This is a genomic window from Pseudomonas sp. BT-42-2 (assembly GCF_025847435.2).
Lineage (GTDB): Bacteria > Pseudomonadota > Gammaproteobacteria > Pseudomonadales > Pseudomonadaceae > Aquipseudomonas > Aquipseudomonas urmiensis.
On sequence record NZ_JAOYTM010000027.1, the window covers coordinates 1 to 54,628 of the forward strand.

Annotated in this window: 55 protein-coding genes, 4 tRNA genes and 1 pseudogene; 28 read left to right on the forward strand and 32 right to left on the reverse strand. The window is 60.8% G+C overall.

Annotation, left to right across the window (positions count from 1 at the left end; translation table 11 throughout):
* Positions 1-497: 497 nt before the first annotated feature.
* The 5 genes from OIU19_RS24370 (at position 498) to OIU19_RS24390 (ending at position 5,627) form a co-directional block, all read left to right on the forward strand.
* A complete protein-coding gene (locus OIU19_RS24370) occupies positions 498-2,075 on the forward strand; it encodes a methylenetetrahydrofolate reductase C-terminal domain-containing protein (protein WP_372353347.1) in 1,578 nt (525 codons plus the stop codon).
* Positions 2,076-2,181: 106 nt separating this feature from the next.
* Positions 2,182-2,778: a paraquat-inducible protein A gene (locus OIU19_RS24375; RefSeq protein ID WP_264237157.1), complete on the forward strand. Its 597-nt coding sequence runs from the start codon at positions 2,182-2,184 to the stop codon at positions 2,776-2,778.
* A complete protein-coding gene (locus OIU19_RS24380; RefSeq protein ID WP_264237158.1) occupies positions 2,775-3,416 on the forward strand; it encodes a paraquat-inducible protein A in 642 nt (213 codons plus the stop codon). Before OIU19_RS24375 ends, OIU19_RS24380 begins: the two co-directional genes overlap by 4 nt.
* Entirely contained in the window at positions 3,400-5,055 is a 1,656-nt protein-coding gene (locus tag OIU19_RS24385) for an intermembrane transport protein PqiB (protein WP_264237159.1), read from the forward strand. Before OIU19_RS24380 ends, OIU19_RS24385 begins: the two co-directional genes overlap by 17 nt.
* A gap of 17 nt (positions 5,056-5,072) precedes the next feature.
* Positions 5,073-5,627, forward strand: coding sequence for a PqiC family protein (locus OIU19_RS24390; protein WP_264237161.1), 555 nt, complete (start codon positions 5,073-5,075; stop codon positions 5,625-5,627).
* Position 5,628: 1 nt separating this feature from the next.
* Here the strand turns inward: OIU19_RS24390 and OIU19_RS24395 are convergent, their stop codons facing one another.
* Both OIU19_RS24395 and OIU19_RS24400 read right to left on the reverse strand, forming a co-directional pair.
* A complete protein-coding gene (locus OIU19_RS24395) occupies positions 5,629-5,862 on the reverse strand; it encodes a hypothetical protein (protein WP_264237162.1) in 234 nt (77 codons plus the stop codon).
* Positions 5,863-6,308: 446 nt separating this feature from the next.
* The gene (locus tag OIU19_RS24400; protein ID WP_264237163.1) at positions 6,309-6,554 is read right to left on the reverse strand and encodes a hypothetical protein; all 246 of its coding nucleotides are present in this window, start codon (positions 6,552-6,554) and stop codon (positions 6,309-6,311) included.
* Positions 6,555-7,736: 1,182 nt separating this feature from the next.
* Between OIU19_RS24400 and OIU19_RS24405 the strand changes: the two genes are divergently transcribed.
* From OIU19_RS24405 to OIU19_RS24415, 3 genes are all read left to right on the forward strand, one after another.
* Positions 7,737-8,126, forward strand: a complete 390-nt coding sequence (locus OIU19_RS24405) for a hypothetical protein (protein ID WP_264237164.1) — start codon at positions 7,737-7,739, stop codon at positions 8,124-8,126.
* A gap of 1,014 nt (positions 8,127-9,140) precedes the next feature.
* Entirely contained in the window at positions 9,141-9,467 is a 327-nt protein-coding gene (locus tag OIU19_RS24410; RefSeq protein WP_264237165.1) for a HEPN domain-containing protein, read from the forward strand.
* A 218-nt stretch (positions 9,468-9,685) separates the two neighbouring features.
* The gene (locus OIU19_RS24415) at positions 9,686-9,994 is read left to right on the forward strand and encodes a hypothetical protein (RefSeq protein ID WP_264237166.1); all 309 of its coding nucleotides are present in this window, start codon (positions 9,686-9,688) and stop codon (positions 9,992-9,994) included.
* A gap of 259 nt (positions 9,995-10,253) precedes the next feature.
* On the opposite strand, the gene OIU19_RS24420 is transcribed toward OIU19_RS24415, so the two are convergent.
* From OIU19_RS24420 to OIU19_RS24435, 4 genes are all read right to left on the reverse strand, one after another.
* Complete coding sequence (locus OIU19_RS24420) at positions 10,254-11,153, reverse strand: nucleotide-binding protein (protein WP_264237167.1); 900 nt, start codon at positions 11,151-11,153, stop codon at positions 10,254-10,256.
* Positions 11,150-11,425 carry a hypothetical protein gene (locus OIU19_RS24425; protein WP_264237168.1) on the reverse strand — a complete coding sequence of 92 codons (276 nt, stop codon included), beginning with the start codon at positions 11,423-11,425 and terminating at the stop codon, positions 11,150-11,152. The genes OIU19_RS24420 and OIU19_RS24425 overlap by 4 nt, the downstream gene beginning before the upstream one ends.
* 591 nt (positions 11,426-12,016) lie before the next feature.
* The gene (locus OIU19_RS24430) at positions 12,017-12,484 is read right to left on the reverse strand and encodes a hypothetical protein (protein ID WP_264237170.1); all 468 of its coding nucleotides are present in this window, start codon (positions 12,482-12,484) and stop codon (positions 12,017-12,019) included.
* A gap of 126 nt (positions 12,485-12,610) precedes the next feature.
* A complete protein-coding gene (locus OIU19_RS24435; RefSeq protein ID WP_264237171.1) occupies positions 12,611-13,444 on the reverse strand; it encodes a hypothetical protein in 834 nt (277 codons plus the stop codon).
* A gap of 75 nt (positions 13,445-13,519) precedes the next feature.
* Here OIU19_RS24435 and OIU19_RS24440 point away from each other — a divergent pair, with 75 nt between their 5' ends.
* A complete protein-coding gene (locus OIU19_RS24440) occupies positions 13,520-13,840 on the forward strand; it encodes a hypothetical protein (RefSeq protein WP_264237172.1) in 321 nt (106 codons plus the stop codon).
* 423 nt (positions 13,841-14,263) lie between these two features.
* Here the strand turns inward: OIU19_RS24440 and OIU19_RS24445 are convergent, their stop codons facing one another.
* From OIU19_RS24445 to OIU19_RS24460, 4 genes and pseudogenes are all read right to left on the reverse strand, one after another.
* Positions 14,264-14,536 (reverse strand): hypothetical protein, encoded by a 273-nt coding sequence (locus OIU19_RS24445; protein ID WP_264237173.1) that lies wholly within the window; start codon positions 14,534-14,536, stop codon positions 14,264-14,266.
* Positions 14,533-15,508: pseudogene (locus OIU19_RS24450) on the reverse strand (integrase domain-containing protein). The gene OIU19_RS24445 and the pseudogene OIU19_RS24450 overlap by 4 nt, the downstream one beginning before the upstream one ends.
* Before the next feature lie 547 nt (positions 15,509-16,055).
* A tRNA-Thr gene (locus tag OIU19_RS24455) sits at positions 16,056-16,131 on the reverse strand.
* 126 nt (positions 16,132-16,257) lie between these two features.
* Positions 16,258-16,668: a pilin gene (locus OIU19_RS24460; protein WP_264237175.1), complete on the reverse strand. Its 411-nt coding sequence runs from the start codon at positions 16,666-16,668 to the stop codon at positions 16,258-16,260.
* 217 nt (positions 16,669-16,885) lie between these two features.
* On the opposite strand from OIU19_RS24460, the gene OIU19_RS24465 reads away from it, so the two are divergent.
* From OIU19_RS24465 to yacG, 4 genes are read left to right on the forward strand one after another with little or no spacing between them, the layout of a single operon-like run.
* Positions 16,886-18,094 (forward strand): type II secretion system F family protein, encoded by a 1,209-nt coding sequence (locus OIU19_RS24465; RefSeq protein WP_264237176.1) that lies wholly within the window; start codon positions 16,886-16,888, stop codon positions 18,092-18,094.
* A 2-nt stretch (positions 18,095-18,096) separates the two neighbouring features.
* Positions 18,097-18,963 (forward strand): A24 family peptidase, encoded by an 867-nt coding sequence (locus OIU19_RS24470; RefSeq protein WP_264237177.1) that lies wholly within the window; start codon positions 18,097-18,099, stop codon positions 18,961-18,963.
* Positions 18,963-19,586 (forward strand): dephospho-CoA kinase, encoded by a 624-nt coding sequence (gene coaE, locus OIU19_RS24475; protein WP_264237178.1) that lies wholly within the window; start codon positions 18,963-18,965, stop codon positions 19,584-19,586. The genes OIU19_RS24470 and coaE overlap by 1 nt, the downstream gene beginning before the upstream one ends.
* Positions 19,583-19,783: a DNA gyrase inhibitor YacG gene (gene yacG / locus OIU19_RS24480; RefSeq protein WP_186553694.1), complete on the forward strand. Its 201-nt coding sequence runs from the start codon at positions 19,583-19,585 to the stop codon at positions 19,781-19,783. The genes coaE and yacG overlap by 4 nt, the downstream gene beginning before the upstream one ends.
* A gap of 106 nt (positions 19,784-19,889) precedes the next feature.
* Here the strand turns inward: yacG and OIU19_RS24485 are convergent, their stop codons facing one another.
* On the reverse strand, positions 19,890-20,570 hold the full coding sequence (locus tag OIU19_RS24485) for an energy-coupling factor ABC transporter permease (RefSeq protein WP_264237179.1): 681 nt from the start codon (positions 20,568-20,570) through the stop codon (positions 19,890-19,892).
* A 105-nt stretch (positions 20,571-20,675) separates the two neighbouring features.
* Between OIU19_RS24485 and OIU19_RS24490 the strand changes: the two genes are divergently transcribed.
* From OIU19_RS24490 to OIU19_RS24500, 3 genes are all read left to right on the forward strand, one after another.
* Positions 20,676-21,305: a DUF1780 domain-containing protein gene (locus tag OIU19_RS24490; protein ID WP_119138311.1), complete on the forward strand. Its 630-nt coding sequence runs from the start codon at positions 20,676-20,678 to the stop codon at positions 21,303-21,305.
* Between the two features lie 133 nt (positions 21,306-21,438).
* Positions 21,439-21,612 (forward strand): DUF3094 family protein, encoded by a 174-nt coding sequence (locus tag OIU19_RS24495; protein ID WP_186553692.1) that lies wholly within the window; start codon positions 21,439-21,441, stop codon positions 21,610-21,612.
* Between the two features lie 81 nt (positions 21,613-21,693).
* Positions 21,694-22,989 (forward strand): NAD(P)/FAD-dependent oxidoreductase, encoded by a 1,296-nt coding sequence (locus tag OIU19_RS24500; protein WP_264237180.1) that lies wholly within the window; start codon positions 21,694-21,696, stop codon positions 22,987-22,989.
* Positions 22,990-23,124: 135 nt separating this feature from the next.
* On the opposite strand, the gene OIU19_RS24505 is transcribed toward OIU19_RS24500, so the two are convergent.
* From OIU19_RS24505 to rluD, 7 genes are all read right to left on the reverse strand, one after another.
* On the reverse strand, positions 23,125-23,661 hold the full coding sequence (locus tag OIU19_RS24505; protein ID WP_186553690.1) for a dihydrofolate reductase family protein: 537 nt from the start codon (positions 23,659-23,661) through the stop codon (positions 23,125-23,127).
* Positions 23,662-23,760: 99 nt separating this feature from the next.
* A tRNA-Lys gene (locus tag OIU19_RS24510) sits at positions 23,761-23,836 on the reverse strand.
* 6 nt (positions 23,837-23,842) lie between these two features.
* Positions 23,843-23,919 (reverse strand) — tRNA-Pro (locus OIU19_RS24515).
* Between the two features lie 4 nt (positions 23,920-23,923).
* Positions 23,924-23,999 (reverse strand) — tRNA-Asn (locus tag OIU19_RS24520).
* 486 nt (positions 24,000-24,485) lie between these two features.
* Complete coding sequence (gene clpB, locus OIU19_RS24525; RefSeq protein WP_264237181.1) at positions 24,486-27,050, reverse strand: ATP-dependent chaperone ClpB; 2,565 nt, start codon at positions 27,048-27,050, stop codon at positions 24,486-24,488.
* Positions 27,051-27,230: 180 nt separating this feature from the next.
* Positions 27,231-27,974 (reverse strand): peptidoglycan editing factor PgeF, encoded by a 744-nt coding sequence (pgeF, locus tag OIU19_RS24530; protein WP_264237182.1) that lies wholly within the window; start codon positions 27,972-27,974, stop codon positions 27,231-27,233.
* Entirely contained in the window at positions 27,971-28,933 is a 963-nt protein-coding gene (gene rluD, locus OIU19_RS24535) for a 23S rRNA pseudouridine(1911/1915/1917) synthase RluD (RefSeq protein ID WP_264237183.1), read from the reverse strand. Before rluD ends, pgeF begins: the two co-directional genes overlap by 4 nt.
* Positions 28,934-29,080: 147 nt before the next feature.
* Between rluD and OIU19_RS24540 the strand changes: the two genes are divergently transcribed.
* From OIU19_RS24540 to OIU19_RS24585, 10 genes are all read left to right on the forward strand, one after another.
* The gene (locus OIU19_RS24540) at positions 29,081-30,100 is read left to right on the forward strand and encodes an outer membrane protein assembly factor BamD (RefSeq protein WP_186553686.1); all 1,020 of its coding nucleotides are present in this window, start codon (positions 29,081-29,083) and stop codon (positions 30,098-30,100) included.
* 93 nt (positions 30,101-30,193) lie between these two features.
* The gene (locus OIU19_RS24545; protein WP_264237184.1) at positions 30,194-30,424 is read left to right on the forward strand and encodes a PP0621 family protein; all 231 of its coding nucleotides are present in this window, start codon (positions 30,194-30,196) and stop codon (positions 30,422-30,424) included.
* A 233-nt stretch (positions 30,425-30,657) separates the two neighbouring features.
* Positions 30,658-31,422 (forward strand): FadR/GntR family transcriptional regulator, encoded by a 765-nt coding sequence (locus OIU19_RS24550; protein WP_264237185.1) that lies wholly within the window; start codon positions 30,658-30,660, stop codon positions 31,420-31,422.
* Positions 31,423-31,512: 90 nt separating this feature from the next.
* Positions 31,513-32,715, forward strand: coding sequence for an ABC transporter substrate-binding protein (locus tag OIU19_RS24555; protein ID WP_186553683.1), 1,203 nt, complete (start codon positions 31,513-31,515; stop codon positions 32,713-32,715).
* A gap of 66 nt (positions 32,716-32,781) precedes the next feature.
* The gene (locus tag OIU19_RS24560) at positions 32,782-33,642 is read left to right on the forward strand and encodes a branched-chain amino acid ABC transporter permease (RefSeq protein WP_264237187.1); all 861 of its coding nucleotides are present in this window, start codon (positions 32,782-32,784) and stop codon (positions 33,640-33,642) included.
* A gap of 2 nt (positions 33,643-33,644) precedes the next feature.
* Positions 33,645-34,652 (forward strand): branched-chain amino acid ABC transporter permease, encoded by a 1,008-nt coding sequence (locus tag OIU19_RS24565; protein WP_264237188.1) that lies wholly within the window; start codon positions 33,645-33,647, stop codon positions 34,650-34,652.
* A complete protein-coding gene (locus OIU19_RS24570) occupies positions 34,652-35,404 on the forward strand; it encodes an ABC transporter ATP-binding protein (RefSeq protein ID WP_264237189.1) in 753 nt (250 codons plus the stop codon). Before OIU19_RS24565 ends, OIU19_RS24570 begins: the two co-directional genes overlap by 1 nt.
* Positions 35,404-36,099 (forward strand): ABC transporter ATP-binding protein, encoded by a 696-nt coding sequence (locus OIU19_RS24575; protein WP_186553679.1) that lies wholly within the window; start codon positions 35,404-35,406, stop codon positions 36,097-36,099. Before OIU19_RS24570 ends, OIU19_RS24575 begins: the two co-directional genes overlap by 1 nt.
* Before the next feature lie 171 nt (positions 36,100-36,270).
* Positions 36,271-37,548, forward strand: a complete 1,278-nt coding sequence (locus OIU19_RS24580) for a Zn-dependent hydrolase (protein ID WP_264237190.1) — start codon at positions 36,271-36,273, stop codon at positions 37,546-37,548.
* Between the two features lies 1 nt (position 37,549).
* Positions 37,550-38,959: an amidase gene (locus OIU19_RS24585; RefSeq protein ID WP_264237191.1), complete on the forward strand. Its 1,410-nt coding sequence runs from the start codon at positions 37,550-37,552 to the stop codon at positions 38,957-38,959.
* A 112-nt stretch (positions 38,960-39,071) separates the two neighbouring features.
* On the opposite strand, the gene thiO is transcribed toward OIU19_RS24585, so the two are convergent.
* Genes thiO through pilV form a run of 5 tightly spaced genes read right to left on the reverse strand, consistent with a single transcriptional unit; the run spans position 39,072 to position 42,094 of the window.
* Positions 39,072-40,169: a glycine oxidase ThiO gene (gene thiO / locus OIU19_RS24590; RefSeq protein ID WP_264237192.1), complete on the reverse strand. Its 1,098-nt coding sequence runs from the start codon at positions 40,167-40,169 to the stop codon at positions 39,072-39,074.
* Positions 40,170-40,208: 39 nt separating this feature from the next.
* On the reverse strand, positions 40,209-40,607 hold the full coding sequence (locus OIU19_RS24595) for a type IV pilin protein (protein WP_264237193.1): 399 nt from the start codon (positions 40,605-40,607) through the stop codon (positions 40,209-40,211).
* Position 40,608: 1 nt separating this feature from the next.
* Entirely contained in the window at positions 40,609-41,091 is a 483-nt protein-coding gene (locus OIU19_RS24600) for a hypothetical protein (RefSeq protein WP_264237194.1), read from the reverse strand.
* A complete protein-coding gene (locus OIU19_RS24605) occupies positions 41,088-41,741 on the reverse strand; it encodes a PilW family protein (protein WP_264237195.1) in 654 nt (217 codons plus the stop codon). The genes OIU19_RS24600 and OIU19_RS24605 overlap by 4 nt, the downstream gene beginning before the upstream one ends.
* A complete protein-coding gene (gene pilV / locus OIU19_RS24610; RefSeq protein WP_264237196.1) occupies positions 41,738-42,094 on the reverse strand; it encodes a type IV pilus modification protein PilV in 357 nt (118 codons plus the stop codon). Before pilV ends, OIU19_RS24605 begins: the two co-directional genes overlap by 4 nt.
* A gap of 110 nt (positions 42,095-42,204) precedes the next feature.
* On the opposite strand from pilV, the gene OIU19_RS24615 reads away from it, so the two are divergent.
* Positions 42,205-42,696 carry a GspH/FimT family pseudopilin gene (locus OIU19_RS24615; protein WP_264237197.1) on the forward strand — a complete coding sequence of 164 codons (492 nt, stop codon included), beginning with the start codon at positions 42,205-42,207 and terminating at the stop codon, positions 42,694-42,696.
* Here OIU19_RS24615 and ispH read toward each other — a convergent pair whose 3' ends face one another.
* The 6 genes from ispH to murJ form a co-directional block, all read right to left on the reverse strand.
* A complete protein-coding gene (ispH, locus tag OIU19_RS24620) occupies positions 42,697-43,644 on the reverse strand; it encodes a 4-hydroxy-3-methylbut-2-enyl diphosphate reductase (protein ID WP_186553671.1) in 948 nt (315 codons plus the stop codon).
* Between the two features lie 14 nt (positions 43,645-43,658).
* Entirely contained in the window at positions 43,659-44,096 is a 438-nt protein-coding gene (fkpB, locus tag OIU19_RS24625; protein WP_186553670.1) for an FKBP-type peptidyl-prolyl cis-trans isomerase, read from the reverse strand.
* The gene (gene lspA / locus OIU19_RS24630) at positions 44,089-44,604 is read right to left on the reverse strand and encodes a signal peptidase II (RefSeq protein ID WP_186553669.1); all 516 of its coding nucleotides are present in this window, start codon (positions 44,602-44,604) and stop codon (positions 44,089-44,091) included. Before lspA ends, fkpB begins: the two co-directional genes overlap by 8 nt.
* Entirely contained in the window at positions 44,597-47,428 is a 2,832-nt protein-coding gene (gene ileS, locus OIU19_RS24635; RefSeq protein WP_264237198.1) for an isoleucine--tRNA ligase, read from the reverse strand. The genes lspA and ileS overlap by 8 nt, the downstream gene beginning before the upstream one ends.
* Positions 47,425-48,375 (reverse strand): bifunctional riboflavin kinase/FAD synthetase, encoded by a 951-nt coding sequence (gene ribF / locus OIU19_RS24640; RefSeq protein WP_186553667.1) that lies wholly within the window; start codon positions 48,373-48,375, stop codon positions 47,425-47,427. The genes ileS and ribF overlap by 4 nt, the downstream gene beginning before the upstream one ends.
* A gap of 117 nt (positions 48,376-48,492) precedes the next feature.
* On the reverse strand, positions 48,493-50,031 hold the full coding sequence (gene murJ / locus OIU19_RS24645; RefSeq protein ID WP_264237199.1) for a murein biosynthesis integral membrane protein MurJ: 1,539 nt from the start codon (positions 50,029-50,031) through the stop codon (positions 48,493-48,495).
* Positions 50,032-50,280: 249 nt separating this feature from the next.
* Here murJ and rpsT point away from each other — a divergent pair, with 249 nt between their 5' ends.
* A complete protein-coding gene (gene rpsT, locus OIU19_RS24650) occupies positions 50,281-50,559 on the forward strand; it encodes a 30S ribosomal protein S20 (RefSeq protein ID WP_010220592.1) in 279 nt (92 codons plus the stop codon).
* 163 nt (positions 50,560-50,722) lie between these two features.
* Here the strand turns inward: rpsT and OIU19_RS24655 are convergent, their stop codons facing one another.
* The 3 genes from OIU19_RS24655 to OIU19_RS24665 are packed head-to-tail and all read right to left on the reverse strand — an operon-like array spanning position 50,723 to position 54,285.
* Entirely contained in the window at positions 50,723-53,023 is a 2,301-nt protein-coding gene (locus OIU19_RS24655; protein WP_264237200.1) for a PqiB family protein, read from the reverse strand.
* Positions 53,016-53,639: a paraquat-inducible protein A gene (locus OIU19_RS24660; RefSeq protein WP_264237201.1), complete on the reverse strand. Its 624-nt coding sequence runs from the start codon at positions 53,637-53,639 to the stop codon at positions 53,016-53,018. The genes OIU19_RS24655 and OIU19_RS24660 overlap by 8 nt, the downstream gene beginning before the upstream one ends.
* The gene (locus OIU19_RS24665) at positions 53,626-54,285 is read right to left on the reverse strand and encodes a paraquat-inducible protein A (RefSeq protein ID WP_264237202.1); all 660 of its coding nucleotides are present in this window, start codon (positions 54,283-54,285) and stop codon (positions 53,626-53,628) included. Before OIU19_RS24665 ends, OIU19_RS24660 begins: the two co-directional genes overlap by 14 nt.
* Positions 54,286-54,628 lie beyond the last annotated feature (343 nt).

Consider the following 54,628-nt stretch of genomic DNA (forward strand, 5'->3'; position numbering starts at 1 on the left):
GCCCGCGAAGAGGCCAGATCATCCACCACACCTACCACAGCTACCGCACCGTTCTTCCGGCTGGCAATGAGCCTGTGGGAGCGGGCTTGCCCGCGAAGAGGCCAGATCATCCACCACACCTACCACAGCTACCGCGCCGTTCTTCCGGCTGGCAATGAGCCTGTGGGAGCGGGCTTGCCCGCGAAGAGGCCAGATCATCCACCACACCTACCCCAGCTACCGCGCCGTTCTTCCGGCTGGCGGTGATCCTGTGGGAGCGGGCTTGCCCCCGAAGAGGCCAGATCATCCACCACACCTACCACAGCTACCGCGCCGTTCTTCCGGCTGGCAATGAGCCTGCAGGCTTGTCGGGGCGCCGAACCGCCGCGAAGGGCCACAAAGCCGCCCCCGACAATCTCAATGTCTCAACCAAATCACTAAGCTGCGCATCCAGACAAGTACCCACCCCGCACATCGCGCAAAATGCCAGCCTACCCCAGCCCGGTACCCAGCCCGCCATGAGCCAGCTGAAAGACGCCCTGCACGAACACACCTTCGTCTGCGTCATGGAGTTCGTCCCCAAGCCCAGCGCCGAGCGCTTCGCCGCCCTCGAAGCGATCATGGCCCGCAAGCAGCTGTGCGGCTGGCCGCTGACCGTGGCCATCGGCGACCGGGTCGGCAGCCCGCTGGACATGTCGCCTTTGGACGCTTTCAGCTCCCTCGACACAGCCGTTCCCGCCCTGTTGCACTTCTCCGGTAAAGACCGCGAACGCCAAGACCTGCTCGTCCAGCTCAAACGCATGGACAACGCCGGCCTCGACCAGCTGCTGATCCTCAGCGGCGACCGCCTCCCCGGCCACCAGCCCGGCCAACGCCCGGTGCGCTACCTCGAATCGGTCGCGGCGCTACAAATCACCCGCCAAGCCCGCCCCGACTGGCTGCTCGGCGCCGCACTCAACCCGTTCAAGTACCACGAGGAAGAAGGCGCCGCGCAATACTTCAAAGCCGAGAAAAAACTCAGCGCCGGAGCGGATTTTCTCACCCTGCAAATGGGCTATGACGACCGCAAGCACCAGGAAGCGCTGCACTGGATGCGCCGCCAGCGCACACCCAAGCCGCTGATCGCCTGCCTGATGGCCCTGACCCACGGCCGCGCCAAGATGCTCGAACACGTCGCAGGCGCGGTGGTCAGCCCCTCGATGCGCGACATCCTCGCGGCCGAGCTGGACGTGTCCAAGGCCTTCGCCCAGACCCGCAGCATCGAGCGCCTGGCGCTGCAGGTGATCGGTTTGAAGTTGATGGGCTATGCGGGCGTGCACCTTTCCGGTATCCATGACCTGGCCCAGTTCCAAGCGTTGGAGCAGGCGCTGCACACCCAGCAAGGCGAAATCCACACCCTGGAGCAATGGGCACCCGCCTGGGCTGCCAGCTGGCAAATGCCCGGCTTGCCCGCAGTCACCTTCAACCCACCCGGCGCCCACTGGCGGTTGGGCGAGTCGCGCGTCAGCGCCAGCCGCACAGAGCAAGCCCGCTACCACGTGCTGTCTGGCTTGCACTCACTGTTGTTCGACCGCAGCAACTGGCTCAGCCGCAGCTTCGGCTGGGCCGTCACCCGCCCGGTTTGGCGCACAGCCCAAGGCGCGCGCCTGCTGCACCAGCTGGAACGCAGCATCAAACGCCCCCTGCTCGGCTGCGACACCTGCGGGCGTTGCCGCCTCGAAGACACCCTCTACATCTGCCCGGAAAGCTGCCCAAAAGGGCTGGCCAACGGCCCCTGCGGCGGCACCTCGCTCAACCGCTGCGAGTTCGGCGACCGCGAGTGCGTGCACAGCGTCAAATACCGCACCGCCAAATCCGTCCAGCAAACCGCAGTCCTCACCGACCGCCTGATCCCCTGCATCGAACTCCCTACCCGCCACCAAAGCTCCTGGCCAACCTGGTTCGACCCCACCCTTACAACCACCCCTGAACCCTGTGGGAGCGGCGGTGCGCCGCTGCGACTTGCCCGCGAAGAGGCCCGCACAGCCCCCCCAAAACCCTCAGCCCACCACTCCAGGCCGGCCCACACCAAGCAACCCGCCGAAATCGACAGCTAACCCGCCCTCCCCCATCAACGATAAACGGCCCCTGAAAAAGTTGCCGTTTATCCCAGCGCTCCTATATTCACTGAGTCCCTGCCAAGCGGCCCCTTCGAGCGTGAACATGGTCCATGCTGCCCAGTTCATCATTTGCGAGCACTGCGACTGCGTCTACGAAAAGGTCCCGCTCGCCAAGCACCAGAAAACCGTCTGCAGCCGCTGCGCCGGCGTGCTCCAGCGCTACAACGGCCTCACGGTGCAACAGCGCCTGGCGTTGAGCATCACCGCCGCCATGCTCTGGCTGTTCGCCAACTTCTACCCGGTGATGAGCATCAGCATGCAGGGCCTGAAAAACAGCGCGACCCTGTGGGATTCGGTCCTGGCCTTGAGCCAAGGCCCGATCACCTTCATGGCCATGGTCGCCGCCATCGCCATCATCATCGCCCCGGCCTTCCAGCTGGTGCTGCTGACCTGGGTGCTGACCTTCGCCCTCGCCCAGCGCCGCGCCCCCGGCTTCAAGCTGGCCATGCGCTGGCTGGAAACCCTACGCCCGTGGAGCATGCTCGAAGTGTGCCTGCTCGGCGCCATGGTCGCGGTGTTCAAGCTGGCCGGCATGCTCGACGTACTGCCCGGCATCGGCCTGTTCGCCCTGGCCGCGTTGAGCCTGTTGCTGATCCGCATTGCCGGGCGCGATGTGCGCGACCTGTGGGACCTGCTATGAACCGCCCACCCACCGCCAGCGAACTCAACCTGTGCCTGTGCCACAGCTGCGGCCTGGCCTGCGACATGAGCAACGAGCCGCACCACTGCCCACGCTGCGACGCGCCTCTACACCGACGCAAGACCAACTCACTGGCGCGCACCTGGGCCTACATGCTCGCCGCCCTGGCCTTCTACGTGCCGGCCAACCTGCTGCCGGTGATGAACACCACCCTGCTCGGCGACGGCGCCGACAGCACCATCATGAGCGGCGTGCTGGAGTTCTGGGAGCACGGCGCGAGGGACATCGCCCTGATCATCTTCATCGCCAGCATCGCCGTGCCCGGGGTCAAGTTCGTCGCCCTGTCGCTGCTGCTGATCACCGTCCAGCGCGGCAGCGACTGGGCGCGCAAGGAGCGCTCCAAGCTGTACCGCTTCGTCGAGCTGATCGGCTACTGGTCGATGCTCGACGTGCTGGTGGTGGCCCTGGTCGCCGCCCTCGTGCAATTCCAAGCGCTGGGCACCATCGAGCCACGCCTGGGCATTCTATTCTTCGGCTTGGTGGTGGTGTTCACCATGCTTTCGGCCATGAGCTTCGACCCCCGCCTGATCTGGGAACCACCCGCCACCAAGGAGCGCACGGATGTCGTCACCCACTGATCAAGCCCCCCGCGAGCCCGCCCGGCCAGAGGTGAAAACCCGCCGCTTCAGCGTATCGCTGGTGTGGATCGTGCCCATCGTCGCGGTGCTGGTCGGCCTGTCGCTGGTGATCCACCGCACAATGCAGGAAGGCCCGACCATCACCCTCACCTTCAAGACCGGTGCCGGCCTCACCGCCAACAAGACCGAAGTCAAATACCGCAGCGTAGTCATCGGCCACGTGTCGGAAGTGGCCCTGAGCGATGATCAGAAAAGTGTCAACGCCACGGTGAAACTGGACAAACAAGCCGAAGGTTTCACCCGCGAAGATTCGCAATTCTGGGTAGTCCGCCCGCGCATTGGTGCCGGGGGCGTGTCCGGCATCGACACCCTGCTGTCGGGCGACTACGTCGGCGCCGACATCGGCCAGTCCAACACCCGCGCCAAGCACTTCACCGGCCTGGAAAACCCGCCCCCGATCACCTACGGCGAACCCGGCAAACGCTTCACCCTGCACGCGCCCGACTTGGGCTCGGTGGATATCGGCTCGCCGGTCTACTACCGCAAGATCCCGGTCGGCCAAGTGGTCGCCTACGCCCTGGATGCCGATGGCAAAGGGGTGAACATCGAAGTGTTCATCCACGCCCCCAACGATGCCTACGTCACCGAAAACACCCGTTTCTGGAACGCCAGCGGCGTCGATGTGAATGTCGGCGCCAATGGCGTCTCGGTGAAGACCGAATCGCTGTCCACCCTGATCGTCGGCGGCATCGCCTTCCGCGCCCCCGAGTACAGCCCCAACGACAGCCCCGCCGCCGAAGACAAGACCTACGAGCTGTTCGCCGACCAGCAAACCGCCCTCGCCCCGCCCAACGGCAAGGCGCAGTACTTCACCCTGCGCTTCGACCAGGCCCTGCGCGGCCTCAAGGTCGACGCCCCGGTGGAATTTCTCGGCGTCGAAATTGGCCGCGTGGTGTCGGTGAACCTCGACTTCGACGAAGTCAAACGCAGCTTCCCGGTCAACGTCGGCATCGTTATTTACCCGCAACGGCTCGGCCAGGCCCACGTGAAGATGCTCAAAGTGCTCAAGCACAACCCCGAAGACCTCAGTGCTTCGGTCAAGCTGTTCAGCACCTTCGTCGACAACGGCCTGCGCGCCCAAGCCCGCAGCGGCAACCTGCTCACCGGCCAGCTGTACATCGCCCTGGACTTCTTCCCCAAGGCACCGAAAGTCGCCTTCGACCTCAATGCCCGGCCCATCGCCATCCCAACCATCCCCGGCAGCCTGGAAGTGCTGCAAGAGCAATTGCAGGCCATGGTCGAGAAGATCAACAAATTGCCGGTCGAACGCATCGCCAGCAACCTCGACAGCAACCTGGTCGAGCTGCGCAAAAGCCTCGCCCAGTTCAACAGCAAGACCCTGCCCGGCGTGCAAGACACCCTCGCCCACGTCAGCCAGACCCTGCAATCGGCCAACTCGACCCTGGCCGAAGACTCACCGCAGCGCGAAAAACTCACCGAAACCCTCGACGAACTCGCGCGCATGTCGCGCTCGCTGCGCGAGCTCTCCGACTACCTCGGACGCAACCCCGAATCGCTGATCCGCGGCCGCCCCGCCAACGCCGCGCCCCTGGACCTGCAAGGCCCACCGCGCAACTGACCGCAGGAGCGAAACCCATGACCCCACGGCACACCCTCCCGCTGCTCTGCACCCTGGCCCTGCTCGCCGCGTGCCGCAGCGACCCGATTGCCTTTCACACCCTGACCCCAGTGCACGCCCCCACCCAGGCCAGCAGCAACGCCGCCGAGGTGGTGATAGAAGGCATCAGCGTGCCGCCGCAGGTCGACCGGGCGCAGATCGTCATTCGCCAAGGCAGCAACGGCCTGGCCATTCTTGAAACCGAGTGGTGGGGCGCAAGCCTCAGTGAAGAGCTGCGCAGTGCCCTGGCGGTGCAACTGGGCAACGGCAGCGCGGCGCGCAAAGTGGCGGTGAAGATCAACGTGCAGCGCTTTGACTCGATCCCCGGGCAGTACGCCTTGATCGATGCCCGCTGGCGCCTGCGCGGGGCTGAGGGTGGAGAGATGCTCAACTGCCACAGCCTGCTGCAAACGCCCGCCGGGCCGGAGATCGAGGACTTGGTCCGTGCGCAGCAGAACAACGTGCAAGGGCTGGCCACGCAGATTCGTCAGGCGGCTGGGAATCTGCGCGGGGGGTGCCCTGGCGAGCGTTGAGTCAGCTGCTGTCGGCTAGGGCGTTCTCGCCGGTATCGAGGAGTTTTCCACATTGCTCGCTGGCCAGGCGGCTGATGATACGGATCGCCTGGTGGATGCCCGCGGTGTTGCGAAAGCTCAGGCGCGGGTTGTGTTCGCACTCGAGCATGTCGTCGTGCTGGACCAGGGCTTCGGCTAGGAGTTCTAGGGTCCAGGTGTAGCTTTGCAGGGTGGAGAGGCGTTCTTGGTCAGGCATGGGGGGCCTGCCTTGGGGTTGTGGTGGTGTGGGATGCCGTCGGGAGTGGGCGGCGGAGAGCGGATGCGAGGATCCGCGACAGACTTATGATGGTCATGCATGAGGTCCTTTTCTGTTGAAGCACCACACCGACCGTCGCCAAACGATTGGGTGGCAGCTGTACGCAGGTTGGCGAACCGAGGAAAAGGAACCCGGCAGACCCGAAGGTCTCCCACGCACAGCCGCCATTACACGAAACCGCAGACACAAAAAAAGCGCCAGCAATCGTGGTAGGGGCGCCATTGCGCCTTTTCAGTCGAGTCGCCAAACCCGGTCGCGGAATTTGCCGCGACCTCGCCAATTTAGACCTTGAGGCTTGGCGGGGCAAGGGGCAGTGAAGACAGAATCCTCCTCCAATGACGAAGGAAAAAGGTGATCAGCCTTCCAACGCTTTAGTCGCCATGTTTTCAGCGGACTAAGCTGCGAACTACCACAAATAGAACCGTTAGGCCCACGACCCCGGAAGCGATCAGCCAGCCTGAGGAAGCCATCGCGTGGAAAAAACTAGGGAAGAATGGCGTTTTCTCTAGCTTGACCAGCGCCAGGCAAAGCCATGGCATAAGGATGATGTAAAGCAGAGGAATGTAGACGACTGCCTGAAGGACTAGGGTCAGTCCGCCAGCCCAGTCATTCCAGTGACGAGGGTTAGACATGGTGTGCTTCCTTTTCTTGACTAGGACTTGTGAATCGTCCACTTCCTGAATGTCTGAGGCTCGATGAATGAGGCCGTGGCGTAAATGCGAAACGAGCCTAGCAGAAACGGCAAGGCTGCTCAAAATGGGCGGGGTGGGGGGGCATTGCCAAATGGTGTGTGCTTCTGAAAAGTCTATGACTGGGGAGACAGACGTCCGGTTGTTGGCCGTTAGGTCCAGCGTTTCGCGGATCTGGAATTATCATTGTTCTGCTGTTACGACCCATGGCAAGTTTACCTTTTACTATCGGCCATGACCTTAAATTTAAGAAGGGAACCGTCGCGACTTTCGAAATTAACCCCCAAATCTCGCCATCTACTTCATACCTCCAAACCCAATCAGCTATACCCGCAGTTAAAATAGACTCTATTTACGCCCTCCCTAAAATTTAACGCCTCGCAAGGGTACACATTAATTGCCTCCCCAAAAATAGCAGTCAGTAATTCTAAAACAAAATCCTCCCTTTACCCTTGCAGGTAAGGCTCTAGAACCGCAACCATCATATTGAGCAAGTGCAAAATAGCTATTTGACATCATTGTGAATATTTGATAGCTTTTGACGAAAAAAATCGCTCAAGCTACTCACCTCAATCACTGCTGGATTAATTTAAGAAGTAGCGAGATTTTTGATACCCACCTACTGAAGATGCGCTGGGGCTTTTCGTATGGACTTGATTGGCGTGTCTGGGCTTGTTGTTTCCGTTGCAGGCTTTGCTATGGCTCTCTGGCAACTTCATCGAACTCGTAAAGCTGCTGAGGCTGCTCAGCTTGCCTCATCCGAAGCTGTGCGATCGGTAAGACTTGTTCAATCGATAGCTACGATACAAGACATATGTGGTCGCTCTAGAGAGCTACTGCACCTCACGAGATCTCGAAACCTAGAATCATCAGCAATTGCTGCCTTCGAGTTAAGAGACTCGGTCGCACGTTTTAAAGGGACTGAAACCGCCCGCAAACTCGACGACAAAAAAGGCTGGGATGCGATAATAGATTCCATTTGTATCGTCCATGAGCGACTGGAATCCGCTTCTATGACCAAAAGGTTGGATGCTTCCGAAAGGGAGGAAATCCTACATGATGTTGCCCGAATAAACTCCCACTTTAGTTCAATGGCCTCAATGACAGTTGAGAGTGGTGTCTGACATGAGCATACCTTCTGAGTATCGAGATATTGTTTTCGGCTTGCTAACAGCAACCAATGAATCAAGAGTAAATTGGTATATTGACAGACATGATGTTCAAGTCAAACTGCAAGACACAATAGTAAAGCTATGGTCCGGAACTGACGAGCAGACTGAAGTTCCATTTGTCTCATTTGCCTTGAGTGACTTGAAAGGGAAACTCATAGACACATGGTTCCTCGATGAAGGAAATGATGAATACGATCACGTTTTTCGACTTTACACTGAAGCAAGAAGAAAGGCACTGGGAATACCTCAGAAGCTTGAAAAACTTCGAGCACAACTAAAATCTGGCGGAACCATTGGTGCTTCTCCTATTAACGCACCTGAAGACGATGAAGTGCCATTCTAAGCTAATAGACAAATAGCTTATAAAGTCGCTAGAGCCCTTAAACAACCCCTTAAAGTGCAAATTTTAAGGTTTTTTAGGGGCTAGATTAGACTTCTCGAATAGCGACCTTATAATCAATTAACCTACTCGCAGTAATGGATCTACAAATGTCGCTAAAGGAACTGATTACCGAAGTCATTTCACTTATTAATATTGGAAGCAGGGAACAGGCAACATCTTCACCACGAGGATGGATCGTAAGAGAACAAGGCCTTTACATTACAGACATAGCTAAATACAACCAATTGCTTGAGGCCATATACGGGTCAGACAAATCTTGACCGCCGGGTTTAGTAGAGCAACTGTGTTTGAGTTTTCTAAAAAATAACCCGCCTCGTTCAAGATCTGAAACCAACCGTTCAATCTCGACACAAAGTCTTTTTCCAAAGAGTCTCATGATGTAGAGCCAAGAAACATAGTTGTAACTGCACCAATCTCAGGGTTAGATTTAATGATGGAGCTAGATCATTCAACCTATCAATATACAAGTTCGCTTATTTAGAGTATTTGCAGTTTCCAATCGCCAATGAATAAGGCATGCATGTAAGTGCGCTTGTAAAAACCGTTTACGATAAGAGTAGAGCAATTCAAAAGGCGAATGATGCCTTCCTAAACCTGGCCAAATTGATCGCATTCATGTCCGGGAAGCTTGACAGAGCATACTCATCGAAACTGGACTGCCTTTAAAACCGAGTATGTCGCATGAGCAAATGTATGTTAGTACCAGTTCTAACCAATTTCCTGATGAAGACGGGCCACTAGACTGGGCAATATTAGAAATCAACTTAGTGAAAAGACCCTAGTTAACAATGGCTTCTTCTGGGAAAATTCAGATTCTGGAAAGCTTTGGGCGTTATACGAGAAAAAAACACCACGAGATAAAGCTTCATGACCTTGATTCTAGAATATTAATTCGGCTTTTGCATTCGGTGAGTCTACAATAACCAGCGACACCCGAAACTCTATTATCTACACGTGCATATCGTAGAAATATTTTCCTCGCTTGATGAAGGCGGTCATTTTTCTAAAAACATTGGAGAAAAGCTGTCAAATGTATTTTCCTTTATTATTCCAAAAGACGTCGATGCTCGCTTGGAAGTAGCCAAGCTTGTCAAGAAAGTATATGGATTGCGTTCCGCAATTGCTCACGGAGGACATAAAGATCTGTCGAATGAAAACTTAGCAGTTAACTTTTTCATGCGGATGGCCATAGACGAACTTTCAAATGGTGAAAAATTCTCCAAAATGAATAAACCACTAGATATTTACGACCAACTAAAAATGGCACAAAACTCATATTAACCCTGGGATAACGCATACTCCTCTCACGTAAGTTACCAGGGGTTTCACCGCTCTCTCATTATCAATTCACACAGCCCGCCGGTCAGAGACGTTTCTCGGTCAAAGCAGTCCATGACGACACGCATAGTCAGCCTGCCTGCGGTACTCTGCACTGTGTCGCGCGGCGCTCATGGGCCGGGCGGTATACTCAGAGCACAACCCAAGTAAGGAAGCAATTGATGGAACATCAGCCAGGCGAGCGCCTTGTCAGCGACATTCAGGTCAGTGCCTACGACTCTGATCGAAAGCGCCTTACGAGGTTGCATCACGTATTGGGGTACGCCGCGGCAATGATGGATGTTAATGGTATCGGCCGCTTAGCGAGCCGCGTTGCTGGAGTGCATGATCACAAAGGTATCCTTCAGGTGCACTGGTTTAGCGTACCTGCTGATGTTGAGAGGCACGTATTCAGGCAGGCCTGGGGTAGCCAGGTCGGAGACGGCACCGACCAGATAGAGCACTTTAAGGATGATGTTCAACTGCCGTAAATCTTGCGAGCATGGGGGAAACTCAAGGCACCGCCCGAAGCAACCTACGACCTGCTTGATATTAAAGAGGCTGTCCTGAAGGCATCCCAGGGTGAACGTACCGGTAAAATTTTAGTCACCCCAAAGCATTCCTAAACCTTCCTCTTTGTGAAAATCATCTTCTGACCTGCACGGCCGGCGGGGTAGGTAGAGCCTAACAAGCACCGCCCACTGGCTTCATGCAAGTTCTCCAGAGCTTGCTCAAGCTACCTCAGAGGTTTTACGCGCGCATGACCTTGTTCCAATCGACTGGATTTCCTGCCGCCTGTAGTTCGCGCCCTAAAGCCTGCTTCCAGCCGCCAGCTTCATCCATTCGCTCCCACACTACACCGGCAAAATCACTAGGTATGTCCAACTGGCCCCGTTTAAGAGCGCAAACCCTGCTGCGCCCGAGTCGCCCGATAAAGTAGCCCAACTCTAGCAACACATTCTGCCGTGCCCGAGGCTCCAAATCGCCTCCTTTAACACGGCCTTCGTCGTCAGGTGTCAACAGCACAACTGCGAAACCGACATCCCCGTGAGCCTCGACCTTTTCGATCACCGTACGACCTTGATTGGCCTGCTCATGAAGGATGATAGCTTCGAACCCTATCCTTTCGAGAAAGCGAGCAACCGACTCGCGCGCGCCGTCGTCATGACCGTGGACAATGAATACTTTATTCGACATAGGAGGCCTCAATACTGGTTCTGATCTTCCTTTTGTCTCGACGTACAACTTGTAATCCCTGATGAAAGGGATTATCAATTGCCTCGTTAGCTCTCGAATGCCAGCAATGATTTTGCTGCCCGAGTAAAAGAAGTGATGACCGAAATCTATTGCAAAATGTGGCTCGGCTGCAAGTTTATCAATCAATAGTAGCGTTAGGCCCAGCGTCTGCTTTTGATCATCGGGCCATAGGAGCGTTGCACTCCCAACCATGCTCCCCGCAGTATCTTCGCTAGTCTTTATAAAGCCATCTAAGTCCAGTCCGCTTTTTAGAGCGCTATTGATTTCTTCAAGGGCGGGGCTGTTGAGGAGTGCTGAGATTCTTTTCAGGGGGCGTTCAAACGTCTGCGGAGTCGCTCCTTGCAGGTCTAATAAAGCGTTATTGAGCTGCGAGAAAAGGTCAACATACGTCATTCATCGGTCTCCAGCCTCGCGGCCGCAGCGCGGTCCAAAATTTCTGAGCGATAGCGCTCTTTCATTTCAGCCGCTAGCGGCTGGATGATCGGATTTGATCCGTTACGACCAACAGCCTCATCAATGACGGCCTCTACCTGCTGGACTGCTTGCTCAATGCTCGCAGGATCATGAGGATCGAAATTTACGGTACACAAATCACCGTCGAGCCGCTGTAGCACTTCCTGCGCTTCCTTGAGTTGGCGTTGTAGCTTGTCGAGTCCTTTTAGCATGGTCCTGACCTCTTCCTATGGTTGCAGAACGATATCACTAATTTTGTACATGTGGAGAGACACCCTTGGCAGTGCCGGATCTTGATGGCAAGGGCCATGAGCCCACGCTATAGCGCAGCATGGAAAGCCTGGCTTGGAAGACCGAAATTAATGCCGGCTTCGGGCTGTGCCCTCACTTCTGCTTGCAGTGCCACCACCTGGGTTTCTTAGTAGTTTCACTGAAATCCGGCTCCCAGCCGGCCATCCAATCGGCATAGTCTGCGTCAGTGGGAATCAAGCCCTCGTTGCCTTTGGCGGTGTTGGCCTTGCGGCCCAAATACTTTTCGCCAGTTTTTGATACCGGTCACGGACCATCACGCCTTGGTTTGCCAGGCAGTCAACCAGCTTATCCGCGATAAAGAGCACGTCATCGGTGTAGCGCGCTACACCTCGAACCGATGTGCCATATTGTGTGTTGACCACACCACCTACTGGAATTTCTAGGTAGTAATCTTCGGGGGTGAACCCCGGTGGCAAGTCCGCATGGAGGAACTTTTCTACGAGAGAGTTATAGCCTCCAATGATCCAGTTGAGATTCCCTACAGCGTCGACCTAAGCAATGAGGGATTTCACACCGTTGGGGGACAGGCGGATATTTTTTTGGACCAGCTCATGTAGCTCAGGTACAGGCGGCGCGAAGGTCTGGAGATTCAGTTGGTCAATCCGCAGCGAGAATGGGGCTTTGGGGAATGGGACTGCCTTGTACGCTTCATACCTTCTACGGTTTGATTCGTACTTTTGCAGGAAGCCCGACCCGTAATGCTTTTTCATGCCGCCAGCCACGTCCGATACTGAGATACACAGCGTGATGGCTACGTCGATGCTTCGGAACTCGGCCAACAGCTCGTCCCTTAGCTTGGTATTGCGGGCGATGCGGCCAGCCATCCAGGCACCGACACCAGCACCAACCCCGGCACTGATCAGCGCGCTGCCCCAGACACCAGCGTCAAAGCTGGGAAAGTTAGCGACCCAAGGGAACAGAGGTGCTGTAGCGTATACACACCGTTGATTGGTGTCCACGAATCCGCCATTGCATTCCCTCGCGTTCATCGCCCCGACCATTCGTGGCACAGGGGCGGCATGATACCTGGTTTGGCACCAAGCGGAACAAGCGCAAGTGACGGGATCAAGGGCACGGATGCCCCCTTAATGGGTGAACTCGGTGCGGCTGTTTACGACCCTGTACTTGAAGATCTCGACCCTCGGATTTTCGTCAACGTCGTCATAACTCAAAATGAGCTTACCCTCTACGGGGCCCTGGGTTAGGGGCAGGTACATATTCTGGGACGCTGCGCCGTCGGCGCCAATCTCTCCGAGCACAATTGGCTGCGTGTCTAGGAAAGGCTCGCCAAAGCTGACCACAACGTTCATCGCTTTGTAGCCCTTGTTACGGATTCTGATCTCGTTCATGGCCTCGCCTGACCGCCTGCCATTTCCACTATTAGCGGTGCTAACGAAAAATTTTGCGGAAATTTCCCGTTCCCTGCGCTTACGTGCTTCCTCTATGGCCACGCGTTGTGCTTCTGCCTGCTCCATAGCTATCTTGGCCATGATTTCTTCCCGGATCTCGGCTTTCTTGCTATCCAGAGCCTGCATTCTTAGCTCCTCGCCCTGTTGCACGAAACCGAGCACCACCCAGAAGAACGCTACCGGCCCAAATGCACCGGCCAAAAAATCACCCACTTCGTTCAGGGGCATTGTACCTAGCGTGCCAATACGCCCCCAAATCAAGGGAAAAATTACCGCAAAGTAAGCCAAGGTCAGAATGAACCCGATCAAGCCCAGATGCTTGCGCAGGTCCAGCCCCTCAGGGCGTATCATTGTCGAGATGTGCCTGATTGTAAGTGGGATGACCACGGCCAGCAGCAAGCCACAATAGATAGCTGTCGATACAGGTAGCGGCGTCGCCACTTCCGGCGTAACGAGCGATGCAGGCGGTGTGCTCCAGAACACCCCCGATACAGACTCCCACATCTTCACCTTTCACTTCCTCGCGTTCGCCGCCCCGACCATTCGTGGCTCAGGGCGGCATATTACCGAGGAAGCGGCGTCGATGTGAATTCACCAGCCAGACGCTGTATCGATCGACTCATTTGCTGCCAACCTATTCACCTTGCTGAAGTGAATGTCGGCGAGTTCCGAGGTGATGACGAAAGCTACAACACCGTTCGCCGGCTAGGTGAGGCAGTCGACTTCGATCGTCGAGAGGAAGCGGTGAAGTTTGCTCAGTCCTTGCATGACAAGATTGCATCCGCAACGGCGACGATTGGTGAGAAAGTTGAGCACGGCATTGATTCGATGCTGCGCAATAACAAAAGCGCTGCCGACGTTTACGACCTTCTGTTCGACTTCTGCTATCTGGAAATACGTTATTAGCTGCTATTCCAAGACGCCTAAATCGAGCAGCTATCTCCAGGCCAACGAGGTGCGTTGCTTCTGATTTTCTACATGCTCGTGGAAAGGGGGGTAACCCGATCATCTCGATCAGCCTGCAGAAAACCTCGACAACGAGACCGTGGTCAGCATTCTCGTCCCCGTGCTCACAGAAGCGAAGAAGCGTCGGCAAATCATCATGGTCATGCACAACCCTAACCTCGCGATTGTCTGAAAAGGACAAAGGGGACAGATCACGTTTTATCATTTTAGGGCTCTATGGCAAGAAGACTTCAAGACCCTCAATCGAATAAATTCGGGGAACAAAATCGTGGTCTGCCCCCCTATTCCACTTAAAGGCGGCCGACCATCAGCCAAGTACAACCTATTTTAGGAATTTAATCTTTGCCGGTGGATTACATAGACTTACTGCTTGAATATCCATGGTTTTTCTAATCGATGCATGATTAGCTGTACCGTCAGGTCGTAGTAATATTGTGTCGCCTCACTATTCCGGCATAGGCGAATTTCGAGAAACCAAACCAGGTGCTTTCTCTGCCAAGCCCGAGGCGATCCTCGCTGCCAGCAGTCCGCAATCGTCTGGATGATTTTCGCTTGTCGCACATGGCGTTGCCGAGTTGCGTGCGCGCCCGTTAGCACCGCAGCCAAGAACAGCTCCATATCGAAGACCTTACTCATCTGAGACCTCCTTGATAGGAAGCGACCACATCGATCCGAGCGTGCCCCAGCTCATGGCTGATTTGTCTCCGGGCCTGACGATCAAGCTTCCTATCTAACGGGTAATGGCCGCCATTGATAGGCGCGTGGTGTTGGGTGATTTGCTCATAGCGCCCACATGCGTAGGCCGCCCGTAGCTCATGGAAACCCATGAGTTTGTGTGCATGCAGGATGTCTCGTGCTGGGCGGATGGTTTCCTGCAGCACACCAAGATAGCTTTCGTGTGGCGCAATAAGGTTGCTGCTACCAACAGGCGACACCTGCTGTGCAAACCCAAGCGCCTCGCGAAGATGGTCATCCACCCTAATCCAGTGGGGTGCCGAGGCGTCGGCGCGGCCGCCTTTGATGCCATCCTGAATATTGATCCTGCCTAGGTCGCTAGCCTCACGGCTTAGCCGTGACAGGTCGGCCAAGATGGCCTCACGCAGGCGCATACCGGTGACTCGCGCCAACAGGACGATAGCTGCGACCCGTCTCTGGTCGTGGCTGCAAAGCGCATCAACGATCTGCTTAACATGTTCGCGGTCTTGGCCCTGCGGCACCGACTGGCGAACCCCGGTGCGCTGCATCCCCAGCTCCCTGCTCGGACTTTGCAATCTCACATACTGATCACCGCGAAGCGCCGCCATGGTCCTGTTAACGCTGGATAGTCGATTTTGTGCGCTGCTGACAGCGAGATCAACGCGCCTAACCGCGTTGCGCAGGTACGCCGCGCAGTCAGCCAACGCCTTCCAATCAACCTGCCGCGCATCATTGATACCGGGCCCTCGTTCGGATCGGCAGCACTTCACCAGTGCCTGCCACCGATCATTGTGCGACTTGACCGTGCCGTAGTGGCCACCGCCGAACATGTCTTTCACCGCCTACAGCCTTGCAACTCAATTGCCTGCCGTAGCCGAAATTACGACCATCGCGTCTACCCACCAATGCCATGTCGATTACCTTATCGCCTGTTCACAGATCCTCGCCCCACGTCATCCCGCCAAGAATGCTGAGTGTTATCAGGGATCAAAGCCGCTGCGAGCTGTGGGGATGTCCTCTAACACAGGACTGGCGGCTCCTTACGACCGGGAGCAAGGGCATCTCATAATCTGACCTCCTGAGCACCGTTACCGGTGGGCGGGTGGAGGCTGCATTGGCTGACGAGACCAGTGCCTGAAGATCCTGAGCCAGGTACAAGCAGCAATGCGATGACCTGGGCATGCCTGACTGTCACTCAGGTGCAGTCCATTCCTTGGTCTGCGGCACCATCATCTACATGGCTGTTGCTGGTGACATCGGTGTTTGTCACGCCGATTGTCACGAGGGGAATTGCCGCAAAGCCATGTGCGATAAGGGCTGCTGCAGTGTTAGAAGTGGCTGATTGACCTAGAGAGTAACCAAGATGGTGTTTGGCTCACGTCGGAAACAACAAAGCCCGCACAAAGCGGGCTTTCTTGAGGGTTCCGTATACAAACAGAGTCGTATCGGAACAGCTAGGTGGTGCCGGAGACAGGAATCGAACCTGCGACCTTCGCGTTACGAGTGCGCTGCTCTACCGACTGAGCTACACCGGCGTGTTGCGCAACGTACCACTGCCGTGACGGTTTCGCAAATTGCTGGTTTTTAGTCAGATCTTGTTGGGTGCTGGAGGCCTCATCGCGAGGCAAGCCCGCTCCTACAGCGGGTTTGCTGGCCGGGGCTTAGCCGGCTTTGCAGCCGCTTGGGGCCAGGTCTTCTTCGATGTTGGTGGTGCAGGTCCAACCGCTGGGGGCGCGGGTCAGGGTCAGGGTTTTGCCCATCACGCTGGCCGGGCCGTCGGCCAGGGTGCAGGTGATGGCGCCGGTGCCATTGGCGGCTGTGCCTTGGGCGGTGATTGCGCAGTGCGCGGTGGCGGGTTGGCCGCCGAGGGCCGCGACATCCGTCACGTCCTTGCCTTCGTTCAGGCGCAGGTCCATCGCGGTTTTGAGGGCCGAAATTTCTAGCAGCCCGGCGGCGGCTTTGGTGCGCGATTGGTGGTTGGTGTACATCGGCACGGCGATGGTGGCGAGGATGCCGATGATCGCGACGACGATCATCAGTTCGATCAGGGTGATGCCTTGTTGGCCTTTCATGAACGCGTTTCCTTGTTGATTCGGCTGAGCCTTCATCCACTGTTGGACGCCAGGCTGGCAGGCGCGCAGTAGGCCTCATCAGACACCTTTTGTCACCCCTGCCCGGCTGGACGTCATGTTCGCTGAACTACTCTAGTGACCATCAGGGAAACCCGCCCACGCAGGGGCACGGCAAGCTGTTACCGGGCTTGTCGCACGTGCAGCAAGGAGCTTAGCTATGCGCCAAACAACACGGCTTTACGCCTGGCAAGGCATCGATGCCAACGGTGCGCGGGTCACGGGCCAGAGTGAGGGGCGCAGCCCGGCGTTGGTGCGCGCGGGGTTGCTGCGTCAGGGCATCAGTAATGCGCGCTTGCGCCCGGCGGGTGGGCTTGGCTGGCGGTTGCCGGCGCGTCGGGAGAAGGCGGATGCGGCGGGGTTCAGTCGGCAGTTGGCGACCTTGCTCAAGGCGGGGGTGCCGCTGCTTCAGGCGTTCGAGGTGATGGGGCGCAGTGGGGGCGATGAGAGCCTGGGCAAGCTGCTGACGCGATTGAAACAGGATGTGGCAGCGGGCATGGGGCTGGCCGATGCGTTGCAGCGCCAGCCGGGCTGGTTCGATCGGCTGTACTGCAATCTGGTGCGGGTGGGTGAGCAGTCGGGCACGCTCGATGGCCAGCTGGAACAGCTGGCAGACATGCTGGAGCAGCGCCAGGCGCTGCAGCGGCGGGTGCGTAAGGCGATGCTCTATCCGGCGCTGCTGTTGCTGACGGGCTTGGGCGTGTCGGCGCTGTTGCTGCTGGAGGTAGTGCCGCGCTTTGAGGGGCTGTTTGCCAGTTTCGGCAAGGCGCTGCCAGCGTTTACCCAGTGGGTGATCGATTTATCCACAGGCTTTGGGCTGCATGGGCCTTGGCTGGTGATGGTTTTGCTTTTGCTCGGTGTGGGTGGGCGCCAGCTGTATCGGCGCCATGCCGGGGCGCGCTTGTGGATATCTCGCCGGGCGCTGGGTATTCCGCTGCTTGGGCGGTTGCTGGGGCATGCGGCGATGGCGCGTTTTGCGCGCAGTTTGGGCACGGCGTATGCGGCGGGGGTGCCGCTGTTGGATGCGCTGGGCACGGTGGCGGCGGCGAGTGGCGCCAGCGTGCATGAGCAGGCGATTTTGCGGCTGCGCCAGGGCATGGCCAATGGGCAGGGGCTGCATCAGGCGATGGCGGGGGAGCGGTTATTTGCGCCGCTGTTGGTGCAGCTGACGATGATTGGTGAGTCCAGCGGCACGCTCGACCAGATGCTGGGCAAAGCGGCCAGCCATTATGAGGAACAGGTCAGCCAGGCGCTCGACCAGTTGACCGGCCTGCTGGAGCCAGCCATCGTGCTGATCCTTGGCCTCCTGGTGGGTGGCCTGGTGGTTGCCATGTACCTGCCAATCTTCCAGTTGGGTAGTTTGATCTGAACATGAATCTGTGGACTTTCCTGGCTGTGCAGCCGGTTTACTTCTTGGTGTTGGCCACCGTGCTGGGGCTGCTGGTGGGCAGCTTTCTGAATGTGCTGGTGCATCGTTTGCCGATCATGCTCGAGCGCCAGTGGCAGCGTGAGGCGCAGGAGGTGCTCGACCTGCCCTTGGTCGAGCACGACCGCTTCAACCTGTCTTTGCCCGCCTCGCACTGCCCGCACTGTGGGCATCGGATTCGGCCGTGGGAGAACATTCCGCTGTTGAGCTACCTGGTGCTGCGCGGGCGCTGCTCGGCGTGCAAGGGGGCGATCAGTGCGCGTTATCCGTTGGTGGAGCTTGCGTGTGCGGGGCTTTCGCTGGTGGTGGCGTGGCACTTTGGGCCGGGGGTGCAGGCGCTGGCGGCGCTGCTGCTGACCTGGTGTTTGCTGGCGTTGAGTTTGATCGATGCTGAGCAGCAGATCCTGCCGGATGTGCTGGTGTTGCCCATGGTGTGGGTCGGGCTGATCGTCAATGCCTTCGGCGTGTTTGTGACGCTGGATGCGGCACTGTGGGGCGCGGTGCTGGGGTATCTGAGCCTGTGGAGCGTTTACTGGCTGTTCAAGCTGGTGACCGGCAAGGAGGGCATGGGCTATGGCGACTTCAAGCTGCTGGCGCTGATCGGCGCCTGGGGTGGCTGGCAGGTGTTGCCGGTGACGCTGGTGCTGTCGTCGGTGGTGGGGGCGCTGATTGGCCTGTGTTTGCTGCGTTGGCGTAAGGCTTCGTTGGGCACGGCGATGCCTTTTGGTCCGTATCTGGCCATTGCGGGGTGGATTGCCGTGCTCTGGGGTGATGAAATGTACGCCTCATACCTGCAACTGCTTGGATTCTGATGACCACTGCGGCATTTACCCCTTGGATACTGGGCCTGACCGGCGGCATCGGCAGTGGCAAGAGCGCCGCTGCCGAGCGCTTCGTGGAGCTGGGCGTGCACTTGGTCGACGCCGATCAGGCCGCGCGCTGGGTGGTCGAGCCGGGCCGGCCGGCGTTGGCCAGCATCGTCGAGCGCTTTGGCGCGGGCGTGTTGCTGGACGACGGGCAGCTGGATCGCTCGGCGTTGCGCCAGCTGATCTTTGCCGACCCAAGCCAGCGGCGCTGGCTTGAACAGCTGCTGCATCCGCTGATTGGCCAGGAGATTTTCAGTTACCTGGCCAAGGCCGAGTCGCCGTATGCGGTGTATGTGTCGCCGCTGCTGATCGAGTCGGGGCAGTACCAGAAGACCCAGCGCGTGCTGGTGATCGATGCGCCACAAGAATTGCAGGTACAGCGTACCTTGCTGCGCGATAACACCAGCCCTGAACAAGTGCAGGCGATTCTGGCGGCGCAGTTGGCGCGCGAGGAACGTTTGCGCCATGCCGATGATGTGGTGGTCAATGACCGCGACCTGGCCGGGTTGCACGAGCAGATTGACCGCCTGCACCACTTTTACCTGACTTTACGAGGAGGCCAGCCATGAGCCAGCCGTTGTCCGTTGATTGCCCGACCTGTGGCGCACCTGTGGAATGGAGCGCGAAGAGCCCGAACCGGCCGTTTTGCTCGGACCGTTGCAAGCTGATCGACCTGGGGGCGTGGGCGGCTGAGGAGCATAAGATCCCGGTGGCGCCTGAGGCTGAGGATGACTTGTATTCGGGGGATCTGGAACCGCGGCATTGATGTGTGGTGGGTCAGTTATGGCCCTATCGCGGGGCAAGCCCGCTCCCACGATAAGCCAAGCGCAATTCGTGGGAGCGGGCTTGCCCCGCGATAGGGCCGGCACATCTCAGCTGTCATCCTTCCACGGCGCCTGCAGGTAACGGGTACGGTTAAAAGTCTCCAACCACTCAGGGCAAAACACCACCAAGGCGCTGACCACCATCCCATTGATAAACGCTTCGGGAAAGATCATCAGCCACAGGTAACCGACAAAGTCCGTCAGCCACTCGGGCATGGCAAACCGCCCATCCAGCCACAACAACCCCATCGCCGCCAGCAGGCACAGCAGCGCCGACAACGCCGCGGCAAAGAACCCCGAACAGAAGATATAAACGAACAGGTTACGCGGCTGCGCGCGCTCGACCAGGATCGCGCACACCTCGGTGATCAATACCGGCAGGCCAATGATCAACAGGCCGTTGACCCCAAGTGCCGCCAGATCCTGGCGCCCCAGCGCCATCAGCCCGAGCTGGGCGAAAAACCCTCCAAGCATCGCCAGCGGCCAATCCAGCAACAGGGTCACCGCCGTCATGCCGATAAAGTGATAAGACACGCCGGTATCGAAATCGCGCCTGACCAGCCACAAGGCAAACAGGGCGAACACCGTGCCGAACAGTAGATGCTGGCGGCGCCGATCGGTGAACAGCTCGACCCAGCGGGTACGCGACACCGCCCAGAACAGTAGCGGAACGTAAGCCACCCAGCCCAGGGTCAGGCTGGTGGTGGACAGGACTTGTGCGCTGATCACCTTGACCTCACTCCCCTTTCAGACAGCTTCGAGTCTACACCCTGGGCCGATTCCTACCGGCAAACAACACCTTACCGTCACAGATTAGCGGCTAAGCTTGTGCACATGGATGACTCAGACTACCTGCGCCTGCTTACCATCCAGGCCGAACAAGCCAATGCGTTCCTGTCCAATGCCCGCAAATGGGAACGCGAGCGTTGGGTGTGCCAGCGCCTGCTGCAAGGGCTGAACATTCCCTACCGCAACGAAGACTTCACCCCGGCCGGGCAAGAGCCACCCGACGTGCTGTTTCGCGATGCGGCGTTCGAGGTGTTTTTCGTGCTCGATGAAGGCCGCCGGCTCAATGACGAATGGCGCGAGGAGCTGCAGCGCCGGCGTAGTGCGTTTTCCCTGAGCCAGCTGGTGCGCCGCGAGGCGCGGCCCCGACGAATCAGCGCCCAGGAGCTGCTGGTACGCCTGGCGCCGACCTTGCGCAAGAAGGCGCACAACTACCGGGAACGGGGCCTGGAGCTGAACGAGCTGGATATCATCGCTTTTGCCAGCCTCAAGCGTGAGGTGCTGGATTTGAACAGCCACTTTCCGCCGCCCACCGAATATCTGCGCCAGGGCTGGCGTTCGTTGTCGTTGGTCGGGCCGACCTTCGCCCGGGTGCTGTTCGCCCACCCGGATGCGCCGGATTTCCTGCGCGGCAATTTGGGGCGCAGTATTGTGTTCGATGTCGGTATCAGTCTTTGATCCAGTGCCGAGAGTCTTTGCAATGGCGTACACTCGGCGCCAGAGATAGAAAGCATTATCATTCGTTATCAAGACCCTGCGCGAACCCTGTAGCCTTTGCGCAGTCACATGCGTCTACCTGACGAGGCCCACCATGACCAGTCGCCTGAATCCTGAAGATCAGCGTCGCGTCGATGAGTATCTCAAAGCCCCTCAGCATCAAGTTGAGCGCAAGCCGTTTCGGCCATTGCTGCTCCTGGCGCTGGTGGTTGGGGTGACCATTGGTCTGGGCCTGTTGAGCCGCCTGCTGAGTGGACTGGTGCTATGAGCTGCCTTGCGCTCGCCCTCTGCTCGCCGACGGCGCCGCCCCTTGGGGGCACGAATTCGTTAAACCTTATGAGATATTTCCATGACTCATCGCATCGTGATTGTCGGCGGCGGCGCCGGCGGCCTGGAACTGGCGACCCGCCTGGGTAAAAGCCTGGGCAAGCGCAACAAGGCCGAGATCACCCTGGTCGACGCCAACCTGACGCACATCTGGAAGCCGCTGCTGCACGAAGTGGCCGCCGGCTCGCTGAACTCCTCGGAAGACGAACTGAACTACGTGGCCCAGGCCAAGTGGAACCATTTCAATTTCCAGCTGGGGCGCATGAGCGGCCTGGACCGTGAGAGCAAGCAGATCCAATTGGCGGCGACCCTCGATGAAGACGGCCGCGAGCTGCTGCCTGCGCGCACCCTGGGCTACGACAGCCTGGTGATCGCCGTAGGCAGCAACACCAATGACTTCGGCACCCTGGGCGCGGCGCAGCATTGCCTGTTCCTGGATACCCGCAAGCAGGCCGAGCGCTTCCATCAGCAGTTGCTCAATCACTACCTGCGCGCTCATGCCGGCGACGCGGCGAGCGAGAAAATCAGCGTGGCGATCGTCGGCGCTGGCGCCACCGGTGTCGAGCTGGCGGCGGAGCTGCATCACGCTGCGCACGAGCTGGCGGCGTATGGCCTGGACAAGATTCAGCCCAAGGACATGCACATCACCATCATCGAGGCCGGCCCACGGGTGCTGCCGGCGCTGCCTGAGCGGATCAGCGTGCCGGTGCACAAGACGCTGGAAAAGCTGGGCATCACCGTGATGACCAATTCTTCGGTCAGTGAAGTGACTGAGGATGGCTTGAAGACTGCCAGTGGCGAAGTGATCCAGGCGAGCCTTAAGGTGTGGGCGGCGGGCATTCGCGCGCCGGGCTTCTTGAAGGATATCGATGGGCTGGAGACCAACCGGATCAATCAGCTGGTGGTACGCCCTACGCTGCAGACCACGCTGGATGACGATATCTTCGCCTTTGGCGATTGTGCGGCCTGCCCGCAGCCGGGCAGCGATCGCAACGTGCCGCCACGCGCGCAGGCGGCGCACCAGCAGGCTTCGATGTTGGTGAAGAGCTTCCAGGGGCGGCTTGAGGGTAAAGCGCTGCCGACTTATGCGTACAAGGATTACGGCTCGCTGGTATCGCTGTCGCGGTTCTCGGCGGTGGGTAACCTGATGGGCAACCTGACCGGTAGCGTGATGCTCGAAGGCTGGTTGGCGCGGATGTTCTATGTGTCGCTGTATCGGATGCACCAGATGGCGCTGTATGGGACGTTCCGTACCTTGATGCTGATGCTCGGCAGCCGGATTGGGCGTGGGACTGAGCCGCGTCTGAAGTTGCACTGATCGTTTGAGATTTTGGGGCCGCTGTGCGGCCCTTCGCGGGCAAGCCCGCTCCCACAGGGATTTGCGCTGTACCTGTGGGAGCGGGCTTGTCGGGGCGCCGAACCGCCGCGATGGGCCGCACAGCGGCCCCAAAAACTACTTAACGACGCGGTAGGTGCTCTGCACGAACCCACTCTCAAAACTGGTCGTACGCAGGTGCTGCAACTGCACATCCCGCGCCAGCTCGCCAAACAGTGCAATCCCGCGCCCAAGCAACACCGGGATATGGGTAATGGTCAACTCATCCACCCGCCCCTCGCGCAAAAAACCCTGAATCAACTTTCCGCCATCCAGGTACAGGCTCTTCGCCCCAGTAGCCGTCAGATGCTCGAGCAAGGCTGGAATCGGCCCCGGATGCAGCTCTATACCCTCCCCCAAACCAGCAGGCAGCGCCTTGAGCGTTTCGCTCAGCACCACCACACGCTTGTTGGGATAAGGCCACTCGCCAAACGTCAGCACCTTGTCGAACGTGCCACGCCCCATCACCAGGGTGTCGACGCTGGCCATGAACGCCCCATAGCCATGATCGTCACTGGAACTGGTCGCGCCCATCAGCCAGTCGAGGCTGCCGTCTTCGCGGGCAATGAAGCCATCCAGGCTGGTGGCGATGAAAACGCTGGCTTTCAATGGCATGGGCTCGCTCCTTCGGTTGAATACGAAGGCTAGCAAGAGCGGCGGGATAAAATCGAGGCAAAAGAAAAAGGGCATCTCAGTCGAGATGCCCTTATTACATGGTGGGTCGTGTAGGATTCGAACCTACGACCAATTGGTTAAAAGCCAACTGCTCTACCAACTGAGCTAACGACCCTGAAAATGGTCGGGGTGAGGGGATTCGAACTCCTGACATCCTGCTCCCAAAGCAGGCGCGCTACCGGACTGCGCTACACCCCGAGATTGGCTCCGCGACCTGGACTCGAACCAGGGACCCAATGATTAACAGTCATTTGCTCTACCGACTGAGCTATCGCGGAACTGAACTTCGGTACATCTTTACAGCTTCGAAGTCTGTGTTAGCTTCGATCTCTTTGGCTATCCGCTTTCGCGTTGTCGCTGCTGAGGCCGGCTATTCTACATTCTTCGTTTTGCTTGTCAACCACTTTTTTTCATTCAACTTACTGATTTCTAAGTTGTTTTGCGATCACCGATGTTGCTGGTGATTCGCTTAGTGCCTGACAGCGGGGCGTATATTAGGGGCACTCGAATTTTGATGCAAGCAAAAATTTCAAAATTTTCAGCAAGTTATCAAGAAAGGTGGTGAGGCCTAGGTTTTTCGGGGGTTGGGCGGGCTTCATCGCGGGGCAAGCCCGCTCCCACGCCCCCCAGACACGCGCACAGACACGCGCCGTAAATGGCTGTGGGAAGCTTCGTGGGAGCGGGCTTGCCCCGCGATGAGGCCGGCAAAAGCACAAAATATTTTCCAGAACACAAAAAAAGCCCCGCTTTCGCGGGGCTTTTTTTTAGGCAAAGACGATTTCGTCGCCTTCGACCTTGGCGGTAATCGCCGAACCTGGCAAAAACTCGCCTGCCAGGATCAACTGCGCCAGCGGGTTCTCGATCCAGCGCTGGATCGCACGCTTCAGTGGCCGTGCGCCATACACCGGGTCGTAACCGACGGCGATCAGCTTGTCGGTCGCCTCTGGGCTCAGGCTCAAGGTCAACTCGCGTTCGGCCAGGCGGCTGCGCAGGCGGCCGAGCTGGATTTCGGTAATGCCGGCGATCTGCTCGCGGCCCAGCGGTTCGAACACCACCACTTCGTCGATGCGGTTGATGAACTCCGGACGGAAGTGGTTACCCACCGCATCCATCACCGCCGCACGCTGCGCCTCACGATCACCGACCAGCTCCTGGATCTGCGCCGAGCCCAGGTTGGAGGTCATCACGATCACCGTATTGCGGAAGTCCACCGTGCGACCGTGGCTGTCGGTCAGGCGACCGTCTTCAAGCACTTGCAGCAGCACGTTGAATACATCCGGGTGAGCCTTCTCGACCTCATCCAGCAGCACCACGGCATACGGCTTGCGGCGCACGGCTTCGGTCAGGTAGCCGCCCTCTTCGTAACCGACGTAGCCTGGCGGTGCGCCGATCAGGCGAGCCACGGAGTGTTTCTCCATGAACTCGGACATATCGATACGCACCATCGCCTCTTCAGTGTCGAACAGGAACTCGGCCAAGGCCTTGCACAGTTCGGTCTTACCGACACCGGTCGGGCCGAGGAACAGGAACGAGCCACTCGGCCGGTTCGGGTCGGACAGCCCGGCCCGCGAACGGCGTACCGCGTTGGCCACGGCAGTGACCGCTTCGTTCTGGCCGATCACCCGTTGGTGCAACAGCTCTTCCATCTTCAGCAGCTTCTCGCGCTCGCCTTCGAGCATTTTCGCGACGGGGATGCCGGTCCACTTGGAGACCACTTCGGCGATCTCTTCTTCAGTCACCTTGTTACGCAGCAGCTGGTTCTCGGTCTTGCCGTGCTGGTCGACCATCTGCAGGCTGCGCTCCAGGTCCGGGATCACCCCGTACTGCAGTTCGGCCATGCGGCTCAGGTCGCCTTTGCGGCGAGCGGCTTCCAGCTCTTGGCGGGCCTGCTCGATCTTTTGCTGAATCTGCGCCGAGCCCTGTACTTCGGCTTTCTCCGAAGCCCAGATCTCTTCGAGGTCGGAGTATTCGCGCTCCAGGCGCTCGATTTCTTCGGTGAGCTTCTCGAGGCGTTTCTTGGCGGCCTCGTCTTCTTCTTTCTTCAATGCCTGCGATTCGACCTTGAGCTGGATCAGGCGACGGTCGAGGCGATCGAGCACTTCCGGCTTGGAGTCGATTTCCATGCGGATGCGGCTGGCCGCTTCGTCGATCAGGTCGATGGCCTTGTCCGGCAGCTGGCGATCGGTGATGTAGCGGTGGCTGAGCTTGGCCGCTGCAATGATCGCGCCGTCGGTGATGGCCACCTTGTGGTGCACTTCATAACGCTCTTTCAGGCCGCGCAGGATGGCGATGGTGTCTTCCTCGCTCGGCTCTTCGACCAGCACCTTCTGGAAGCGCCGCTCAAGGGCTGCGTCCTTCTCGATGAACTGGCGGTACTCGTTGAGCGTGGTAGCACCCACGCAGTGCAGCTCGCCACGGGCCAGGGCCGGTTTGAGCATGTTGCCAGCGTCCATGGCGCCCTCGCCTTTACCGGCGCCGACCATGGTGTGCAGCTCGTCGATGAACAGGATGATCTGGCCTTCCTGCTTGGACAGCTCGTTGAGCAGGCCTTTGAGGCGCTCTTCGAACTCACCGCGGTACTTGGCGCCAGCGATCAGCGCGCCCATATCCAGGGCCAGCAGGCGTTTGCCTTTGAGGCCGTCGGGCACTTCGCCGTTGATGATGCGCTGGGCCAGGCCTTCGGCAATGGCGGTTTTACCCACGCCAGGCTCACCGATCAGCACCGGGTTGTTCTTGGTGCGGCGTTGCAGCACCTGCACGGTACGGCGGATCTCGTCGTCACGGCCGATCACCGGGTCGAGCTTGCCTTCTTCGGCGCGCTTGGTCAGGTCGACGGTGTACTTGTCCAGGGCCTGACGCGACTCTTCGGCGTTGGCGTCATTGACCGCCGCGCCGCCGCGCAGGTTGTTGATGGCGTTCTCCAGGGCTTTTTTGCTCACGCCCTGGCCGAGCAGCAGTTTGCCGACCTTGCTGTTTTCATCCATGGCGGCGAGCAGCACCAGCTCGCTCGAGATGAACTGGTCGCCCTTCTGCTGGGCCAGGCGGTCGGCCTGGTTGAGCAGGCGCGCCAGGTCCTGCGACATGTTCACGTCGCCGGTGGGGTTCTGGATTTTCGGCAGTTGGTCGAGCTCTTTGCTCAACGCCGTGCGCAGGCTGTTGACGTCGAAGCCAACCTGCATCAGCAGCGGCTTGATCGAGCCGCCTTGCTGGTCGATCAGCGCCTGCAACAGGTGCAGAGGCTCGATGGCCGGATGGTCCATGCCAACGGCCAGGGATTGGGAATCAGATAACGCTAATTGCAGCTTGCTGGTTAAACGGTCTATTCGCATGGGGATACCTTCCTATAAGGGCAGGCCGGAGCGATGGATACACCTGATGAAGAAACCTGCCTGAGATAACCAGTAGATTGGGTTGATTGTGCAAGATTCAAGCGTAGCGGGATTGACTGGAGTCAGTCAGGACGTTTCCACGGGCACCGGACCGATATACAAATCCCGTAGAAACAGAATTCAGGAGGTTGCGCCGGCGAGCCACACCAGAGAAGCGAAACGCCCGCCTTGCGGCGTACGTCGATAAGAGAAGAACCGCGGATCGCTCACCGTGCAGAAACCCCCGCCATAAACAGCAGTGACTCCACGCGCCGCCAGGCGAATACGCGCCAGCTCATAGATGTCGGCCATCAACTTGCCAGGACGCTCACCTGGCACAAAGGCTCGGGCAGCCTCCGGATGCACCGCAGTGAAGGCATCACGCACTTCCAGCCCGACCTCGAACGCCTGCGGGCCAATCGCCGGGCCGAGCCAGACCAGCACCTGGTCAGCAGGCACTTGCAGCCGATCGAGCGTAGCTTCCAGTACGCCCCCGGCCAATCCGCGCCAGCCAGCATGGGCCGCGGCCACGCGGGTGCCGGCGCGATCGCAGAACAACGCAGGCAGGCAATCGGCAGTCATCACGGTGCAGGCGATACCGGCTTGATCGGTCCAGCTGGCATCGGCTTGGGCAACTATTGCCGGATCGGCATCCGCCACCACCAATCCATGTACCTGCTTGAGCCAGGCCGGCTGGATGGCGAATTGATCGCTCAGGCGACGACGGTTCTCGGCAACCGCTGCCGGGTCATCGCCCACATGGTCGCCAAGATTGAAGCTTTCATAAGGAGGCAGGCTCACCCCACCCTCACGGGTAGTGACGCAGGCGTGCACCGAGGCCGGGGCCGGCCAGTCGGGGCGCAACAACTGCGTCAGACCGTTCATCCGATAAAGCTGCCGCGGTCGTCTTGCAGCAGGGTCAGCAGCTCGACGAAGTCATCCGGCAGCGGCGACTCCCACTTCATCACCTGCCCGGTGGTGGGGTGCTTCAAGGCCAGGAAGCGTGCATGCAGGGCCTGACGCGGGAAGTGCTTGAGCGCTTGGACCATGTCCTGGTCGGCCGCCGGTGGAATGCGGAAGCGTCCACCGTAAGTCTGGTCACCGACCAGCGGGAAGCCGACGTGGGCCATGTGCACACGGATCTGGTGGGTACGGCCGGTTTCCAGCTTGACCCGCACATGGGTGTGCGAACGGAAACGCTCAAGCACCCGATAGTGGCTGACCGCAGGCTTGCCGCCTTCGGTGACCGCCATGCGCTGGCGCGCGCCGCCATGGCGACCGATCGGGGCGTCGATCTTGCCACCGGAGGTGACCACGCCAATCACGATGCACTCATAAATGCGGCTGACCGTACGGCTCTGCAGCTGCTCGACCAGTTTGGTCTGCGCTTGCAGGGTCTTGGCCACCACCATCAGGCCGGTGGTGTCTTTGTCCAGGCGGTGGACAATGCCCGCACGCGGCACGTTGACGATATCCGGCACGTGGTGCAGCAGGGCATTGAGCAGGGTGCCATCGGCGTGGCCAGCCGCTGGGTGCACCACCAAGCCTGCCGGCTTGTTGATCACCAGGATCTGGTCGTCTTCGTAAACGATGTCCAGTTCGATGTCCTGGGCGATCCACTCGCCCTGGGCTTCCTGTTCGGCTTCAAGGGCCAGAACGGAGCCACCATGGACGATGTCGCGGGGACGAACGACCTGGCCATCGACCGTCAGGCGGCCATCTTTGATCCAGGAGGACAGGCGCGAACGCGAGTACTCGGCGAACAGTTGGGCGGCGACCTGGTCGAGGCGTTGACCGCCCAGTTCGGACGGCACCTCTGCGCTAAGTTGAATGATCTCGGACATGCTCGATTCGGCGGGCGCACAGCCTTTGGTTTCAACTGCGCGCTTGTGGTTAAATACGGCTTCTTTTGCCCCGGGGTTAGGCCGGGGCGCTCATCATAACAGGACGGCACCGCCCAAGACAGCGGCCGTCAAAGGACGCAAGCCGCCATGCAAGTGAAACACCTGCTGCTGATCGCCATCCTCGGGCTCACCGCTGCCTGTTCCTCGAACAAGGAAGTGATTGACGAGAACCTCAGCGAAGCCGAGTTGTACCAGCAGGCGCAGGCCGACCTGGACAACAAGAGCTACACCAGCGCCGTGAACAAACTCAAGGCCCTGGAATCGCGCTACCCGTTCGGCCGCTACGCCGACCAGGCCCAGCTCGAGCTGATCTACGCCAACTACAAGAACTCGGAGCCAGAGGCGGCCAAGTCGTCTGCCGAGCGCTTCATTCGTCTGCACCCGCAGCACCCGAACGTCGACTACGCCTATTATCTGAAAGGCCTGACCTCGTTCGACCAGGACCGCGGCCTGCTGGCGCGCTTCCTGCCGCTGGACATGACCAAGCGTGACCCAGGCGCTGCCCGCGACTCGTACAACGAGTTCGCCCAGCTCACCAGCCGCTTCCCCAACAGCCGCTACGCGCCGGACGCCAAGCAGCGCATGATCTACCTGCGCAACCTGCTGGCCTCCTACGAAATCCACGTTGCCGACTACTACCTGAGCCGCCAGGCATATGTAGCCGCCGCCAACCGTGGCCGCTACGTGGTCGAGAACTTCCAGGAAACCCCATCGGTCGGCGACGGCCTGGCGGTGATGGTCGAGTCTTACCAGCGCCTGCACCTGGACGAGCTGGCTGCCACCAGCCTGGAAACCCTCAAGCTCAACTACCCGAACCATCCAAGCCTGGTCGATGGCAACTTCGAGCCTAAGCAGGACGAGGCTGATGGCCGTTCGTGGCTGTCCAAGGCCACCCTGGGCCTGATCGAGACCGAAACCCCGCTGCCGCCGGGTGAAACCCGCGCCAACCAGGACGTGGTCCGTCAGTTCAAGGATGCCCGTTCGGAAATGCCGCAAGACTTGCTGCCCAAAGACGAGAACGGCGACCCGATCCTGCCGGAAGGTCCGAAAGAAGCCGAGAAAGGCCGCTCCTGGTTCAGCTACGCGACCTTTGGTCTGTTCGACTGATTCAGTGCAGCAGCAGAAAGGGAGGCCCAGGCCTCCCTTTTTTCATGCCCGCGTCCTAGACTGTGGCCTCTATTTCTCGACAAGCTGGACACCATGGTTCGCCTACTCTTCTGGATCGCCCTGATCGCCGCCGCGTTCTGGCTGTGGCGCAAATTCAAGCTCAGCCAGCAATCACGCCCTGAGCAGAAGCTCGATGACCCGCTGAAGATGGTGCGTTGTGCGCATTGTGGTGTGCATCTGCCCAATGACCGGGCTTTGCAGCGGGGCGGCCAGTGGTATTGCAGCCAGGCGCATCTGGAGCAGGGGCCTGAGCAGAAGCATTAATTCGGCCGGCCACTCGCGGGGCAAGCCCGCTCCCACGCCAGATCAATGATCTGTGAGCAAACGGGGGAGCGGGCTTGCCCCGCGAGTGCATTCTGACGGCACAGACTTCGGCACATATCTCTCCCCGACCCTTCCACACTATTTACGACCCCTCCCCCGCCGCCACCATTGACCCACCCGAGCAAAGTTCGCTAAATCCTATTTATCCGCATAAATATGAAAAATTAGCAGCCATGCTCAAACCCAAGCGCAAACGCCAGAAGCTCTCCGACATGATCGTCGAATCGGTGAAGCGCTCGATCGTCACCGAGGCCCTGCACCCGGGTGACCGCCTGCCCACCGAGCGCGAGCTGATGGAGCACTTCGAATGCTCCAAGGGCACCGCCCGTGAAGCACTCAAGGCCCTGGAAGTCGAAGGCCTGGTCAGTACCCGCACCGGCCCCAGCGGCGGCGCCTACCTCAATGAAGTCGGCACTGAACCGGCCAGCCGCGCCCTGCGCAACTACCTGCACTTCCAGCACCTGGACGGCGAGCAGGTCTACCAGTTGCGCAAGGTCATCGAAGTGGAGCTGGCGGTGTCGGTGATGGGCAAGCTGAGCGAAGACGACTACGCGGCTCTGCAGGCCAACATCGATTTCTGCAGCGCCCCGGAAGACAGCGAAGAGGGCCAGCGCGAACAACGCCTGGCCGAGCTTGAGTTCCACACCCTGCTCGCCCGCCGCTGCCCCAACCCGTTGCTGAGCTTCATGGCGGTGTTTCTCAACGACCTGCTGCGCGACCTGGTGGTGCTGAAAAAAGCCTACCTGCCCAAGCGCCAGCAGTTCGCCGCAGCCAACATCGACTACCACAAGCAACTGTTGCTGGCATTACGCGCCAGCGACGAACAGGCCGTGCGCCGTCTGATGCACGAGCACATGTGCGACGCCGAACACCACATGACCGCGCTCGAAGGCGAGGTCGCCCGCAACTTCCTGCTGGAGTTCGATCACCACCACTGATCCGCCTGGACAGAGGCCTGCGCACAGGCCCAGCCGTACCCGCTTTGTCATTGCCACTCCTGCCTAATAACCACAACCAAGGAGTTACTCATGCAAAGACGTACCCTGCTCAAGGCAGGCCTTGCCCTGGGTGCCCTCGGTAGCCTCCCCCTCGGAGCGCACCGGGCATTCGCCGAAGAGCCGCTGACCTTCTACGGACTGAAGTCGATGTCCGGGGCGTTTGCCAGTTATGGCAAGTACGCCGACATGGGTTCGCGCCTGGCCATTGCCGAACACCCGCAATTGCTCGGCCGACCGTTGAAGTACAAGGTCATCGACACCGAGGGCAACGCCGGTAAAGCGGTACGCAAGGTTCAGGAAGCCATCGGCCAGGATGGCGCGCGCTTCTTCCAGGGCTGCACCCTGTCCTCCTCGGCGCTGGCGGTGTCCAAGGAGATTCACAAGGCCGGCGGCGTGTTCATGACCCCGGTCGGCGCCGACGAGATCACCGGCAAGGACTGCAACAGCTCGACCTTCCGCTGGTCGGTGCCGACCTACGGGGCCATTCGCGAAACCTTGGTGCCGATGATCAAGCTGCTGCCCGAGGCCAAGCGCTGGTACACCATCACCCCGCAATACGTGTTCGGCGATGCCCTGCTGGACAACGCGCGCAAGGTATTCGCCGAGCACGGCATCGAACACATCGGCAACAGCTACCACTCGCTGCAAGAGCAGGAATTCTCCGGCTACCTGACCAACGCCATCGCCTCCAAGCCCGACGTACTGGTGTTGCTCAACTTCGGCAGCCAGTCATCCAACGCCCTGCGTCAGGCGGTCAATTTCGGCATCAAGGAGCGGATGAAAGTGCTGCTGGTGTGGTCGGCCGGCCTGGATCAGTTCCAGGAGCTGGGCAGCGATGTACTTGAAGGCGTCTACCTCGGCGCGCAGTACTGGCACCAGGTCGACACCCCGCTGAACCGCGAGCTGGTCGCAGCCACCCGCAAGGCCTACGGCATCAACCCCAACTACCCGCTGGCCGCCGACTACATCGGCACCAAGGTCATGCTCGAGGCCATCGTCAAAGCCGGCAGCCTCGATGGTGCGGCGGTATCCCAGGCGCTACAGGGCATGCGCTTCCAGGGGCCGACCGGCGAGGAGCTGATCCGCCCAGGCGATCACCAGGTGCTCAAGGACTACTACCTGCTGCGGGGCAAGCCGCAGGCGCAGATGCGCGATGAAGACGATCTGGCCGAGGTGCTCAGCGCCGGCCGCTCGTTCGTCGAGGTCGATCACACCGGTTGCGCCCTGGCCTGAGCCGCGGCGCTGGTCCCATTTTTTTGCACAGATGCAGGCGCTCGGCGCGCTGCAGAGGGCACTTCCATGCTCGATTTGTACCTGTTCCAGCTGCTCAACGGCCTAGGGCTGGGGATGATCTACTTCCTCATCGCCGTGGGCCTGACGATCATTTTCGGCCTGCTCAACTTCGTCAACTTCGCCCATGGCGCGTTCTTCTTGCTCGGCGCCTACCTGTGCTACACCGCCGTGGCCCTGACCGGTAACTTCTGGCTGGCGCTGCTGATCGCGCCCCTGGCGGTGGCGGCCCTGGCCTGGGCGGTCGAGCGCGTGCTGATCAAGCGCATCTACCACCTGCCACACACCTTCCAGATCCTCGTCACCCTCGGCATCGCGCTGATCATCCAGGAAGCCTCGGTGCTGATCTGGGGCCCGGTCGGCAAGCACATCGCGGTGCCGCCGGAGCTGCGCGGGGTACTGATCGTCGGCGACTTCATCTACCCCTACTACCGCCTGTTCCTGATCGGCTTCGCAGCGCTGATCGGCCTGGGCCTGTGGCTGCTGCTGGAGCGCACCCGCTTCGGCGCCCTGGTGCGGGCTGGCAGTGAAAGCACCGAAACCGTGTCGCTGCTGGGCACCAACATCTTCCGCCTGTTCTCCCTGACCTTCGCCCTTGGCGTTGGCCTGGCCGGTGTCGCCGGGGTGTTGTTCGCGCCGCTGCGCGGTGCCCAGCCGTTCGTTGGCCCGGAGATCCTCGGTATCGCCTTCGTGGTGGTGGTGATCGGGGGCATGGGCTCGTTCGGCGGCGCGCTGGTGGGCGGGCTGCTGGTGGGTGTGGTGCAAAGTATGATGACCAGCCTCTGGCCGCAAGGCGCCAGCCTGATGATCTACGGCGCGATGGCGGCGGTGATCCTGGTTCGTCCCTACGGCCTGTTCGGGAGAGCATGAAGATGACTGACAAGAATCCACTGGCAGTGGCCAAGGGTCACGGCCCTGCCCTGCTGTTGCTGCTGATCGTCAGCCTGATCGGCCTGCCGCTGATCTTGCCGTCGGCGACCCTGGCTACCGAGATCCTGATCTTCGGCCTCGCGGCGCTGGCCTGTAACCTGCTACTGGGCTACACCGGGCTGTTGTCGTTTGGCCAGGGCATCTTCTTCGGCGCGGGCGCCTATGGCGCGGCGCTGCTGATGATCCACCTGCACTGGGGCATGCTCGGCGCGCTGGTCGGCGCGGCGCTGTTCGGTGCCCTGTTGGCGTTGCTGGTCGGCGCCTTGGCGATCCGCCGCAAGGGCATCTACTTCGTCATGCTGACCTTGGCCTTCAGCCAGATGGCGTATTTCCTCGCCTACACCCTGAGCGGCTGGACCGGCGGCGACAACGGCCTGCTCGATGTGCCGCGGCCGAACATCGAGATCGCCGGCCACGTGCTGGTCGACCTGGCTGACCCACGGCACTTCTATGCCTTCGTCGCCGTGTTGTTCCTGCTGATCTTCGCTGGCGCCCTGCGGGTGATCCGCTCGCCCTTTGGCAGTACCTTGCTGGCGATCCGCGAGAACGAGACCCGCGCCGCGGCGATTGGCTACGACATTCGCCACTTCAAGATCCTGGTGTTCATGCTGTCTGGCGCCATCACCGGCATCGCCGGGGCGCTGTACGCGATGCTGCTGCACTTCGCGCCGCTGTCGAACATCGACCTGATGATGAGCGAAAACATCCTGATCATGACCATCGTCGGCGGCACCGGCTCGCTGTTCGGCTCGCTGCTGGGCGCCGGCGCCATCGTCGTGCTTGGCGATGTGCTGTCGGAGCTATGGCCGCGCTGGCTGATGCTGCTGGGGGCGATTCTGATCCTGGTGGTGGTGTTCATGCGTGGCGGCTTGTGGGGCGGCCTGGCCGACCTGGTCAAGCGTCTGCAACCCTCGCGCACCCTCGATGCCAAGACCAAGGAGACCCTGTGATGAGTGAATTTCTCCTGGAAACCCGCAATCTGCAGTTAGCCTATGGGCCGTTCCGCGCCGTCGATGGGGTAGACCTGAAGGTCCGCGCGGGCACCATCCACACGGTCATCGGCCCCAACGGCGCCGGCAAGACCAGCCTGTTCCACTGCCTGACCGGCGAGCGCCAGGCCACCGCTGGCAAGATCCTGTTCAACGACCAGGACATCATCCGCAAACCCTCCCACGGCCGGGTGGCGCTGGGCCTGGCGCGCTCGTTCCAGCTCACCAGCCTGTTCCAGAACCTCAGCGTACGCGAGAACCTGCGCCTGGCCGCGCAAGGCCGCGATGGCCTCGGTGCGCTGAACTTCTGGCGCAGTGTCGAGCACAAGCGCAGCCACTGGGACACCGCCGACCAGGTGCTGGAGCGGCTCAAGCTCAACGGCCGCGCCGAAACCCTGGCTGGCGAGCTGTCGCACGGCCAGCAGCGGGTGCTGGAAGTGGGCATGTCGATTTGCGCCAAGCCTACCCTGCTGATGCTCGATGAACCCACCTCGGGCATGGGCATCGATGACATTCCGGTGATGACCGAGCTGATCAGCGACCTGGGTCGCGACCACACCGTGCTGCTGATCGAGCACAACATGAGCATCGTCATGTCGATCAGCCAGCGCATCACTGTCATGAGCCACGGCCAGATCCTGGTCGAAGGCACCCCGGACCAGGTGCGCAATGACGAGCGCGTGCGCACCGCCTACCTTGGAGAGGCCGCCTGATGCTCAGCGTCGATTCGATCCATTCCTACTACGACAAGAGCCATGTGCTCGAAGGGGTCTCACTGAAAGTGGAGGCCGGTGAACTGGTGACCCTGCTCGGACGCAACGGCGCCGGCAAGACCACCACCCTGCGCAGCATTCTCGGCATCGTCCGGCCCCGGCAGGGGCAGATCCAGTTCAACGGCCAGGCGTTGGTCGGCCGCGAGATTTTCGACATCGCTCGCCAGGGCATCGCACTGGTGCCCGAGCATCGCGGGATCTTCCGCCAGCTCAACGTCGAGGAGAATCTCAAGATTGCCGCGCGCAAGGATAGCCGCTGGCAGCTGGAGGATGTCTACGCGATGTTCCCACGGCTCAAGGAGCGTCGGCGCAACAATGGCTTTGCCCTGTCTGGCGGTGAACAGCAGATGCTGGCCATCGCCCGTGCGCTACTCAATGACCCGAAGCTGCTGATTCTCGATGAACCGACCGAGGGCCTGGCGCCGGTGATCGTCGATGAGCTGGTGAAGATCCTGCGGCGGATCAAGGACGAAGGCCTGTCGATCCTGCTGGTGGAGCAGAACCTCAAGGTCTGCGACGCCCTCGCCGACCGCCACTACGTGCTCGAACAAGGCCGGGTGGCCTACCAGGGCAGCGCCGAGCAGTTTCGCGCCGACCCGAGCATCAAGAACCGCTACCTGGCCCTGAGCGCCTAGCCCCGGACGCTGTGCAGACACTACAAAACCCTGTGGGAGCGGGCTTGCCCGCGAACAAGGGCGCAGCCCTTGCCATCCACCGATGAGGCCTGAACCGGCCTCTTCGCGGGCAAGCCCGCTCCTACAGGGTCCCTGCTAAATCCATGAGATTTGCATTAGGAGAGATGGACCATGAATACCCGCATCGATCCCTCGCAACACCTGCTTGGCCAAGGCGCGCTGGTCAGCCGCGAACGCCTGTGGCAATCGTTGATGGACCTGGCCCGCCTGGGAGCCACGCAAAAGGGTGGCGTGTGCCGCCTGGCCTTGACCGACCTCGACCGCCAGGCGCGCGACCTGTTCGTGCAGTGGTGCACGGATGCCGGATGTACGGTGAGCGTTGACGCCATTGGCAATATCTTCGCCCGTCGGCCGGGGCGTAATCCTGACTTGCCACCGGTGATGACCGGCAGCCATATCGACACCCAGCCCACCGGCGGCAAGTTCGACGGTTGCTATGGGGTGATGGCCGGGCTGGAGGTGATCCGCACTCTCAATGACCTTGGCCTGAGCACCGAAGCGCCACTGGAAGTGGTGGTGTGGACCAACGAGGAGGGCTCGCGCTTCCCGCCGTGCATGATGGGTTCAGGCGTGTTTGCCGGCAAGTTCGGCCTGCAGGAGACCTTGGACAAGGTCGACGATCAGGGGCTGTCGGTGGGGGCTGAGTTGCAGCGCATCGGCTATGCCGGCCCACGCGTGCCGACCGGGCATGCGGTGGGCGCCTATTTCGAGGCGCATATCGAGCAGGGGCCGGTGCTCGAAGACCTGCGTACCACGATCGGCGTGGTGCAGGGCTGCCTGGGGCAGAAGTGGTTCGACCTGGTGCTGACCGGCGTCGAAGCCCACGCCGGCCCTACCCCAATGCGCCTGCGTAAAGACGCCCTGGTCGGCGCCGCTGAAGTGGTCGCGGCGGTCAACCGCATCGCCCACGCTCACCAGCCGCACGCCTGTGGCACGGTCGGTTGCCTGAACGTGCACCCTGGCTCGCGCAACGTCATTCCTGGGCAGGTGCAGATGACCATCGACCTGCGCCACCTCGACCCCGGCCACCTCGACGCGATGGTCGCCGAGGTGCGCGAAGTGATCGAGGCGAGCGCGGCCAAGCATGGCCTGAGCGTCGAACTCACGCCGACTGCCGACTTCCCCCCGCTGTACTTCGCCGAGCAGTGCGTCGATGCCGTGCGCCAGGGCGCCCGCGAGCTGGGCCTGAGCCATATGGATATCGTCAGCGGCGCTGGCCATGATGCGATCTTCGTCGCCGAGCTGGGCCCTGCCGGGATGATCTTCGTGCCTTGCGAAGGTGGTATCAGCCATAACGAGATCGAGAACGCCGCGCCACAGGATCTGGCCGACGGTTGCGACGTACTGCTGCGCGCCATGTTCCAGGCCGCCAATCAGGGAGCCCATTGAGATGACTGGCAAGACCGCTATCGGCGAACTCACCGCCGTCGAACTGCTTGAGCTGTTCCGCCAGCGCCAGCTGTCACCTGTCGAGGTGGTTGACGATGTACTGGCGCGCATCGATCGCCACAATCCGGCAGTGAACGCCTATTGCCATGTCGACGGCGAAGGCGCTCGCGCCGCCGCCCGCGCCAGCGAACAACGCTGGCAGCGCGGCGAACCCTGTGGCCGGCTGGATGGCGTGCCTGCTTCGATCAAAGACCTGACCCTGACCCGCGGCATGCCCACGCGCAAGGGCTCGCTGACCACGTCGGCGGCTGGCCCTTGGGAGGTGGACGCGCCCTTCTCTGCCTTCATGCGTGAGGCCGGGGCGGTACTGGTGGGCAAGACCACCACGCCCGAGTTCGGCTGGAAAGGCGTCACTGACAATCCGCTGTATGGCATTACCCGCAATCCTTGGGACACGCGCCTGACCGCAGGTGGCTCGTCGGGCGGTGCGGCGGCGGCAGCAGCGCTCAACCTTGGCGTGTTGCATCAGGGCAGCGATGCCGGTGGTTCGATCCGCATTCCCTGTGCCTTCACTGGCACCTTCGGGATCAAGCCGACCTTTGGTTATGTGCCGCAGTGGCCGGCCAGCGCCATGACCCTGCTGTCGCACCTGGGGCCGATGACCCGAACGGTCGATGATGCGGTGCTGATGCTCGATTGCGTGGCTCGGCCCGATCCACGCGACGGCCTGGCCGGGGCACCGCGGCAGGTGCCGTGGTTGAGTGACGATCAAGATCTGAGCGGCCTGCGCATCGCCTACAGCGCCGATTTTGGCTACGTGAAGGTCGACCCGCAGATTCAGGCGCTGACCGCGCAAGCAGTGCAACGCCTGGCACGGTTGGGCGCGCAGGTGGAGGAAGTCGATCCGGGTTTTTCCGATCCGCTCGATACCTTCAACACCTTGTGGTTCGCCGGGGCGGCGCGGCTGGCCAGCCAATTGTCGCCGGCGCAGCGTGACCTGCTCGACCCGGGGTTGCGCTGGATCGCCGAGCGCGGTGCGGATATCAGCCTGAATCAGTACACCGAGGCACTGGAAGCACGGGCTGAGTTGGTGGCGCGGATGAATGCCTTCCATCAGCGCTATGACGTGCTGGTGTCGCCGATGATGCCGCTGGTGGCGTTCGAGGCCGGGCACAATGTGCCGCCTGGGTCAGGCATGGACCAGTGGATGGAGTGGACGCCGTTCAGCTATCCGTTCAACTTGACCCAACAGCCAGCGGCGTCGGTGCCTTGCGGGTTTACTCGCGAGGGGCTACCGGTGGGGCTGCAGGTGGTGGCTGGGCGATTTGCCGATGAGCAGGTGCTGCGGGTGTGCAAGGTGTATGAGCAGCATTATCCGAGTCGGCATTTGCAGGCGCCAGTCGTGGGTTAAGCGGTGCCTTCGCCATCGCTATCGCGGGGCAAGCCCGCTCCCACGCCAAGTTGCAAGCCCGCTTACGTCAAGTGGCCCTGCGTGGGAGCGGGCTTGCCCCGCGATAGCGATTTCAGCCCAAACGCCCAGCCGGGGTGTACGGCGCTGGATCGATGATCGGCTCGGCACCGGTCAACAGATCGCAAAACAGCTGGCACGATGCTGGCGCCAGCACCAGGCCATTGCGGTAATGCCCACAGTTCAACCACAACCCCTGATGCCCCGGCACCGGCCCGATATACGGAACGCCCTCAGGCGAGCCTGGCCGCAACCCCGCCCAATGCCCCACCACAGTGGCATCGGCCAACGCCGGTAACAGCTCCACCGCCGAGGCTTTCAAGCTTTCAAGCGCATCCTCGGTCGGCGTCTTGTCATAGCCCGCATGCTCCAGGGTACTGCCCACCAGAATATGCCCATCGCGCCGAGGGATCGCATAACGCCCTTTGGCCAGGACCATGCTCGGCAAGAAATCTTCCGCGCACTTGAACAAGATCATCTGCCCTTTGACCGGCTCGACCGGCAACTCCAGGCCCAGCGTGCGCAGCAGATCGCCACTCCAAGCGCCAGCGCTGAGCACCACCTCATCGGCACTGAGCACACCTTCGGCGGTCTGCACGCCAGTGATGCGTCCAGCGTGCTGAGAGAAACCCGTGATCTGGCAGTGCTCGCGCACGCTCACGTTCGGCAGCGCCAGCAGCGCGGCCTTGAGCGATTTGACCAAGCGCGGATTACGCACGTTGGCCACGCCCTCCATGAAGATCGCCCGCTTGAAGCCCGCACCCAGCACGGGCACGGCGTCGTACGCGGCCGAGATATCCACAGCGCTCAGCGGACGCTGCTCGCGCTCGGCCCAAGCCAACGCATCAGCTTGGTCATCGAGGTCGAGCCAGTACAGGCCGGTGGTGTGCACTTCGGGATCGACACCTGTACTGGCGAACAGGCGCTCGCCCAGCTGTGGATAAAAATCCTGCGACCAGTGCGCCAGGGCGGTCACGGCCGGGCTGTAGCGCCAGGGATAGAGCGGCGAGACGATGCCGCCACCGGCCCAGGACGATTCGCGGCCGACTTCGCCTTGATCACATACCACCACCTGGTCGACCTTTGCCGCCAGGTTGAACGCAGTCAGCAGGCCGATCACCCCACCGCCGACAATCACTACTTGCTTGCTCATCTGTCGATCCAACACCTGAAAAAACCGAGATATCCCCGTTCAACCGCCCCAGCAGTCGCGCTCATCGCCCTGGCTGCTGGGGTTGCTGCGCACACCCGCCTGGTCGAGCTGAAAATCGCCACAGCGGTCATGCTCCATCAAGCTACCCGGCAAGCGCCTGGCCAGCAGCCGAAAGCGCTCGTCGTCACGTTGCGCGTGCAGGCTGTAATAGCGGCTGCCGGCGGGCAAGGAAACTAGCTGATGGTCGCTGTCGACGTACTGTCCGCTCTGCGCATGGTGGCGCTCCAGGCGCAAGGCGGCGTCATGCAGCAGGCCGACCACTTCGCTGCGCGCGGCGCGGCGCAACTGGTCGCTGTAACTGGGGTAGGCAATGGCTGCCAGAATGCCGGTGACGGCCACGACAATCAACAACTCGATCAGGCTCAGGCCTTGCTGCATGTCATGGCTCCCTCAATCTCTGCCGCCAGAGGATTCTGTGCAGCGCAGTGGGTTGACCGGCTTCAATCGCGTACACCGCTTCCAGCACCTGCCGCGCGTTGCTCTGCTGACTTACCGCAGTGACCCGATACAAGGTCACCTGCAAGCCTGCCGGCAGGTGCGCAGCGCGGGTGCTCTCGCCCAGGTTCTGCAAAAAGAAAAAGCCGCTGTTGCCAGCTTGCCAGCCGCCCTGGCTGCCTCGTAGGTCGAACGCATCCGCTGGGGGCATGCACGGCTGACAGGCTGGCGGCGGAGCAAGCACCAGCCGCGCCGCGCCCTCCAGCAGGGCTGCTTCGGCTTGCTCCAGGGCGCGCGCGTTGGCCAGCAACTGACTGGCCAGGCGTGTCTGCAGCAAGCCATCGCTTAACGCCGAGGCCGCGAGCAAGCCGAGCAGTAAACAGAGCACCAGGCTGATCAGCAGCACCATGCCGCGCTGGCGCTTCATGACTCGGGCAGCCGGTTTCTGAGTGCCACACTGATGCCATGGCGTTGCTCGATGGAAAACTGCGGGTCGAACAGGGTCAATTGCACATCGACACGCTCGCCTTCCTCGCTCGCCACCAGCGTTGCACGCAGGTCTCGGACATTGTCGATCAACGGCTGCGAAGCGCCGTTACGCATCAGGGTCAGGCGCGAATCGCGCAGCAGATAGGTATGTCGACTGATGGCAAATGCCAGGGTCTGCTCGCTGCCTGGCTGTGGGCCATTTCTCACCTGCGCCCAGCTTCGGCAGTCGGTCAGCACGGTCCAGGCGGGGCGGCTGCCGCTGCCAGGTAATTGCGCGACTATCAGGCTCAGGCCCTGTCCGCCTTGGATGACCTGCACAGGGCTAGCGAAGGCCGTGGCGAGTGCAGGGTTTTCGAAATGACTCGGTTGCAGGCGCAGGCAGCCGAACATGCCCGTCATGCGGATATCCTGCGCCATGCGCTGCAAGGCCAAGCGGGCATCGTCCTGCAATTGCGCTACAGCGCCTTGCAGCCGCCAGCTCTGCACACTCGCAACGAATACCTGGCTCGCTGCTGCCAAAAGGGTAAGGCCCAAGGCCAATGCCAGCAGCCCTTCGAGCAGGCTGAAACCGTGCTGACGGGCGCTCATAGCTGGCCTTGCAAGTTGATGCCCTGGCGCTCGGCCGTGCCTGCGCCCGGCCAGTGGATATCCACCACCAGCATGTCGCCGGTGTGCACTACCCTGCCCTGGGCCCGTGCGCCCAAGGACGCTTTGATCTGGGCCTGCCACTGAGACAGCGCGCTGGCCTCCAGCCGACCTGCAGCCCTGGCGTTTTCCAGCATGCCTTGCGCCAGGTACACCGCTTGGGTGTCGCGCCGGGCGTTATCGGTAGCCTGCAGTGCACGCAGTTGCAACCCAGCGCTGGCAATCAAGCCCAACGCCAGCACCACTACCGCAATCATGACCTCAAGCAAGGTCATTCCACGCTGCCTCGTACGCATGGGTGTGCTCCTTGGGAAATTTCCCGCTAGCTGCCAGCAATCCGGCCGACTAGACCCGTTGGCCGTCGTCCGCAAAGCTAAAGCGAAGCAGTTCCAGGGAGGAATGCAGCGTGAAGCAACAGGGCGTAACACTGATACAAATGATGTTTGCGCTGGCCCTGGCCGGGGTTCTGACACAGCTTGCGGCGCCGGCCTACAACGCAATCAGCAAAGACCTGCAACGGGCAACCGCCGCCCGCGAACTGGCGCAGGCACTGCGCAGTGCGCGCGGCCAAGCCTTGCTGTTGCAACAAGCGGTGGCAGTACAACCCTTACAGGGTGACTGGGGGATCGGCTGGCGGGTGCTGCACGTGCACAGCGGTGAGTTGCTGCGCGAGCAACGTCTTGGCACAAACCTGAAGATCGTCGGCAGCGTGGGTAATGAAGTGCGGTTCAGTGCGCAGGGCATTCCATTGCGGGGCAATGGCGGTTTCTTGGGGGGGACGCTGGAGGTCTGCGGCCAGCCCGACGATGCCGAGCGGCGCCAGGTGGTGCTGGCGCCTAGCGGCAGGGTGAGCCTGCGCACAGACGCGGCCGCAAGGCCACTGTGCGCAGGCAGCTGATCAGATCAGCGAACGCACCCGCAGCTCCTTGGGCATGGAGAAGGTGATGTTCTCCTCGCGTCCGTCGAGCTCTTCGGCGCCAGTGGCGCCCCACGCCTTGAGCTGGTCGATCACCCCGCGCACCAGCACCTCGGGTGCCGAGGCGCCAGCGGTGATGCCGATGCGGCCGATACCGTCGAACCAGCCTTGCTGCAGGTCTTCGGCACCGTCGATCAGGTAGGCCGGGGTGCCCATGCGCTCGGCCAGCTCACGCAGGCGGTTGGAGTTGGAGCTGTTCGGGCTACCGACGACCAGCACCACATCGCACTCGTCTGCCAGTTGCTTGACCGCGTCCTGGCGGTTCTGGGTGGCGTAGCAGATGTCGTCCTTGCGCGGGCCGCCGATATTCGGGAAGCGTGCGCGCAGGGCATCGATGACGCGACTGGTGTCGTCCATCGACAGCGTGGTCTGGGTGACGAAGGCCAGGTGGTCAGGGTCGCGCACTTGCAGGCTGGCCACGTCCTTCTCGTCTTCGACGAGGTAGATCGAGCCGCCGTTGCTGGCGTCGTACTGGCCCATGGTGCCTTCGACTTCCGGGTGCCCGGCGTGGCCGATGAGGATGCATTCACGCCCGTCGCGGCTGTACTTGGCCACTTCGATATGCACCTTGGTCACCAGCGGACAGGTCGCGTCGAACACCTTCAGGCCGCGCCCGGCCGCTTCCTGGCGCACGGCCTGGGAAACGCCATGGGCGCTGAAGATGACGATGACATCGTCCGGCACCTGGTCGAGCTCCTCGACGAAGATCGCGCCGCGGTTGCGCAGGTCTTCGACCACGAACTTGTTGTGCACCACTTCGTGACGCACATAGATCGGCGGGCCGAAGACTTCCAGGGCGCGGTTGACGATCTCGATCGCCCGGTCGACCCCCGCGCAGAAGCCGCGAGGGTTGGCGAGTTTGATTTGCATGCTCAGCTCCTGGCTTACAGGGCCTTCACTGCGAGGATCTCCACCTCGAAGCTCAGGGTCTTGCCAGCCAATGGGTGATTGAAGTCGATGGTCACCTGGGCATCGTCGAAGGCTTTGACTACCCCCGGCAGCTCCGCGTTGGCGGCATCGTTGAAGATCACCAGCAGGCCTTCGGAGAGTTCCATGTCAGCGAACTGCGAACGCGGCATCACTTGCACGTTCTGCGGGTTCGGCTGGCCGAAGGCGTTTTCTGGGGCGACAGTGACGGTGCGCTTGTCACCGGCCTTGAAGCCGAACAGCGCGGCTTCGAAACCAGGCAGCAGGTTGCCATCACCCACTTTGAACACGGCCGGGGCCTTGTCGAACGTGCTGTCGACGGTGTCGCCGTTCTCCAGGTGCAACGCGAAGTGCAGGGTGACTTCGGTGTTCTGGCCAATACGGGTCTCAGTCATGCACAGGCTCCTCGGACTTCTTACTCTTGAACATATCCAGCGCCAGCATCACCGCACCGACGGTAATGGCGCTGTCGGCCACGTTGAAGGCCGGGAAATACCAGCGGTTCTGCCAGTGCACCAGGATGAAGTCGACCACGTGACCGAGCACGATGCGGTCGTACAGGTTGCCCAGCGCACCGCCCAGTACCAGGGCCAGGGCCACTGCCAGCCAGGTCTCGTTGCGCCCCAGGCGCTTGAGCCAGACCACCAGTACGGCGCTGACCACCAGGGCGATCAGGGCGAACAGCCAGCGCTGCCAGCCGGAACTGTCAGCCAGGAAGCTGAACGCCGCGCCGGTGTTGTAGGCCAGGGTCCAGCTGAAGTAGTCGGGAATCACCACGATCTGCTGGTACAGGCTCAAGGCACCTTCGAAATAGACCTTGGTGGCCTGGTCGATGACCAGCACCACCAGGCTCAGCCAGAGCCAGGCAAGGCGCCCGAAGCGCCCCGCAACAGGGTTAGGCATAGTGGCGCACCTCACCGGAACCGCTCAGGTTGTCGACGCAACGCGAGCAGATTTCTGGATGCTCAGGATTAGCCCCGACGTCGGCGCGGAAGTGCCAGCAACGGCCGCACTTGGCGTGACCGGACTTGACCACTTTGAGCTTCAGGCCTTCGACTTCGGTAGCTACGGCATCGGCCGGCGCCTGTACGAACGGCACCACGCTGGCGGCGGAGGTGATCAGCACGAAGCGCAGCTCGTCGCCCAGCTTGGCCAGATCGGCGCTCAGGCCTTCTTCGGCGAACAGGGTGACTTCTGCCTGCAGGTTGCCACCGATGGCTTTGGCCGCACGCTGGTTCTCCAGCTCTTTGTTGACCGCTGCCTTGACCGCCATGACGCGGTCCCAGTAGGCGCGATCCAGCTCGAAGCCTTCTGGCAGCTCGGACAACCCTTCATACCAGGTGTTGAGCATCACCGATTCGTTGCGCTCGCCCGGCAGGTACTGCCACAGCTCATCGGCGGTGAACGCCAGGATCGGCGCGATCCAGCGCACCAGGGCCTCGCTGATGTGGTACAGCGCGGTCTGGCAGGAACGGCGGGCGACACTGTTGGCGCCGGTGGTGTACTGGCGGTCCTTGATGATGTCGAGGTAGAAGCCGCCCAGCTCCTGCACGCAGAAGTTGTGGATCTTCGAGTAGACGTTCCAGAAACGGTACTCGCTGTAGTGCTCTTCCAGCTCGCGTTGCAGCAGCAGGGTGCGGTCCACTGCCCAGCGATCCAGCGCCAGCATGTCTTCGGCCGGCAGCAGGTCGCGGGCCGGGTCGAAGCCGGACAGGTTGGAAAGCAGGAAGCGCGCGGTGTTACGGATCCGCCGGTAGGCGTCGGCGCTGCGCTGCAGGATCTGGTCGGAGACCGCCATCTCGCCGGAATAGTCAGTGGCCGAAACCCACAGGCGCATGATGTCGGCGCCCAGGGTGTCGTTGACCTTCTGCGGCTCGATGGTGTTGCCCAGCGACTTGGACATCTTGCGGCCGTTTTCATCGACGGTGAAGCCGTGCGTCAGCAGCTCGCGGTACGGCGCGTGGTTGTCGATGGCGCAGCCGGTCAGCAACGAGGAGTGGAACCAACCACGGTGCTGGTCGGACCCTTCCAGGTACAGGTCGGCACGCGGGCCGGTGGCATGGCCGATGTCGTGCGAGCCGCGCAGCACGTGCCAGTGGGTGGTACCTGAGTCGAACCAGACGTCGAGGGTGTCGGTGATCTTGTCGTACTGGTCGGCTTCGGCGCCGAGCAGTTCGGCGGCGTCCAGCTTGAACCAGGCTTCGATGCCCTCTTGCTCGACGCGCTTGGCGACTTCTTCCATCAGTTCAGCGGTACGCGGGTGCAGCTCACCGCTTTGCTTGTCGAGGAAGAACGGGATCGGTACGCCCCAGTTACGCTGACGCGAGATGCACCAGTCGGGACGGTTGGCGATCATCGCGTGCAGGCGGGCCTGGCCCCAGGCCGGAACGAACTTGGTCTCTTCGATGGCCTTGAGCGCGCGCTCGCGCAGGGTGTCGCCGGTGTTTGGCTTGCGGTCCATGCCGATGAACCACTGCGCGGTGGCGCGGTAGATCAGCGGCGACTTGTGGCGCCAGCAGTGCATGTAGCTGTGGCTGATGGTCTCGGTGTGCAGCAGCGCACCGACTTCCTGCAGCTTGTCGACGATTGCCGGGTTGGCTTTCCAGATGAACTGGCCACCGAAGAATTCCAGGCTCGGCACGTACACGCCATTGCTTTGTACCGGAGTGAGGATGTCGTCGTTGACCATGCCATAGCGCTTGCAGGTGACGAAGTCGTCTTCACCATAGGCAGGCGAGGAGTGAACCACACCGGTGCCGGCGCCCAGCTCGACGTAGTCGGCCAGGTAGATCGGCGACAGGCGGTCGTAGAACGGGTGGCGGAAGTTGATCAGTTCCAGCGCCGAACCTGGCGCGGTAGCGATCACCGAGCCTTCCAGGTTGTAGCGCTTGAGGCACGCCTCGACCAGCTCTTCAGCCAGCACCAGCAGACGCTCGCCGGTATCGACCAGGGCGTAGTTGAACTCCGGGTGGATGTTCAGCGCCTGGTTGGCCGGGATGGTCCACGGGGTGGTGGTCCAGATCACGATGGCAGTGGGCTTGGCCAGGCTGGCCAGGCCGAAGGCGGCGGCCAGCTTGTCAGCGTCGGCAACCGGGAAGGCGACGTCGATGGTCTGCGACTTCTTGTCGGCGTACTCGACTTCGGCTTCGGCCAGTGCCGAGCCACAGTCGAAGCACCAGTTCACAGGCTTGAGACCCTTGAACACGAAGCCTTGCTTGACGATTTCGGCCAGCGCGCGGATCTCGCCCGCTTCGTTGGCGAAGTTCATCGTCTTGTAGGGATTCTCCCAGTCACCCAGCACACCCAGGCGGATGAACTCGGTCTTCTGCCCTTCGATCTGCTCGGCAGCATAGGCGCGGCACAGCTCGCGGGTCTGGTCGGCGCTCAGGTGCTTGCCGTGGGTGACTTCGACCTTGTGTTCGATCGGCAGGCCATGGCAGTCCCAGCCCGGGACATACGGCGCGTCGAAACCGGACAGGGTCTTGGAGCGGACAATCATGTCCTTGAGAATCTTGTTCAGCGCATGACCGATGTGGATCTTGCCGTTGGCATAGGGTGGGCCGTCGTGCAGGACGAACTTGGGACGATCCTTGCCAATTTCGCGCAACTTCCGGTACAGGCCAATGCTGTCCCAGCGCTGCAGGATCTGCGGTTCGCGCTGGGGCAGGCCGGCCTTCATCGGGAAGGCGGTGTCCGGAAGGTTAAGCGTGGCTTTGTAGTCGGTCATTTCAGGCTCTTCGTTAGCGGTTGAGCGTGCCAGTGGGCACGTGCGGCGGCGATGTCCGCGTCGATCGCCGACTTCAGCGCCTCCAGGGAGGCGAATCGCTGCTCTTCGCGCAGCTTTTGGTGGAATTCCACCGTCAGGCGCCGGCCATACAGGTCGCCGGCAAAATCCAATAGATGAATCTCAAGGTGAGGACGCCCGTCACCCGCGACGGTGGGGCGTACTCCGATATTGGCCACACCCGGCCAGACCTTGCCGTCGATCTCGGCGCTGGTCAGGTAGACCCCGCTGAGCGGGACCCGGCGGCGCTTGAGCTGGATGTTGGCGGTCGGCGTACCGAGTTGGCGGGCCAGCTTCTGGCCATGCAGCACACGCCCGGTAATGGTGTAGCGCCGGCCGAGCAGGTGCGCGGCAAGCTCGAAGTCGGCGTTGGCCAGCGCGGTGCGCACTTTGGTGCTGCTCACGCGCAGGCCGTCCTGGACCACGGTATTGGCCGCTTCGACGCTAAAGCCATACTGTTTGCCGGCTTCGACCAGGAAAGCGAAGTCGCCTGCGCGGTCGCAACCAAAGCGGAAGTCGTCGCCGACCTCCAGGTGGCGCACACCCAGGCCATCGACCAGAATCGCCTTGACGAAGGCATCGGCACTGAGCTTGCTCAGGCGCTGGTTGAAGGCCAGGCACAGCACCCGGTCGATACCCTCGCCGGCGAGCAGCTCGACCTTGTCGCGCAAGCGGGCCAGGCGCGCAGGGGCGGTCTCGGGCGCGAAGTACTCGCGGGGCTGCGGTTCGAAGATCACCACGCAGGTGGGCAGGCCCAGCTCCTGGCCGCGCTCACGCAGGCGCGCCAGGATTGCCTGGTGGCCACGGTGAACCCCGTCGAAGTTGCCAATGGTGGCGACACAGCCCCGATGCTCGGGGCGCAGGTTGTGAAGACCTCGAACCAGCTGCATAACGCGCTTCTTGCTCATAAAGTGGTCGATTATAACCACACCCGGGCGCTGGTGACAGGCAGCAGCGCCATGGGGTGGCGTGGAATGTGAAAAACCGACGCTTGGCCGGTCAGCGCCTCAGTGCAGGGCCTTGCGGGCAAAATGCCGGGGGCGGAAACCGCACAGGTACAGGCAACCAAAATAGGTCACCACGCCCGCTGCGATCAACGCGCCCAAACGCAGGAAACGCTCGAGCATCCCGCCCAGCTCCCAGGCTGGCATGTAGTGCATGCCAGCCAGCAACACCGCTGACATCAAGCCCACCGCCAGCACCAGCTTGAGCAGGAACCGCGTCCAGCCCGGCTGCGGCTGGAACAGGTCCTGGCTGCGCAGCTTCCAGAACAGCAAGCCGGCGTTGAGGCAGGCACCCATGCTGATCGCCAGGGCCAGGCCGGCGTGGGCAAGCGGGCCGACCAGCACCAGGTTGAGCAGCTGGGTGGAGATCAGGGTGAAGATCGCGATTTTTACTGGAGTGCGGATATTTTGCTGGGCATAGAAGCCTGGGGCCAGCACCTTGACCAGGATGATCGCCAGCAGGCCGACCGAATAGGCGATCAGCGCGCGCTGGGTCATGGCCGCGTCGAAGGCGGTGAACTTGCCGTACTGGAACAGTGCCACGGTCAGCGGCTCGGCCAGAATTGCCAGAGCCAGGGTACACGGCAGCACCAGCAAGAAGCACAGGCGCAGGCCCCAGTCGAGAATCCGCGAGTACTCATCGCGGTCGCGGTTGGCATAGGTCTTGGCCAGGGTTGGCAGCAAGATCGTGCCCAGGGCCACGCCCAGCACCCCGGACGGCAGCTCCATCAGACGATCGGCGTAGTACATCCACGACACCGAACCTGCCACCAGGAACGAGGCGAAGATGGTGTTGATGATCAGCGAGATCTGGCTGACCGAGACGCCAAGGATCGCCGGCAGCATCTGCTTGAGCACGCGCCACACCCCGCTATCGCGCAGGTTCAGGCGTGGCAGCACAAGCATACCGATCTTCTTCAGCGCTGGCAGTTGATACAGCAGCTGGGCCAGCCCGCCGGCCAGCACACCCCAGGACAGGGCCATGATGGGTGGATCGAAGTACGGGGTAAGCAGCAGGGCGAAGGCGATCATCGCGACGTTGAGCAGGGTCGGGGTGAACGCCGGGACCGAGAAACGGTTCCAGGTATTGAGGATCGCGCCTACCAGCGACGACAGCGAGATCAGCAATATATAGGGGAAGGTCACCCGCAGCAGGTCGGTGGTCAGCGCGTATTTTTCCGCGTCATCAACAAATCCAGGCGCGGTGATCCAGACCACCCACGGCGCGGCAAGAATGCCCAGCGCAGTGACCAACGCCAGGACCAAGGTCAACAAGCCACTTATATAGGCGACGAAGGTACGGGTCGCCTCCTCGCCCTGCTGGGTCTTGTATTCGGCCAGAATCGGCACGAAGGCCTGGGAGAAAGCACCTTCGGCGAAGATCCGGCGTAGCAGATTGGGCAGCTTGAAGGCGATGAAAAAGGCGTCGGTGGCAACGCCGGCGCCAAAAACGCGCGCCAGGATGGTGTCGCGGACGAAGCCCAACACCCGCGAAATCATGGTGATGGAACTGACTGCAGCCAGGGATTTGAGCAGGTTCATCGAAAAATTTTCACGCCGGGGACGGAGGACGCTACTAATGACGTCCAGATGTGCGATACTCCCGCGCCTTCGCAGGGGAGCCAAAATTCCCGAGTTTACAGGTCGCGGCGCAGAAAGGAATATTTCCCTCTCGCGGACCCACCACTCGGCGGAACCCTGCAGGTGGCCTTGACATCCGTCGTATGCATCGGCATGATTCGCGGCCTATTTTGTTTGCTATTTTCCTAAAGTCTTTCAAGGAGCTCGACGGTGGCCAACTCACCTTCCGCCAAGAAACGCGCAAAACAGGCTGAGAAGCGTCGCAGCCACAACGCCAGCCTGCGTTCCATGGTCCGCACCTACATCAAGAATGTAGTTAAAGCCATTGACGCAAAAGACGCCGAAAAAGCGCAAGCCGCCTACACCCTGGCTGTGCCTGTAATCGACCGTATGGCCGACAAAGGCATCATCCACAAGAACAAGGCTGCTCGCCACAAAGGCCGTCTGAATGGCCACATCAAGGCGCTGAAAGAAGCTGCAGCTGCCTAAGCGACGCGCTTGTCCAAAAACCGACCCTAGGGTCGGTTTTTTATTGCCTGTGATTTGAGTCTGGGTCGGCGTCGACCTCTTCGCAGGCAAGCCCGCCCCCACAGGGGCTGCGCTGTTGTTGAGTCAGCGCAGATCTTGTGGGAGCGAATGGACGCCGGTGGCTCTATTTGCCTAGCTGAATCTTTGGCGCCCACTGCAGCCAGGCCTCTTCGGGCTTGTCGAACAAGGCGAAGGTCTGCTGCGGCCGCGCCGGGTTGCCCATCTGCTCGCCATCAGGGGTGGCAAAGGCGATGCCGCCGTCTATCAGGGTCTCCAGCGACTCGGTACGTACCGTAGCGCCTTTGAACAGGCCCCAGTCGAAGCCAAAGCCGCTGCTGTTCCAGAACCGGCTGCCGCCGCGCACCAGCGCCGCATAGCGTGGCTCGATGAGGATATGGATCAGTACACGATCAGCACTCTGGCCCAGCTCGAAACCTGTCACCTTACCCACCGCCACTTCACGATAAGTCACCGGCACGCCCGGCTTGATCGATCCTCGGCGCGGCGCGCTGAGGGTCAGCGGCAGTCCGATCTCCTGCCCCACTACCTCAGGTGCTTGGTCTAGGGCGATGAAATCACGCTGAGGGCCCTGGTTCTTCAGAGCAGGCTGCACTTCCAGATACTGACCGCCGATGAGGGTATCGAGGTTTTCAGTGCGCACCAGGCCCAACGCGGGCTTAACCACCCAGAACTGCGTGCCGACCCGGGTAATGCGTTCGGCGGCTTCGGTAATCCGCGCCCTGAGCAGCACAGCCTGTAGATCATCGGTCAGATCCGTACTTTCGATACTGCCGACATCCAGGCCACGGAAGCGAATCGGCGTACCGGGCTTCAAGCCGTCAGCGCGATCGACGCGAATGGTGATTAGGGTGCCTGCGCGATTCACCGCCTCTTCGCTGTCATGCAGACGGAAACGTGGAATATGCCGCTTGAGCTTCACATCCGGCCTTGGCGTATCGAAAGCGATACCGCCCGCCATGAGGGTCTGCAGCGACTCGCTCTTGACCTTGATCCCCGAAAGCCCACCGGTGAGGGTAATGCCGCTGGCATTCCAGAAGCGGCTCGAACCGTTGACCAGGTTGGCGTACTCCTTCTCGATGTGCACACCGATCAGGATGCGCTTGCTGTTGCGCGCGAACTGGTAGCTCTGCACGCTACCTACTTTGACTTGGCGGTACATCACCGGGCTGCCAACCTCGAGCGAGCCGAGCGTGTCAGCGAACAGCACCATGTGCAAACCTGGGGCTTTCAAGTCCAGTGGCGGCGCTTTGGGCCGGGCTTCGAACTCGCGTTGCGGGCGTGCGCCCTTCTCACCTGGGCGAATGGCGATGTAGTTACCTTTGACCAAGGCTTCCAGACCGGTGATACCGGCCAGGGAAATGGACGGCTTGACCACCCAGAACTGCGTGCCTTCGACCAGATAGTCTTCAGCGAGCGGATCGAGGGTCAGCTCAGCCATTGCACTGGTCAGGTCATCTTCGATTTTCAGGGTCTTCAGCGAGCCAACCTGAATGCCTTTGTACAGCACAGGCGTACGCCCGGCTTGCAGGCCTTCAAAGTCGCTCAGCCGAACCTTGATGCGGATGCCCGCCTGCGCTGCGTCGAAGTCCTCATAGAGGCGGAATGGCAGGCTTGGGTCGGTGGGTGGGCTGTCCTTGCGATGTTCAGGGGTGGCGAATGCGATACCGCCGGCAACGATGCTGCTCAGCGACTCGCTGCGCACTTTGACCCCGGACAGGTCGGCATCGATGCTGATGCCGCTGGCGTTCCAGAAACGCGTGTGTTTGCGCACCAGGCTGGCATAGGCAGGCTGGATGAAGACTTTGACCTCGACGGTGTCCTGGTCATCGGACAGGCGATAGCTCTTCACCCGACCGACCTGGATCTGCTTGTAGAACACCGGGCTGTCGCGGTTGAGCGAGCCGAGCCGGTCGGCCTTCAGGGTCAGGTGCAGGCCAGGCTCGGCATCAGACAGCGGCGGCGCTGCCGACAAGGCCTTGAAGCGCTTGGTCGGCTCGCCCTTGCCGGGGTCGACGGCGATGTAATTACCCGATACCAGTGTTTCCAGGCCCGAGATACCGGCGAGGGTGACGCTCGGCTTGACCAGCCAGAAGCGGGTTCCGGTGGTCAGGTGCTCGTCTGCCGCCTTGTTCATTTCAATGGTGGCGATCACCCCGGTATTGCTGCCCTTGGCATCGAGCACCAAGGCGGTGACCTTACCCACCGGCATACCTTTGTAGATGACTTCGGTCTTGTTGGCGACAATCCCCTCACCCGACTCGAAACGCACTTGAATCTCGACGCCGGCATCGCGATAGGCCTGCCAGCCGAGCCAGCCACCAATGATCAAGGCGATCAGCGGCAGGATCCAGATGGCCGACCAATTCGAAGCTGGGCGGGTTTTAGCCGTAGGCACATCACTCATGGTCGTCATCCGACTCCGTGTTATCCCAGATCAGTCGGGGATCAAAAGTTAAAGCAGCGAGCATCGTCAGAATCACCACAGAGGCGAAGGCGATGGCCCCCAGGTTGGCTTCGACACTGGCGATGCGGCCGAAATTCACCACTGCCACCAAGATGGCAATGACGAAGATATCCAGCATCGACCAGCGTCCGATGAATTCAATGAAGCGGTACATCCATATGCGCTGGCGCGCCGACAAGGGCTGATGGCGCTGCACCGAGTACAGCAAAAGACCAATGCCAACCAGCTTGAAGGTGGGCACCAGGATACTGGCGATGAACACCACCGCAGCAATAGGCAGCATGCCGTGCTTCATCAACGTGATAACCCCGGACATGATGGTGTCCGGACTGCCCTTGCCCAGCGAGCTGACGGTCATGATTGGCAGCACATTGGCTGGGATGTACAGCACCAATGCCGTGATCAGCAGCGCCCAGGTGCGCACGATGCTGTTAGGGCGGCGGGCATGTACGATGGCGCCACAGCGGGTACAGGTCTGCGAAGTCGCATCCGCTTGCTGTCTGTTCAGCTCATGGCATTCATTGCACACCAAAATACCTGCATCAATCGCCCGCATGCAGGTCCTCCCCCGACAAGGCCACCCAGATCTGGTGGGGCGACATCACCACTTCCAGCCAGACCTGAACCAGTAACAGGCTAATGAAGCAAAACAGACCCAGGCCGATTGTCAGTTGCGCAAGGTCGACCAATTTGACGATGGCCACCAAAACGCCCATGAAGTACACCTCAAGCATGCCCCACTCTTTCAGATGGTGGTAAATGCGGTAGATCAGCAAGCCATAACTGCGCCCGATGTTCAGGCGGATGCTCAGCAACACCGCCAATTGGCAGAGCAGCTTGAGCAATGGGATGGCCATGCTGCACAGGAACACCACCACAGCGATCAGCTGCATTTGTGAGTTGTACAGGCCTAATACGCCACTCCAGACAGTGTCATCGGAGGTCTGGCCGAGCAGGTGCAGCTGCATGATCGGCAGGAAGTTCGCCGGTATATAAAGCAGCAAGGCCGTCAGCACCAGGGCCAGGCTGCGGTTGACCACGTTATAGCGGTGAGCATAGAGCTCGTAGCCGCAACGCGGACACAGTGCCTTTTCACCATGCTGCAAGGGCGGCTTGCGCAGCAGCAGGTCGCACTCGTGACAGGCTACGAGTTCGTCCAGGGGTAATTGAGCCAGCACTTGGGGGTCGACAGGGTTGGGCATAAGGAAATCTGAATGAAAGCGTGGGCTCTATTCTAGTGCTCTGACTCCAATTGTGGGAGCAGACGTTTGGCGCTGATGTGTGTCATGGCCTTTACACCGATCTCGTTGTTTGAGGGGTTGAGCGGGCGGGGCAGTTGCTATCGCGGGGCAAGCCCGCTCCCACTCATGCTTCGTCTCAACTGAGTCTGGTATCGATTAGGCTGATTTGGCGGAAGGCAGAAGGCGGAAAAGACAAAACCCCTACCTGCTCGCGCAGATAGGGGTTTTGCGAAATGAATCTTGACGATGACCTACTCTCACATGGGGAAACCCCACACTACCATCGGCGATGCATCGTTTCACT

What these genes read in the sequence shown, in the direction of transcription:
- OIU19_RS24370 (WP_372353347.1), top strand. Translation starts at nt 498, where the DNA reads ATGAGCCAGCTGAAAGACGCCCTGCACGAACACACCTTCGTCTGCGTC.
- OIU19_RS24375 (WP_264237157.1), top strand. Translation starts at nt 2,182, where the DNA reads ATGGTCCATGCTGCCCAGTTCATCATTTGCGAGCACTGCGACTGCGTC.
- OIU19_RS24380 (WP_264237158.1), top strand. Translation starts at nt 2,775, where the DNA reads ATGAACCGCCCACCCACCGCCAGCGAACTCAACCTGTGCCTGTGCCAC.
- OIU19_RS24385 (WP_264237159.1), top strand. Translation starts at nt 3,400, where the DNA reads ATGTCGTCACCCACTGATCAAGCCCCCCGCGAGCCCGCCCGGCCAGAG.
- OIU19_RS24390 (WP_264237161.1), top strand. Translation starts at nt 5,073, where the DNA reads ATGACCCCACGGCACACCCTCCCGCTGCTCTGCACCCTGGCCCTGCTC.
- OIU19_RS24395 (WP_264237162.1), bottom strand. Translation starts at nt 5,862, where the DNA reads ATGCCTGACCAAGAACGCCTCTCCACCCTGCAAAGCTACACCTGGACC.
- OIU19_RS24400 (WP_264237163.1), bottom strand. Translation starts at nt 6,554, where the DNA reads ATGTCTAACCCTCGTCACTGGAATGACTGGGCTGGCGGACTGACCCTA.
- OIU19_RS24405 (WP_264237164.1), top strand. Translation starts at nt 7,737, where the DNA reads ATGAGCATACCTTCTGAGTATCGAGATATTGTTTTCGGCTTGCTAACA.
- OIU19_RS24415 (WP_264237166.1), top strand. Translation starts at nt 9,686, where the DNA reads ATGGAACATCAGCCAGGCGAGCGCCTTGTCAGCGACATTCAGGTCAGT.
- OIU19_RS24420 (WP_264237167.1), bottom strand. Translation starts at nt 11,153, where the DNA reads ATGACGTATGTTGACCTTTTCTCGCAGCTCAATAACGCTTTATTAGAC.
- OIU19_RS24425 (WP_264237168.1), bottom strand. Translation starts at nt 11,425, where the DNA reads ATGCTAAAAGGACTCGACAAGCTACAACGCCAACTCAAGGAAGCGCAG.
- OIU19_RS24445 (WP_264237173.1), bottom strand. Translation starts at nt 14,536, where the DNA reads ATGAGTAAGGTCTTCGATATGGAGCTGTTCTTGGCTGCGGTGCTAACG.
- OIU19_RS24460 (WP_264237175.1), bottom strand. Translation starts at nt 16,668, where the DNA reads ATGAAAGGCCAACAAGGCATCACCCTGATCGAACTGATGATCGTCGTC.
- OIU19_RS24465 (WP_264237176.1), top strand. Translation starts at nt 16,886, where the DNA reads ATGCGCCAAACAACACGGCTTTACGCCTGGCAAGGCATCGATGCCAAC.
- OIU19_RS24470 (WP_264237177.1), top strand. Translation starts at nt 18,097, where the DNA reads ATGAATCTGTGGACTTTCCTGGCTGTGCAGCCGGTTTACTTCTTGGTG.
- coaE (WP_264237178.1), top strand. Translation starts at nt 18,963, where the DNA reads ATGACCACTGCGGCATTTACCCCTTGGATACTGGGCCTGACCGGCGGC.
- yacG (WP_186553694.1), top strand. Translation starts at nt 19,583, where the DNA reads ATGAGCCAGCCGTTGTCCGTTGATTGCCCGACCTGTGGCGCACCTGTG.
- OIU19_RS24490 (WP_119138311.1), top strand. Translation starts at nt 20,676, where the DNA reads ATGGATGACTCAGACTACCTGCGCCTGCTTACCATCCAGGCCGAACAA.
- OIU19_RS24495 (WP_186553692.1), top strand. Translation starts at nt 21,439, where the DNA reads ATGACCAGTCGCCTGAATCCTGAAGATCAGCGTCGCGTCGATGAGTAT.
- OIU19_RS24500 (WP_264237180.1), top strand. Translation starts at nt 21,694, where the DNA reads ATGACTCATCGCATCGTGATTGTCGGCGGCGGCGCCGGCGGCCTGGAA.
- OIU19_RS24505 (WP_186553690.1), bottom strand. Translation starts at nt 23,661, where the DNA reads ATGCCATTGAAAGCCAGCGTTTTCATCGCCACCAGCCTGGATGGCTTC.
- clpB (WP_264237181.1), bottom strand. Translation starts at nt 27,050, where the DNA reads ATGCGAATAGACCGTTTAACCAGCAAGCTGCAATTAGCGTTATCTGAT.
- pgeF (WP_264237182.1), bottom strand. Translation starts at nt 27,974, where the DNA reads ATGAACGGTCTGACGCAGTTGTTGCGCCCCGACTGGCCGGCCCCGGCC.
- rluD (WP_264237183.1), bottom strand. Translation starts at nt 28,933, where the DNA reads ATGTCCGAGATCATTCAACTTAGCGCAGAGGTGCCGTCCGAACTGGGC.
- OIU19_RS24540 (WP_186553686.1), top strand. Translation starts at nt 29,081, where the DNA reads ATGCAAGTGAAACACCTGCTGCTGATCGCCATCCTCGGGCTCACCGCT.
- OIU19_RS24545 (WP_264237184.1), top strand. Translation starts at nt 30,194, where the DNA reads ATGGTTCGCCTACTCTTCTGGATCGCCCTGATCGCCGCCGCGTTCTGG.
- OIU19_RS24550 (WP_264237185.1), top strand. Translation starts at nt 30,658, where the DNA reads ATGCTCAAACCCAAGCGCAAACGCCAGAAGCTCTCCGACATGATCGTC.
- OIU19_RS24555 (WP_186553683.1), top strand. Translation starts at nt 31,513, where the DNA reads ATGCAAAGACGTACCCTGCTCAAGGCAGGCCTTGCCCTGGGTGCCCTC.
- OIU19_RS24560 (WP_264237187.1), top strand. Translation starts at nt 32,782, where the DNA reads ATGCTCGATTTGTACCTGTTCCAGCTGCTCAACGGCCTAGGGCTGGGG.
- OIU19_RS24565 (WP_264237188.1), top strand. Translation starts at nt 33,645, where the DNA reads ATGACTGACAAGAATCCACTGGCAGTGGCCAAGGGTCACGGCCCTGCC.
- OIU19_RS24570 (WP_264237189.1), top strand. Translation starts at nt 34,652, where the DNA reads ATGAGTGAATTTCTCCTGGAAACCCGCAATCTGCAGTTAGCCTATGGG.
- OIU19_RS24575 (WP_186553679.1), top strand. Translation starts at nt 35,404, where the DNA reads ATGCTCAGCGTCGATTCGATCCATTCCTACTACGACAAGAGCCATGTG.
- OIU19_RS24580 (WP_264237190.1), top strand. Translation starts at nt 36,271, where the DNA reads ATGAATACCCGCATCGATCCCTCGCAACACCTGCTTGGCCAAGGCGCG.
- OIU19_RS24585 (WP_264237191.1), top strand. Translation starts at nt 37,550, where the DNA reads ATGACTGGCAAGACCGCTATCGGCGAACTCACCGCCGTCGAACTGCTT.
- thiO (WP_264237192.1), bottom strand. Translation starts at nt 40,169, where the DNA reads ATGAGCAAGCAAGTAGTGATTGTCGGCGGTGGGGTGATCGGCCTGCTG.
- OIU19_RS24595 (WP_264237193.1), bottom strand. Translation starts at nt 40,607, where the DNA reads ATGCAGCAAGGCCTGAGCCTGATCGAGTTGTTGATTGTCGTGGCCGTC.
- OIU19_RS24600 (WP_264237194.1), bottom strand. Translation starts at nt 41,091, where the DNA reads ATGAAGCGCCAGCGCGGCATGGTGCTGCTGATCAGCCTGGTGCTCTGT.
- OIU19_RS24605 (WP_264237195.1), bottom strand. Translation starts at nt 41,741, where the DNA reads ATGAGCGCCCGTCAGCACGGTTTCAGCCTGCTCGAAGGGCTGCTGGCA.
- pilV (WP_264237196.1), bottom strand. Translation starts at nt 42,094, where the DNA reads ATGCGTACGAGGCAGCGTGGAATGACCTTGCTTGAGGTCATGATTGCG.
- ispH (WP_186553671.1), bottom strand. Translation starts at nt 43,644, where the DNA reads ATGCAAATCAAACTCGCCAACCCTCGCGGCTTCTGCGCGGGGGTCGAC.
- fkpB (WP_186553670.1), bottom strand. Translation starts at nt 44,096, where the DNA reads ATGACTGAGACCCGTATTGGCCAGAACACCGAAGTCACCCTGCACTTC.
- lspA (WP_186553669.1), bottom strand. Translation starts at nt 44,604, where the DNA reads ATGCCTAACCCTGTTGCGGGGCGCTTCGGGCGCCTTGCCTGGCTCTGG.
- ileS (WP_264237198.1), bottom strand. Translation starts at nt 47,428, where the DNA reads ATGACCGACTACAAAGCCACGCTTAACCTTCCGGACACCGCCTTCCCG.
- ribF (WP_186553667.1), bottom strand. Translation starts at nt 48,375, where the DNA reads ATGCAGCTGGTTCGAGGTCTTCACAACCTGCGCCCCGAGCATCGGGGC.
- murJ (WP_264237199.1), bottom strand. Translation starts at nt 50,031, where the DNA reads ATGAACCTGCTCAAATCCCTGGCTGCAGTCAGTTCCATCACCATGATT.
- OIU19_RS24655 (WP_264237200.1), bottom strand. Translation starts at nt 53,023, where the DNA reads ATGAGTGATGTGCCTACGGCTAAAACCCGCCCAGCTTCGAATTGGTCG.
- OIU19_RS24660 (WP_264237201.1), bottom strand. Translation starts at nt 53,639, where the DNA reads ATGCGGGCGATTGATGCAGGTATTTTGGTGTGCAATGAATGCCATGAG.
- OIU19_RS24665 (WP_264237202.1), bottom strand. Translation starts at nt 54,285, where the DNA reads ATGCCCAACCCTGTCGACCCCCAAGTGCTGGCTCAATTACCCCTGGAC.